The 44,056-nt window shown below is 69.1% G+C and carries 48 protein-coding genes and 3 pseudogenes; 35 read left to right on the top strand and 16 right to left on the bottom strand.

The genetic code is table 11. From position 1 onward, the window contains the following. Positions 1-721: 721 nt before the first annotated feature. The 7 genes from E1287_RS21640 to E1287_RS21665 all read right to left on the bottom strand — a co-directional run bounded on the left by E1287_RS21640 (position 722) and on the right by E1287_RS21665 (position 6,661). A complete protein-coding gene (locus E1287_RS21640) occupies positions 722-1,210 on the bottom strand; it encodes a hypothetical protein (RefSeq protein WP_131966870.1) in 489 nt (162 codons plus the stop codon). Then, positions 1,207-2,043: an NAD(P)H-binding protein gene (locus tag E1287_RS21645; protein WP_131966871.1), complete on the bottom strand. Its 837-nt coding sequence runs from the start codon at positions 2,041-2,043 to the stop codon at positions 1,207-1,209. The genes E1287_RS21640 and E1287_RS21645 overlap by 4 nt, the downstream gene beginning before the upstream one ends. Continuing rightward, positions 2,040-2,579 carry a TetR/AcrR family transcriptional regulator gene (locus E1287_RS21650; RefSeq protein WP_207934364.1) on the bottom strand — a complete coding sequence of 180 codons (540 nt, stop codon included), beginning with the start codon at positions 2,577-2,579 and terminating at the stop codon, positions 2,040-2,042. Before E1287_RS21650 ends, E1287_RS21645 begins: the two co-directional genes overlap by 4 nt. A gap of 142 nt (positions 2,580-2,721) precedes the next feature. Further along, the gene (locus tag E1287_RS21655; protein WP_165969125.1) at positions 2,722-3,249 is read right to left on the bottom strand and encodes an SWIM zinc finger family protein; all 528 of its coding nucleotides are present in this window, start codon (positions 3,247-3,249) and stop codon (positions 2,722-2,724) included. A gap of 41 nt (positions 3,250-3,290) precedes the next feature. Then, positions 3,291-4,670, bottom strand: coding sequence for a DEAD/DEAH box helicase (locus E1287_RS21660; RefSeq protein WP_347813981.1), 1,380 nt, complete (start codon positions 4,668-4,670; stop codon positions 3,291-3,293). A 38-nt stretch (positions 4,671-4,708) separates the two neighbouring features. After that, positions 4,709-5,185 (bottom strand): hypothetical protein, encoded by a 477-nt coding sequence (locus E1287_RS44815; protein WP_207934366.1) that lies wholly within the window; start codon positions 5,183-5,185, stop codon positions 4,709-4,711. Between the two features lie 6 nt (positions 5,186-5,191). Further along, entirely contained in the window at positions 5,192-6,661 is a 1,470-nt protein-coding gene (locus E1287_RS21665) for an MFS transporter (protein WP_131966874.1), read from the bottom strand. A gap of 167 nt (positions 6,662-6,828) precedes the next feature. Between E1287_RS21665 and E1287_RS21670 the strand changes: the two genes are divergently transcribed. The 3 genes from E1287_RS21670 to E1287_RS44820 all read left to right on the top strand — a co-directional run bounded on the left by E1287_RS21670 (position 6,829) and on the right by E1287_RS44820 (position 9,410). Beyond that, positions 6,829-7,263: a MarR family transcriptional regulator gene (locus E1287_RS21670; protein ID WP_243719304.1), complete on the top strand. Its 435-nt coding sequence runs from the start codon at positions 6,829-6,831 to the stop codon at positions 7,261-7,263. 385 nt (positions 7,264-7,648) lie between these two features. Then, the gene (locus E1287_RS21675; protein ID WP_131966876.1) at positions 7,649-8,506 is read left to right on the top strand and encodes a DUF2637 domain-containing protein; all 858 of its coding nucleotides are present in this window, start codon (positions 7,649-7,651) and stop codon (positions 8,504-8,506) included. Between the two features lie 670 nt (positions 8,507-9,176). Next, positions 9,177-9,410: a hypothetical protein gene (locus E1287_RS44820; RefSeq protein WP_207934367.1), complete on the top strand. Its 234-nt coding sequence runs from the start codon at positions 9,177-9,179 to the stop codon at positions 9,408-9,410. A gap of 358 nt (positions 9,411-9,768) precedes the next feature. On the opposite strand, the gene E1287_RS21685 is transcribed toward E1287_RS44820, so the two are convergent. Then, on the bottom strand, positions 9,769-11,091 hold the full coding sequence (locus E1287_RS21685; RefSeq protein ID WP_207934368.1) for a helix-turn-helix domain-containing protein: 1,323 nt from the start codon (positions 11,089-11,091) through the stop codon (positions 9,769-9,771). Between the two features lie 449 nt (positions 11,092-11,540). Here E1287_RS21685 and E1287_RS21690 point away from each other — a divergent pair, with 449 nt between their 5' ends. Beyond that, positions 11,541-11,687 (top strand): siderophore-interacting protein, encoded by a 147-nt coding sequence (locus E1287_RS21690; protein WP_207934369.1) that lies wholly within the window; start codon positions 11,541-11,543, stop codon positions 11,685-11,687. A gap of 178 nt (positions 11,688-11,865) precedes the next feature. Here E1287_RS21690 and E1287_RS21695 read toward each other — a convergent pair whose 3' ends face one another. Next, positions 11,866-13,224: an FG-GAP and VCBS repeat-containing protein gene (locus tag E1287_RS21695; protein WP_131966877.1), complete on the bottom strand. Its 1,359-nt coding sequence runs from the start codon at positions 13,222-13,224 to the stop codon at positions 11,866-11,868. Between the two features lie 84 nt (positions 13,225-13,308). On the opposite strand from E1287_RS21695, the gene E1287_RS21700 reads away from it, so the two are divergent. Next, complete coding sequence (locus E1287_RS21700) at positions 13,309-14,076, top strand: phosphotransferase (RefSeq protein ID WP_131966878.1); 768 nt, start codon at positions 13,309-13,311, stop codon at positions 14,074-14,076. 201 nt (positions 14,077-14,277) lie between these two features. Continuing rightward, complete coding sequence (locus E1287_RS21705; RefSeq protein WP_131966879.1) at positions 14,278-14,907, top strand: hypothetical protein; 630 nt, start codon at positions 14,278-14,280, stop codon at positions 14,905-14,907. A gap of 255 nt (positions 14,908-15,162) precedes the next feature. On the opposite strand, the gene E1287_RS21710 is transcribed toward E1287_RS21705, so the two are convergent. Beyond that, positions 15,163-15,390, bottom strand: a complete 228-nt coding sequence (locus E1287_RS21710) for a hypothetical protein (RefSeq protein WP_131966880.1) — start codon at positions 15,388-15,390, stop codon at positions 15,163-15,165. Positions 15,391-15,614: 224 nt separating this feature from the next. Here E1287_RS21710 and E1287_RS21715 point away from each other — a divergent pair, with 224 nt between their 5' ends. The 11 genes and pseudogenes from E1287_RS21715 (at position 15,615) to E1287_RS21750 (ending at position 25,273) form a co-directional block, all read left to right on the top strand. Next, positions 15,615-16,280 carry an AraC family ligand binding domain-containing protein gene (locus E1287_RS21715; protein WP_131966881.1) on the top strand — a complete coding sequence of 222 codons (666 nt, stop codon included), beginning with the start codon at positions 15,615-15,617 and terminating at the stop codon, positions 16,278-16,280. 246 nt (positions 16,281-16,526) lie between these two features. After that, positions 16,527-17,654 carry an aminotransferase class V-fold PLP-dependent enzyme gene (locus E1287_RS21720; protein WP_279506115.1) on the top strand — a complete coding sequence of 376 codons (1,128 nt, stop codon included), beginning with the start codon at positions 16,527-16,529 and terminating at the stop codon, positions 17,652-17,654. Continuing rightward, positions 17,651-17,773 (top strand): hypothetical protein, encoded by a 123-nt coding sequence (locus E1287_RS46390; RefSeq protein ID WP_279506089.1) that lies wholly within the window; start codon positions 17,651-17,653, stop codon positions 17,771-17,773. Before E1287_RS21720 ends, E1287_RS46390 begins: the two co-directional genes overlap by 4 nt. A 177-nt stretch (positions 17,774-17,950) precedes the next feature. Continuing rightward, positions 17,951-18,373: a nuclear transport factor 2 family protein gene (locus tag E1287_RS21725; protein ID WP_131966882.1), complete on the top strand. Its 423-nt coding sequence runs from the start codon at positions 17,951-17,953 to the stop codon at positions 18,371-18,373. Between the two features lie 172 nt (positions 18,374-18,545). Then, positions 18,546-18,713, top strand: a pseudogene (locus tag E1287_RS21730) (alanine:cation symporter family protein); the annotation flags it as partial. Positions 18,714-18,809: 96 nt separating this feature from the next. Then, on the top strand, positions 18,810-18,971 hold the full coding sequence (locus tag E1287_RS43875) for a hypothetical protein (protein WP_165969126.1): 162 nt from the start codon (positions 18,810-18,812) through the stop codon (positions 18,969-18,971). A gap of 950 nt (positions 18,972-19,921) precedes the next feature. Further along, entirely contained in the window at positions 19,922-20,311 is a 390-nt protein-coding gene (locus E1287_RS21735) for a pyridoxamine 5'-phosphate oxidase family protein (RefSeq protein WP_207934371.1), read from the top strand. Between the two features lie 188 nt (positions 20,312-20,499). Further along, entirely contained in the window at positions 20,500-21,234 is a 735-nt protein-coding gene (locus tag E1287_RS44825; protein WP_207934372.1) for a hypothetical protein, read from the top strand. Beyond that, the gene (locus E1287_RS21740; protein ID WP_207934373.1) at positions 21,162-23,003 is read left to right on the top strand and encodes an ATP-binding cassette domain-containing protein; all 1,842 of its coding nucleotides are present in this window, start codon (positions 21,162-21,164) and stop codon (positions 23,001-23,003) included. The genes E1287_RS44825 and E1287_RS21740 overlap by 73 nt, the downstream gene beginning before the upstream one ends. A 348-nt stretch (positions 23,004-23,351) precedes the next feature. Continuing rightward, positions 23,352-24,494 carry an isocitrate/isopropylmalate family dehydrogenase gene (locus E1287_RS21745; RefSeq protein WP_207934374.1) on the top strand — a complete coding sequence of 381 codons (1,143 nt, stop codon included), beginning with the start codon at positions 23,352-23,354 and terminating at the stop codon, positions 24,492-24,494. A 113-nt stretch (positions 24,495-24,607) separates the two neighbouring features. Beyond that, positions 24,608-25,273: a GntR family transcriptional regulator gene (locus tag E1287_RS21750; protein ID WP_207934375.1), complete on the top strand. Its 666-nt coding sequence runs from the start codon at positions 24,608-24,610 to the stop codon at positions 25,271-25,273. A 70-nt stretch (positions 25,274-25,343) separates the two neighbouring features. Here E1287_RS21750 and E1287_RS21755 read toward each other — a convergent pair whose 3' ends face one another. Further along, the gene (locus E1287_RS21755; RefSeq protein WP_243719307.1) at positions 25,344-26,132 is read right to left on the bottom strand and encodes an amidohydrolase family protein; all 789 of its coding nucleotides are present in this window, start codon (positions 26,130-26,132) and stop codon (positions 25,344-25,346) included. Between the two features lie 254 nt (positions 26,133-26,386). Between E1287_RS21755 and E1287_RS21760 the strand changes: the two genes are divergently transcribed. The 4 genes from E1287_RS21760 (at position 26,387) to E1287_RS21775 (ending at position 29,622) form a co-directional block, all read left to right on the top strand. Next, positions 26,387-27,115, top strand: coding sequence for an amino acid ABC transporter ATP-binding protein (locus tag E1287_RS21760; RefSeq protein ID WP_131966905.1), 729 nt, complete (start codon positions 26,387-26,389; stop codon positions 27,113-27,115). Positions 27,116-27,203: 88 nt separating this feature from the next. After that, entirely contained in the window at positions 27,204-28,130 is a 927-nt protein-coding gene (locus E1287_RS21765) for a glutamate ABC transporter substrate-binding protein (RefSeq protein ID WP_131966883.1), read from the top strand. Next, the gene (locus E1287_RS21770; protein WP_165969127.1) at positions 28,127-28,768 is read left to right on the top strand and encodes an ABC transporter permease subunit; all 642 of its coding nucleotides are present in this window, start codon (positions 28,127-28,129) and stop codon (positions 28,766-28,768) included. Before E1287_RS21765 ends, E1287_RS21770 begins: the two co-directional genes overlap by 4 nt. Further along, positions 28,768-29,622 (top strand): amino acid ABC transporter permease, encoded by an 855-nt coding sequence (locus E1287_RS21775; RefSeq protein WP_131966885.1) that lies wholly within the window; start codon positions 28,768-28,770, stop codon positions 29,620-29,622. Before E1287_RS21770 ends, E1287_RS21775 begins: the two co-directional genes overlap by 1 nt. A gap of 49 nt (positions 29,623-29,671) precedes the next feature. Here the strand turns inward: E1287_RS21775 and E1287_RS21780 are convergent, their stop codons facing one another. Further along, positions 29,672-30,400 carry a GntR family transcriptional regulator gene (locus E1287_RS21780; RefSeq protein ID WP_131966886.1) on the bottom strand — a complete coding sequence of 243 codons (729 nt, stop codon included), beginning with the start codon at positions 30,398-30,400 and terminating at the stop codon, positions 29,672-29,674. A gap of 104 nt (positions 30,401-30,504) precedes the next feature. On the opposite strand from E1287_RS21780, the gene E1287_RS21785 reads away from it, so the two are divergent. From E1287_RS21785 to E1287_RS43880, 3 genes are all read left to right on the top strand, one after another. Next, positions 30,505-31,689, top strand: a complete 1,185-nt coding sequence (locus tag E1287_RS21785) for an alpha/beta hydrolase (protein WP_131966887.1) — start codon at positions 30,505-30,507, stop codon at positions 31,687-31,689. A gap of 135 nt (positions 31,690-31,824) precedes the next feature. Continuing rightward, positions 31,825-32,313 carry a TIGR03618 family F420-dependent PPOX class oxidoreductase gene (locus tag E1287_RS21790; protein WP_131966888.1) on the top strand — a complete coding sequence of 163 codons (489 nt, stop codon included), beginning with the start codon at positions 31,825-31,827 and terminating at the stop codon, positions 32,311-32,313. A gap of 81 nt (positions 32,314-32,394) precedes the next feature. After that, positions 32,395-32,934, top strand: a complete 540-nt coding sequence (locus E1287_RS43880; protein WP_165969123.1) for a hypothetical protein — start codon at positions 32,395-32,397, stop codon at positions 32,932-32,934. Positions 32,935-33,159: 225 nt separating this feature from the next. Here E1287_RS43880 and E1287_RS21800 read toward each other — a convergent pair whose 3' ends face one another. From E1287_RS21800 to E1287_RS21810, 3 genes are read right to left on the bottom strand one after another with little or no spacing between them, the layout of a single operon-like run. Then, entirely contained in the window at positions 33,160-33,531 is a 372-nt protein-coding gene (locus E1287_RS21800; RefSeq protein ID WP_207934376.1) for a cupin domain-containing protein, read from the bottom strand. Between the two features lie 10 nt (positions 33,532-33,541). Continuing rightward, a complete protein-coding gene (locus E1287_RS21805; protein WP_243719309.1) occupies positions 33,542-34,045 on the bottom strand; it encodes a YbaK/prolyl-tRNA synthetase associated domain-containing protein in 504 nt (167 codons plus the stop codon). Continuing rightward, entirely contained in the window at positions 34,035-34,337 is a 303-nt protein-coding gene (locus tag E1287_RS21810; RefSeq protein WP_131966890.1) for a helix-turn-helix domain-containing protein, read from the bottom strand. Before E1287_RS21810 ends, E1287_RS21805 begins: the two co-directional genes overlap by 11 nt. Positions 34,338-34,378: 41 nt before the next feature. Between E1287_RS21810 and E1287_RS45775 the strand changes: the two are divergent. Further along, positions 34,379-35,038, top strand: a pseudogene (locus E1287_RS45775) (hypothetical protein). A 321-nt stretch (positions 35,039-35,359) separates the two neighbouring features. Here E1287_RS45775 and E1287_RS21825 read toward each other — a convergent pair. Further along, positions 35,360-36,265, bottom strand: a complete 906-nt coding sequence (locus E1287_RS21825; protein ID WP_131966893.1) for a LysR family transcriptional regulator — start codon at positions 36,263-36,265, stop codon at positions 35,360-35,362. 74 nt (positions 36,266-36,339) lie between these two features. Between E1287_RS21825 and E1287_RS21830 the strand changes: the two genes are divergently transcribed. The 10 genes and pseudogenes from E1287_RS21830 to E1287_RS21875 all read left to right on the top strand — a co-directional run bounded on the left by E1287_RS21830 (position 36,340) and on the right by E1287_RS21875 (position 43,704). Continuing rightward, positions 36,340-37,005, top strand: a complete 666-nt coding sequence (locus tag E1287_RS21830; protein ID WP_165969130.1) for an RraA family protein — start codon at positions 36,340-36,342, stop codon at positions 37,003-37,005. Continuing rightward, complete coding sequence (locus E1287_RS21835; RefSeq protein WP_131966895.1) at positions 37,002-37,667, top strand: RraA family protein; 666 nt, start codon at positions 37,002-37,004, stop codon at positions 37,665-37,667. The genes E1287_RS21830 and E1287_RS21835 overlap by 4 nt, the downstream gene beginning before the upstream one ends. Next, a complete protein-coding gene (locus E1287_RS21840) occupies positions 37,661-38,278 on the top strand; it encodes an RraA family protein (protein WP_165969131.1) in 618 nt (205 codons plus the stop codon). Before E1287_RS21835 ends, E1287_RS21840 begins: the two co-directional genes overlap by 7 nt. Before the next feature lie 5 nt (positions 38,279-38,283). Continuing rightward, a complete protein-coding gene (locus E1287_RS21845) occupies positions 38,284-38,757 on the top strand; it encodes an aminotransferase class I/II-fold pyridoxal phosphate-dependent enzyme (RefSeq protein WP_131966896.1) in 474 nt (157 codons plus the stop codon). 62 nt (positions 38,758-38,819) lie between these two features. After that, a complete protein-coding gene (locus E1287_RS21850; RefSeq protein WP_131966897.1) occupies positions 38,820-39,641 on the top strand; it encodes an alpha/beta hydrolase in 822 nt (273 codons plus the stop codon). A 157-nt stretch (positions 39,642-39,798) separates the two neighbouring features. Continuing rightward, positions 39,799-39,978 (top strand): annotated as a pseudogene (locus E1287_RS45780) (transposase); the annotation flags it as partial. 349 nt (positions 39,979-40,327) lie between these two features. Further along, positions 40,328-40,900: a TetR/AcrR family transcriptional regulator gene (locus E1287_RS21860; protein ID WP_131966898.1), complete on the top strand. Its 573-nt coding sequence runs from the start codon at positions 40,328-40,330 to the stop codon at positions 40,898-40,900. Beyond that, positions 40,893-41,321, top strand: coding sequence for a thioesterase family protein (locus E1287_RS21865; protein ID WP_131966899.1), 429 nt, complete (start codon positions 40,893-40,895; stop codon positions 41,319-41,321). Before E1287_RS21860 ends, E1287_RS21865 begins: the two co-directional genes overlap by 8 nt. A gap of 71 nt (positions 41,322-41,392) precedes the next feature. Then, complete coding sequence (locus E1287_RS21870) at positions 41,393-41,932, top strand: carboxymuconolactone decarboxylase family protein (RefSeq protein WP_131966900.1); 540 nt, start codon at positions 41,393-41,395, stop codon at positions 41,930-41,932. A 173-nt stretch (positions 41,933-42,105) separates the two neighbouring features. Beyond that, complete coding sequence (locus E1287_RS21875; protein ID WP_243719311.1) at positions 42,106-43,704, top strand: multicopper oxidase domain-containing protein; 1,599 nt, start codon at positions 42,106-42,108, stop codon at positions 43,702-43,704. Positions 43,705-44,056: the final 352 nt, after the last annotated feature.

The following is a 44,056-nucleotide window of genomic DNA, read 5'->3' on the forward strand; positions in this document are numbered from 1 at the left end:
AGGACAAGATCAACGCGGAGCGGCCGCCGTCCGAGCAGGTCATCGACGACCACCGCGACAAATTCGGCGACGAGTACCGCCTGGAGACCGAAGGCCCCCACCCCGCCGAAAGCCTCCGCGACAAGCCGAGGACGTAGTTTCCGGCAATCTCCGGGAGGATATGTCGGACAGCGACGGTGGCCGCATCCGCATCGAGTACTTCGTCGCGAAGGGCAGGGTAGGGGAGAATTCGAGGAAGAGGCGGACACCGTCTGTTTCGATCACCTGATCGGTGGCGGCCGCGGCCTCTCTGCCGGCGCCACGTGAGGAGCGAGGTATCGCCGTCCTGGGGCGTCGTACGCACGCCGCTGCCGTCAGGCAGCTCGCAACGCGAGAGTAAAGACCTGAATGAGTCCCTGGAACAGGTCATGGAGTTCGTTCAGAACTGAGCCGAGTCTCACTTCCAGAGTCGCCAACCAGGACGGCAGGACCGCCGACGGGACACCGCTTGGACAAACCGGACGGCGTTTGGACAGGGGATTCCGATCCCTACAGATCTGTTTGGGGAATAGCGCGTAGGGAGACATGGGGAGCGACTCTTGGCCTTCGCCCCGATTTCGTCAGAGCGCGTTATGCCGATTAATGGCCAAGCTGTCCCAGGTGGATTGTTCCCAGGCTAATAGTAGGGGAGGGGCTGAGCCGGAGCGGCGGGAGGCGGCGGTTCGGTAGCGGATCGAGGAGATCAGGGAGCGTATCGCCGAGCTGAACTCGGTGGCCGTCCGGGATTGGTGGCTGACAGGTAGGCATGCCCGCGGACGGACAGTTCGTAGCCGGTGGGCAGGCTGCGGGTCAGGCCGTGTTCTTTGAGGATTCGGATGCGGCGTTTGTGGGAGTCCTTGTCAGTGGGCAGTGTGGCGGCGAGCTTGGCGGCGGTGATGCCCGGTTGGCGGGCGATCCGGCTCAATGTGGTGCGCGCCCACGGGGTACGGGCGTCGAGCCGGTCCAGCAGGGTGTCGATGTCGGAGATGTCGGACGGTGAGAGCGCGGCGTCCTCGGCGAGCGTCTGCCGTGGGTCGGAGCCGGCCCATGACAGCGTGACGCGCCACAGCGGGTCGGTGTCGTCACCACGGAAGGTCGAGCCGGGTTTCACTCGCGGACGCTTCCAGCGGCGGTAGGCCACGGTGACGTCACCGGCGGCGACGCCGTCCGTGATCCGCTGGGTGAGGATCATCGGGGCTCCGCGACGAACTCGGCCAGGCAACGAGGCGCGCGTCCCAGGAGATCGGCGGCGTCGGGCAGTACGGGTGCGGCGTATCCGGCAGCGATGGTGGCGAACAGGCCGCTGATGGAGTCCACGTAGTCGGGGTGCCACTCCAGGTCGAGCGCGGCGCGGCGGAACTCTGCCTCCGACACCGGCTCGTAGCCGGTCACCGGCACCGGTGAGTTCCGGCAGGCGTCGGCGACCTCGGCGAAGGTCAGGCTTTGCGGCCCGGTCAACGCGTACTTGCGTCCGCCGCGTCCGCCGTGATCGTCGAGGAGGGTGTCGACGGCGACGGCCGCGATGTCGCGGGTGTCGATGAAGCTGACCGCCGCGTCGGCGGTCGGCAGTCGCAGGACGCCGTGGTGCGCCTCAGCGAGCACGCGGAGAGGACCGTCGGTGAGGTTCTGGAAGAACCAGTTCGGCCGCAGGATCGTCCACGCGACGTCGCTGCGCTGGAGGTGCAGTTCCACGGCGCGCTGCTCGACCTCCGCTGGAGCGTGCTCCATGCCGAGTGCCGTCATCAGCACGACGCGCGTCACGTTCCGGCTCTGCGCAAGGTCGATGAACTTGCACACCGCAGTGCCGAGACCGGTGACCGAGCGGTGTTCGTCGTCGCCTCCGGGCACGATCAGAAGTATCCGGTCGACGCCGCCGAGGGCGGCGGACCACGTCGCCGGGTCCGTCCAGTCAAGCGGGATCGCGCTGCGCCTGGACCCGGCCCGCGGTTCCACGCCGCGAGCCCGCATCTGTGCCGTCACTTCGCGGCCGACCTTGCCGGTCGCGGCTGTGACCAGGACCGTCATGCGTCGGTCCCGAGAGCGAAGGCGAGCTGGGCGAGCACCACGTCGCGGTAGTCCAGGTCTGCCGAGGCCCGGTGATCGAGGACGAGCGGGTAGAGCAGGCCGTCCATCGTCGCGACCGCCACGTCCACGATCGCTGATACATCGAACCGGGGCGCGAACGATCCCGAGTCCACTCCGCGTTGCACGGCCTCGGCGAAAGGCCGCCGGTACTGCTCGGCCAGCCTGCCGGCATGCGAGCGCAGTTCGGCGTCGTGGGCGGCGGCGGTCCAGAACTCCATCAGCATCCGCCACGTGCCGGCCGACGTCGACAGCCCGCGATCGACCAGGGCGACCAATTGCTGCCACGGGTCCTCGAACCCCGCGGCCAAGTCGTGCAGAGCCGCGACCTCACCCGACGTCGCGCCCTGGAGCGCCTCGATCAGCATGTCTTCACGCGATCCGAAGTAGCCCTGCAGGGTGGACACCGCGACGCCGGAAGCCTGCGAGACATCGGCGAAGCGGGTGGCGGCGTAACCGCGTTCGGACAGCACCTGCACGACGTGATCGAGAACCCGGGCTCGCCTGGCCCCGCCAGCGCGCCGCGTGCGCGTCGATCGCTCTTCACTCATTCCCGTACCGTATCACGATACGGTACAGGCGTGAGTCATCGCGGGCTGCCTCCGGCGGGCTTCCTCAGGTTCACTCGCCGGTGTAGAAGGTCGCGGGATCGACGGCGGCCAAGGCGATCCAGTCCGGTGATGATTCGTGATCGAGGGCCGGAGGCGGATGGGGCAGGCGCAGGTCGAGGGCCGTTCTGGGGTGTTCGTCGACGCGTTGAGTGAGCGTGTAGAGGGTCGCCAGGACGTGGAGGCAGGGGATCCGGCGGTCTGAGCAGGTGCAGTGCGCCGCTTGTTCGTCCAGCGGGACGGCGAGGCCGACACGGCGGGACAGTGCGGTTGCGAGTTCGTCGGGCAGGTCGCCTGGGGCCAGGCCGGCGGGTGCGTCCGCCATGGCCTTCTCGATGAGGGACGTGGCGTCGGCCAGCGCTTGACCGGCCCAGCACGGCAGTTCGATGCGGACGCGGTGGCAGGTGTCGCCCTCGGTGCTCTCGGCCTCGATCAGTCCCGGCTCGGCCGCCACGATGGTGACGGCGTTGTTGCGGGCGAGACTGCGCGCCTTGGGCAGGCGTCGGTCGGGAGCCGCGGCCGGGGATTCGAGTATGCGCATCCACGTCCTGCCCCATGGACCGGATCCGAACTCCGGGGCCATCAGCCGATCCCTGTCCGGTCGTCGAGGGTGAGGATGGCGTGCAGGTGTTCGTCGGGCAGGTCGGCCAGGGTGGTCTCGGTGTCGCCGGCGACGATGTCGGAGAGTGCGCGCTTGCGTTCTTGCAGGTGCGCGATGTGGTCCTCGACGGTGCCCGCGGTGACGAGGGTGTGGACGTTGAGCGCGCGTCGCTGCCCGATCCGGTGGGCGCGGTCGGTGGCCTGATCCTCCACCGCGGGGTTCCACCAGCGGTCGTAGTGCACGACGTGCCCGGCACGGGTGAGGTTGAGGCCGAACCCTGCGGCTCGCAGGCTCAGCAGCAGGATGGGCGGCGCGTCGTCGTGGTTCTGGAACGTCTCGATGAGCCGGTCGCGCCGCTGTGGGCTCAACCCGCCGTGCAGGAAGGGGATGGGCGCGGTGTCCAGGGTCTGGCCGAGGTGGCGGGAGAGCATCTCTCCCATCGCTCGGTACTGGGTGAAGACCAGGGCGCGGTCCTGGTCTTGGGCGATCTCGGTGAGCATTTCGGTGGCCCGGTCGAACTTGCCCGAACGTCCGGCCAGGTCGCGGCCGTCCTGTCCGAGGAAGTGGGCGGGATGGTTGCAGATCTGCTTGAGGGCGGTCAGCAGGGCCAGCACGCGGCCGCGGCGTCCGATGCCCGTGCCGAGGCCGTCGGCGAAGGCCCGGTCGACGGCGTCGCGGTAGAGGCGTGCCTGTTCACCGGTGAGGGAGCAGGTGATGGTCGCGTGCTGCTTGGGCGGAAGGTCGGTGAGGACCTCGTCTTTGGTCCGGCGCAGCAGCCGGGGTGCGACGAGGGCGTTGAGCCGTGCCGCGGCGGTGGTCGAACGGCGTTGCTGGATGGGCACCGCGAAGCGCTGTTTGAAGCGTTCGCGGGTGCCCAGCAGGCCGGGGTTGGTGACGTGGAGGATCGCCCAGAGGTCTTCCAGGTGGTTCTCCACCGGCGTGCCCGTCATCGCGATCCGGGTCCGCGCGGGCAGCAGTACGGCGGACCGGCCCGCCTTGGAGTCGGGGTTCTTGATCTGCTGGGCCTCGTCGAGCACCAGGACCTCCCAGCCGGTCGCGGCCAGTGCCGCGGCGTCGGTCCGCAGGACGCTGTAGCTGGTGACGACCACGGTCCCCGGCCGCATCGTGGCGGGAAGTTCCCGCCCGGGCCCGTGGTAGGAGACGACGGGCAGGTGCGGGACGAACCGCGCCAGCTCGCGCCGCCAGTTGCCGAGCACCGAGACCGGGCAGACGACCAGGTGCGGCCGCGTGGTCGTCCGGGTGGCCAGCAGGCCGATGGCCTGCAGGGTCTTCCCCAGGCCCATCTGGTCGGCCAGGACGCCGCCGCCGCGCAGCCCTCGCAGCCAGGCCACCCCGTCCACTTGGTAGGGGCGGAGTTCGGCCTGGACGGCCGCCGACTTCAGCTCCGATCGGGTGAGACCGCCTGGCGGAACCGTGCCAGCATCGCCGCGGCCGAGTAGATCGCGGTGCCGTCCTCGTTGAGCACGGCGTGCGCGGCGGCGGGCATCCGTCCGGCCAGCTCGGCGTAGGCGATGTCGTCGGGCGCCTCGGTGCCGGTGTGGCCGGGCGGAAGCATCAGCCGGACGGCCTCGCGCCATGCCCACACCGAGGCGCCGAACACCGTGTCCGGATCAGTCAAGGTGTTGAGCGCGGGTACCGCCGCGTCCAGATCCATCAGCCGCACCGTGACGTCCGCGGCGACGAGTACGCGCCGCCGGTCGGGGACGGCGAGGCGGCAGGTTGCCGGCCGTCCCGCGGGAAGCCCTCGGTTTTTCAGGACGGTGGCGATCTCACCGGCGCCCCACCAGGCCACCGCGTTCTCGGCCGGAACGAACGTGGCCTGGATCAGGCCCGGCAGCTCGACATCGCAGGGCACGCCCGGTCACTCTCCCTGGAGAGCCGGAGCGGACGAGGCGGCGGGCTTGCGCGGGAGCAGGAAGGTGGCGGCGAAGGCGACCGCCAGCAGCGCAAGGCCCAGCCACAGTGAGCCGGCCTGCGCATCGCCGAAGCCCTCGGCCAGCGCCGGCGGGGTCTGCTCGATGCCGCGTACCCGGGTGAAGAAGAACGTGCCGATCACCGCGACGCCGACGGAGGCGGCCAGTTGCGTCACGGTGTTGTAGAGCGCCGAACCCGAGCCCGCGTCGGTCACCGGCACGTCGTTCAGCGTCAGTTGCAACAGCGGGGCCACGACCATCCCCATCCCGGCGCCGCCTACGAGCACGCCCCAGACCAGGTCGGTCCAGCCGGTGCCGGACGTCGCCCCGGCGCTCTGGATCGCCAGAATCGTGAATCCCACGGCCATCACCACCAGCCCGATCTGCACGGTCGCCCGTCCGATCCGCGGCAGCAGCACGGCCGCCGACACCGTGGCCAGCACCGGGACCGCCACCGACCAGGGCAGCATGATCAGGCCGGACCGCATCGGGCTCATGCCCAGGCCCTGCTGCAGGAACAGCATGAAGACCATGAAGAAGCCCATCGTCGGGACGAAGAACAGCAACTGGACCAGCAGACCGCCGTTCACCGACCGGAACCGGAACAGCGACATCTGCACCAGCGGCGCGTCGACCCGCCGTTCCCACGCCACGAATCCGGCCAGCACCGCCAGGCCGGCGCCGAGGCAGAGCCAGGTCCACAGCGGCCAGCCGGACCGGTCCGCCGCGGTGATCAGCGGGTACAGCACCAGCAGCAGCCCGGCCGCCGACAGCGCGACCCCGACCAGGTCGAGCCGGGCGGCCGAGGCGTCCCGGCTGTCGGGGAGCAGCTTCACCGAGGCGACCACGGCCAGCACGGCCAGCGGGACGTTCACCCAGAACACCAGCCGCCAGCCCGTCCCCCACAGGTCCCACTCCAGCAGCGCGGGCCCCGCGATCGGGCCCAGCGTCGCCGCAAGGCCCGCCAGCGCCGCGAACGCCGCCATCGGGCCGCCCCGCTCCCGCGGCGCGTACATCACCTGGATCTGGGACAGCACCTGCGGGATCATCGCGGCCGCGAACAGACCTTGCAGCACCCTGGCCCCGACGAGCATGCCGGGACCGGCGGCCATGCCGCACAGGGCCGAGGCCGTCGCGAAACCGGCGATGCCGGCGATGAACACCCGCTTGTGCCCGAGCAGATCCCCGAGCCGGGCCCCGCTGATCATCCCCAGCGCGAACGCCAGCGTGTAGCCCGCCTGGATCCACTGCAGGTGCGCCGGGGAGGCGTCCAGATCCGCTTGGAGCGGGGGCAGGACGACGTTGACGATCGTCACCCCGATGAGGTCCAGGAACGCCGCCAGCAGGATGGTCAGCAGAGCCAGGCTCCGCGCCCTGCCGGACAGCCGGGCCTGGTGGGCCGCGGTGGTGGACGCCATGCGCACTCCGTTCGCCGGTCGCTACACTCATTTCATGCGCCACACACTAAGTGTGTGACGCAATGATTGCGCGACGCAAGCTAATGCGGGAATCGAGGCGTGTCAACATGGCCAAGCACCGTCCACCGCCCGACCGCAGAGCGGCGACCGATGGCATCATCGACGCGATGCCGGATTGGGTGACCGCATCGGTGCAGCTCAACAGCTTGATCGCGGACCATATGGGGGTCGTCCCGTCCGACTTCGCCTGCCTGCACGCCCTCAACCGCGGCGGCCCCGCCACCGCCGCCGCCCTGGCCGACCGCGTGGGCCTCACCCCCGGATCGCTGTCCCGGATGATCGACCGGCTGGAGTCGGCGGGCCTCGTCCAGCGCCACCCAGACCCGCACGACCGCCGCAAGACCCTCCTCCAGCCGACCGCCGAGGGGATCGTCCGCATCAACGACTACTACGCCGGCCTGAACGTCCGCACCCGCGAGGTCCTGGCCGACTTCACCGACGACCAGCTCGATTCGGTGTTGCGTTTCGTCCTAGCCGTCCAAACCGGCACCCAGGACGAGGTCGACCGCCTGCGCTCCCGCACCCGATCCAGAGCCCAATAGCAAGACCGCAGAAAGCTAGTCGCGATTTCGGCAGTGGCCTCAATGCAGGCCGGGACGGCAGGTGGTGCGTCCGTGGTGAGGGAACGGGTGGGCGTAGCGGGCCACGGTGCTGAGCCGCAGCCGCGGGGGTCCGCCGCGAGAGGTGGTGTGGAGCCATCAGGCCGAAGCAAGGGCCCCTGACCTGTGCAGGAATGTGGTGGGCGATACTGGGATTGAACCAGTGGCCTCTACCGTGTCAAGGTAGTCCGCGATCACCAGTGACCTGCAGCGCTGCGCGAACGCGCAGCTCAGGGGCCTCGATGGGGCGCAGTTCAGCGATGTTCGGCGACGTACGGAGAAGCTGTCGTCGCCCAAATATCGCCCAGCCCTGGTCGGGAGCGTGATCATGGTTTCCGGGGATCTTGTGGCCTTCTCCGGTGGGGCGCACGCCGGTGATCGGCTGATCCGGTGGTGTACGACGATCAGTGTCGTGGTTCTGGCCTGGATCGCGGCCGTGCTGTCCTACAAGCACATGTACGAGTTGGTTCTCCGGTACGGGGAGACATCGTGGAGCGCGGCGCTGTTGCCGGTCTCGGTGGACGGGATGATCGTGGCGTCGTCGCTGACTTTGCTGGCCGACTCGCGAGCCGGTCGACGTGGAGGCCTGCTGCCATGGGCCTTGCTGCTGGCAGGGAGCGCGGCGAGCCTGGCGGCCAACGTGGCGGTGGCCGAGCCATCGATGATCGGCCGCGTGATCGCCGCCTGGCCGAGCTGTGCTTTGATCGGGTCGTATGAGCTACTGATGCGCCAGGTCAGGAAAGCATCGCACCAGAAGCGTCCAGTGGCCTCACACGAAGGCTCCGACCAAGTGCCAGCCGGTTCTGAGATCTCATACGAGGTTCATACGGCTCCTCATATGGGTCTGATCGGCAATGAATTGGCTCCAGACGAAGTTCCGACGACGCAGGACCTGGTGACGGATGCTGAGGCTTCCGATGGCTCCCAGATGTACGGCCTTGAGGACTTGGTAGGAAACGCTGAGGAGTCACCGGCTGCTGGTGCGGGAGAAGCGAACGGCGCTCATCCGGGACGCTGCAGACCGGTGGCCCGGCTCCAACGCCAGGCTTGGCATTGGGCGGTGGCCAATCGCACACTGGCAGGTGAACTGCCCGCAGGCAAAGTGATCGCCGAGCGCTTTGGACGGTGTGAGCGCTGGGGACGACTGGTCAAACGGACCGGCCTCACGGGCGGGTTCGACCGGTAGACCAATGCGCAGGGGAGGGGCCCCGCAGCATCCGGCTCAGCGCCGCCCCGTACGATCCGGTGCACTCCACCCCCCGCCTCACCGGGCCGTGGTCGTGTGCCCAGGCCAGCATGGCGTGGTAGCCGTCAGCGGTGGCGGGGAAGGCGCGGGTGTCCAGGAGCGTGCCGAGGGCGTTGACCAGGGCGGCAGCCCTGGACGGGTAAGGGAGTCCAAGAGGCTGAGGCCGTGTTTTAGCGTTAGCATTATTTACATTCCAGTGGGTAATCACAATATTGGGACGATCGTGCGACGAGGTCAAATTCTTCAGGGGGTCTTCTCGGCTGATATGCAGGTGTTTCGCTTCTTTCCAGAGGGAACTGTTTTGGATGTTCTCGTCAAGCCGGCGCCCGGGCCGGATCACGGGGCGCTGATCGCCTCGTGGTTGCGTCCCGACACTCGGCTCAGGGTGTCCATAAGACGAGGTACGACCGTCTCGGTGACCGGATCTCATTTCTTACCGAGGACCACCTCCACGGTGGTGTGGTCGAGGTGAGCGGTACCTGTTCCCGTGACGAGCTGGTTCTTGATCTTCAGTCTCGTGGTAGGACGCTGCGGCAGGTGCGCTTCCGGCGAATCTGGCCCGGTGACGGCAGAAATGACCGGTCGGCTTAGATCCGGCGTAGGAGATGCGTTGATCTCGGAGTATCAGCAGCAACTGCGCGAACGCTATCTGGCTGCTCCCGTCATGGCGCCCCCAACACCCTGGCGGCGAGTGCTGGACGACCGCACGCCCATCGGCGGCCTGCTGGGCATCGGCTTCGCCGTCCATCCTGGTACCGGGCACGACCTGGTGATGGTCGTCTCCCAGGATGGCCACGGACCTTTCGACGCCGTCACCGGGCGAGAAGATCGCCCGCGATCGTGAGCCGGACCCCGACACCAGTACACCCGACGCCTCACCCGACCTCACCTGCCCCGGCCCCCTTGCCGGAACACCGGTACGCATCGCCGGCCTGTTCGGCGGCGGTACCCACTCCACCACCTCCGACGGCTGGACCCTCGACGTCGTCAGCCCCCGGTGGCCACACCACCGCGTCCTGCTGTCCGCAGACGGCGGCCCGCCCCACGAAGGACCACCTGGGGATCACTGGTGGCACATCTTCCACTCCGACTACTCCGAACTCCGTACCGCCGGATTCTCTCCCTCAGGCCGTACCCTCGCCGTCGCCACAAGCAGCGACCTCACCCTCTGGACCCGGCCACCTACACATCGGTCGTCGTCATCACACTGAGTTGGAAGGTGCAGTTCCGGTGACGGATCGGGGGCTTATCCTTCTCGGCTCGCGCTCCTGGTATTCGCGTGCTGAGATGCCGTGGAAGCGGGTGAAGGCGGCGCTGAACGTGGGCAGGTGGGCATAGCCGACGCGGCGGGCCACGGCGCTGGGTTTGGCTCCGCCTGCGAGCAGATTGCGGGCGATGCGCATGCGAGCCGTGTAGCGCCAGCGGGAGAAGGGCATGCCGGTCTGCTCGCGGAACGCCCGGTGGACCTCGGCGGGGACGTCCACCTCAGCCAGTTCGCCGGGCGCGCCGATGTGACGCAGGTAGTCCATCGCCGCCGCCCGAGCACGCGGATCGGTGGGCATCGGCACCGACAGCGCTCGTTGCGCGGCGACCTGTTCGGCGAACAGGTCGAGGATGTGGCCGGGGTCGTAGTCGTCGGGCTGGAGGATGGAGCGGGCGCTGATGGAGCAGAACATCAGGTAGTCGTCCCAGGCCGGCGAGAATTGGACTTGCAGCGGCTCGGTCAGGTGCAGGTCGCCGGTGTCGGCATTTCCGAGAGGTAGTGAGATGGAGTTCTCGCGGAGACCGGTGATGTGCTCCAGGCTCGCGGGGATCCAGGTCGCGACGCCGCGCTGTCGTTCGTAACGGCTTTCGCCGATATCGAGGTAGCCGCTGCCGCGGTACATCCAGCTCAGCACGTGCATGTCGTTGGCGTGCAGGGGCGTGCGGGCGGCAGGCAGCAGATCGGGCGCGGTGCCGAAGGCGCCGTCTCCCTGGACCATGCGCACGAGGTCATCGGTCTGACGCGCCAGGGTGGCGCGCTGCGTGAGGTCGATGCTGGCGGAACTGGCGGAGAGCCTCCTTCTGAAGTCATACGGCGTCAGTCCGTACTGCTGTTTGAAGGCGCGAGTGAAGCCGTTGCGGCTGGCGAAGCCCACTCGCGCGGCCACCTGGTCGACGTCGTATCCCGCGGCCAGGAACTCGACGGCGGCGATCAGTCGGCTGCGCAGTCGCCACTGCTCGAAGGTGAGCCCGGTCTCCGCGAGGAAGTCGCGGCGCAGGGTCCGCGGGCTGGAGAGCGCCCTGGTCGCCCACTGCTCGACGGTGAGGTCCGCCGCTGGGTCGCGGATCAGCTCCTCGGCGACGGCTCTGGCGCCGGTGGCTCTCGGCATCTCCGGCAGAGTGAGCGGCGCCGAAGGCTCGGTGTCGCCGTTTTGCGCGGGTGTGGACGAGGGGCGGGGACGGCGAAGGAGGTCGGTGATCGCGTCCTGGAAGTATCCGCGACCGCTCAACGGGGTGACTTGCAGGTTGTAGTGCTGGATCAACCAGTCCTGCCAACCGTCGGGGACCTCGAAGCGCGTCGGTTCCGAGATCGGCCCGGTGCCGGGATGGAGCCACAGGGGGAAGGCGACGGTGCCCGGCTCGGTGAGGATCGCGCGGTGGTTCCACCCGTCCGCGGGAATCCAGACGCCCTGTCCGGCGGTGAGGTGGAACGCCGCGTCGCCGTCTATGTGCATGTGCGCCGTGCCGGTGCGGACCCAGATCAGCAGGGGGCGAACGGGCGCTCCCGTCGAATCCGATCTCGCCGCCGGAATCGCCGGGGGGTCGCTCGCGTCGGCGGGGAACAGGGATGACGACGCCACAGCCCTAAACAATACGGCAGTCTGCGCACACGAACGAAGGTGAGGTTTGCCTAACCTTATATGAGGCCGTTTCGTCGATCCCTGCTCGCGGCCTCGTCACCCTCGAGCGATCGGAAAGGGCCGTCCTCAGCATGCCGAAGACCTCCCGCCAGCTCACAGTGCGCCCGCTGACCCTGCGAGAGGTCGAGGTCGTCCGAGTGACGGACCTGACGCCGGGGATGCGGCGGATCACACTGGCCGGCGCGCAGCTGCGCGAGTTCACCACCCGTCGATACTGACAGGTCTGTAAAGCCAACGCAAGACGCTCACCTGCCCGGACACGTCCGGCCGCCGGGAGAGGGCAGCCCGCCGCTGAGCTTGAGGGAGCGCCTTCGGACACTGTCTGGTTGATGCCTGGTCGCTTGAACGCCAAGCCTGGCTTGGTTTCTGCTCTGGGGCGGGATGCGGTGGCTGGGTTCAGCGGAGAAGGCTTCCGCCGAGGGAGAGGCAGGCCGTGTGGGGCAGGCCGAGTTGTCCGCCGGTGATCATTGCGCTGGCTTGGAGGCTCGGGCCGGTGGCGCTGCCCGGGAAGATGAACAGGCGGCCACGGTCGCCGGTGTTCGGGTGCGCCATGATGGCGATGTCGGCCATGCCGTCGGCGTTGAGGTCGCCGATCGTCACCGTGTGTCCGAACCAGTCCGGGCCGCCGGCGTGGCGGCCGGGCATGCCGGGGGTGTTCTGCTCGAAGACGACGGCCCGCGCGTGGTCGATGCCTTGTGGGCTGCCCGGCATGACTGCGAGCTTGCCGGGCTCGAAATCGCATCCGACGGCGATCTCCCGAATTTCCTGGGTGCAGGGGGAGAGAAAACTGTGCCGGGGGCCGAGCCCGTGGTCGGTCCCGAGCACGACGGAGATGGCGATGGGCGTCCGCGGCGGCGTTGCGGAATCCCATGACTCCGGTGTGATCAGGTCGTCTTTGCCGTCGCCGTTGACGTCGGCCGCCACGGCCGAGTCCACCTCGATCCACCCGTCGGCGAGGACGGTCTTGGTGGTGCTCAGGCCCTGCGCGGTCCCCAGTTGCAGCTCGGCTCGGGAGCCGCCGGTGGGGCCTGGGCTCCACGTCACGACCAGGTCGGAGTAGCCGTCACCGGTGAAGTCCCCGATGACGGGGTAGCCGCTGACGGACGGGGTGTTCGGGCGGAAGAGATTGATTTCGGGGTGGACGGGCCGGTCGACCACGTTGCGGAAGGAGACGACCGCCGTGGACTCGATTTCGACGGCGATGTCCAGCTTGCCGTTGTCGCCGAAGTCGCCGATCACCAGATTGAAGACCCGGGCGTTCTTGGGGGCCGTGCTGCCGACCTTCAGCGAGACGGTGCGGTCGGTGAGCCCGTGTTCGCCGCCGTAGAAGATCACCAGGGTGATCGGGCTGTCGCCGGAGTCAGAGTGGGAGGTGACGACCAGGTCGTCGTAGTCGTCGTGGTCGAAGTCGGCCGAGGCGGTCTCGGTCCCGAAATCGACGGGCTTCTTAGGCGGCCCCGGGAGGGTGTTCGGGGTGAGGAACTGCCGCCGCTCGGGGTCGGGCCCGTGTGGTCCGCTGTAGATGACGAAGACGCCGTCGCCTTCGATTTTTCCAGCGATATCGCGGTAGCCGTCGCCGTTGAAGTCGCCGCCCCGCGTCTTGCGCTGGGCGACGGTGGTGAAGCCGCTGGGAGCGGGCCAGGCCGTCACGGCGAGCTCGGCGGGTTTGCTTTCGCTGAGGACGGCGGAGCCGGCGGCGACCGTGCAGAGCGCGAGCGCGGCGGCGCTGGTCGCGATCTGAGCGGGTGTCCCCATGTCTCTCCCAGGCGGGGTGAACGGGCGCGGTGCATGAAGATCAAGGCAACGATACGCCGAGGGCGATCGTGCCAAGATCTGCTTGTGGCTGAAGAACGGCTCGATGGCGGAAACATCGGCGGTGCTGTCCGGCTAGGCGATACCGTCCGCCGTGCCACTGGCCCTTGGACGCCCGCAGTGCACGCGCTGCTCACCCACCTGGCGACCACGGGACAGTTCACCGCGGCTCCGCGTCCGCTCGGGTTCGACGAGCAGGGCCGGGAGGTTCTCACATTTCTCCAAGGCCGAACCGTCGGAAGCAGCAAACCTTGGCCTTCCTGGGTACACGCCGACGAGACTCTCGTCCAAGTGGCGCGCTGGGTGCACGCCTACCACCAAGCGGTCGCCGACTTCGTCCCGCCATCGGACGCCGTCTGGCGCAGCGGCGGCCGCTGGTCGCCGGGCCTGATCATCGGCCACAATGACGCAGCCCCCTACAACGCCGCCTGGCACCACGGCCGGCTGGCCGGATTCTTCGATTGGGACCTCGCTGGCCCGGTCACGCCCGAATGGGACCTGGCATTCGTCGCCTTCAGGTGGGTACCGCTCCACGCCCGCCATGTCGTCGCCGCAGAAGGGTTCACCGACTTCACTGCCCGGCCATATCGGCTCCACCGGTTCCTCGATACCTACGGCTGGTCGGGCGGAATTGCAGACTTCCTTGGGGTTGTGCGGGAACGCATCAAGGCCCACTCCGACGGCATCCGCGAACTCGCCGCGACCGGAGATCCGGTGTTCACTCGACTATTTCATCAAGGCGTCTGCGACGATCTGGACCAAGCACTCGTCGAACTGGCCGCATTCCCGGAATAGCATCAGTCTTCCGTCGACCCGAACGCGTCGCCGCCCTGCTGACTGAAACCCGCCCCGTGCGCCTCTGCACGTCCCGTACTCGACCCTCACACCGAGGATCGCGTTGGCAACCACATTCACGACCGCTGCACGCCGTCCCCACTAGGCACAATCTGGCAAGGGGACGAGCGGGCGGCGAAAAGTCGACGACCCACGCGGCCCATGGGCGGCGATGTGGCGCGGGTGGCCGCCACCCGTGAGGAGCTGGCGCGGATGGCGGTGACCGCCGAACGCCTGCGGACCTCGCGCGAACTGGACCGGTCGATCGGCCGCGGGCTGTCGGCCATCGCCGCGCACAGCGCGAGCGCCGCGGCGGCGCGTTCCGCAACCGGGACCGCGGCGGTGACGGCCCGGGCCCTGCGCGCCGCCCGGGCCGCGCTGGACGACGCGCGCGCGGTGGCCGCCGCCTATCGGACGACGCCCCAGGCCGTGGCCGCGTCCTGCGATGGTAGCGCGGGACGCCTGGCCCTGCGCATCCTGCTCGTCGTCTACGCCATGTACCTCAACGTCGGGGCGCAGTTCCTGGTCGCGACGCGGGCCGGCCCCGTCGAATGGGTGGTCTCCGCCGGAAGCGTCGCCGGCATCCTGCTGCTGCAACTCCGGCACGTGGTGCTGCGGCTGCGCGGCAGGCCCGTCCGCGGCCGGTACCGGACCCTCGCCGCGCTCGCCTACGTCCCGCTGGTGGTGTCCGGGCTCTACTGGTTCATGCCCATTGGGCTGGTGGCCGCGTCGGCGCTGCTCCTGCTGCCCCGCCGCGTGGCGTGGACGCTCGGGCGGCACGGGCGGAGCTGACCCGGACGGCGGTGCCGGCCGAGCGGCTGCGCGTCGCGGGCGACGTGCACGACCTGTACGGAACGGCCCTTGACGGTCCCGTGACGAAATAGTCAGGGACAGACAATCCGCTCCTGCGGGTTTGGTCGAAGCGGGCGGGTTCGTGCTGACGGACACCTGCCCGGATCGTGCGCTCGTGTGGAGCCCGACGACCGCGGTCGACCCGGCGCGGTCGTCGAAGTCGTCTTCGGCCGAGGCGCTGCACTCCGTCTGGCGTCAGCTAACGAGCAGGTAGATGGCGATGCCGACCAAGACCGTGACGGCCACGCAGGCGACGACGATGTTCTGACGCCTGCTGCGTTGCGGACGGCCACCTCGGGCCTGCAGCTCTTGGACGACGGCACGGGCACCCGCTTCGGTTCGGGTCCGGCCCCACTGGCCGTTGCCGCCACCGGACATAGCTGCCATATCCATCACCCCTCCGAGCACACTGTAGAGGATCAAGCTCCATATCGGGCCCGGGGCGAGGCCCCGGGTCGAGGGGCCTTTGGCCGTGACGCCCGCCCGACGCGACAGGCGGGCCACCGCCAACCGCCAACCGCCAGGACAACGGTCAGGCATGGCCGAGGTATGGTGGCGGGTTATCCGAAAGTCATCATCCTCGGCAGCGGACCCAACCGCATCTCGCCGGGGGCCGCGAGATTTTGGAAGCTGCACGGCTGGACGGGTTGGAACTGCTACAGGCGCGCTATGTGCAGCACGAATTTGCTCGGCATGCGCATGAGACCTTCGCTATCGGTGTGATTCAGGCCGGTTCGGAGGAGATCTGGTTCCAGGACGGGGATGAGCGCGTCGGCGTCGGCGGCCTGGTATTCATCAACCCGGAGGTCGTGCACACAGGTAGGTCGCTGAGCGAAGGCGGGTGGCTGTACCGGGTGTTGTATCCGGCCGCCGGGACGCTGGCCAAGGTGGGCGGAATGCGCGGCACCCCGCACTTTCCGGATCGGCTGGTCGATGACGCCAGGGCCGCTGGCCTGCTGCTGCGCGCACACGCCGCCACCGAGTCCGCGGATGCGCTGACCGCCGAGACGCTGATGCGGATGACTCTGTCGCGCCTTTTGCTCGCCCACGCCCGAGTGCCAGGACTGCGTCCCGGACGGCCGCAGAACGATGGTTTTGTCGCGCGGGCACGAGACGTCCTGCATGAGCGCATGGAAGATCCGCCAGGTCTCGATGAGCTGGCGGCGGGGGTAGGGGTCGATCCCTTCACCCTGTTGCGGGCGTTCCGGAGAGCACATCTGTCTCGCCATTTCCGGAGACTGGTGGGAGTTCCGCCGGGGGTTTATCAGCGGGCTGCAAGAACGTACAAGCGCTCTGGGCCGCAGCCCGCTTAGCGTGCGGGTCAGCCCGGCGGACGGCCGCCGGGATCCCACGTCAGGGGGGCCTGGTGCGCGACAGGCGGCAGAGCGGTTCGCTGGAACCCGATTCCCGCACAGCCGCTGTGATGGGGCAGGCGGTCATGATGAAGGTCACCGAATTCGCCAACGGCGTCTCCCGGGCTCCTTCAGGCCGCTTCGGGCAGGCCGATCAGATCGTGAAAGGGATGCTGCGGCCACCTTCGGAGGAGCCGACTGTCCGATCTGCTCGACGCCTTCCAGACCGCCGCGGACCACGGTGTGAACACCACGGCGCCCGGATACCTGGCCTACTTTTCTGCCGGTGGCCTGTTCAGCTCCGCGCTGGCCGAGTTGCTCGCCCAGACCTATAACCGCTTCACCTGCGTGGCCGACCTGGCGCCGGCGCTGGTGGCGATGGAACACGGCGTCCTGCACTGGTTCTGCGAGCGGTTCGGGCTCCCGCCGGGCTCGATCGGCCTGACCACCACCGGTGGATCGATGGCCACCCTCACCGCGCTGATCAGCGCACGGCATGACCGGCTCGGCGATCAGATCGCGGCAGGCACCCTTTATGTCACCGAGCACACACACTTCTGCGTGGACAAAGCGGCGCGCATCGTCGGACTGCCCGTCCAGCAGGTACGTGTCGTGCCGACCGAAGGTCTGCTCATGGACCCCGACGCAGCGCGCGCGATGATCCGGGCCGACCGTGCCCGGGGCCTGCGTCCCTTCCTGCTGGTCGGCACGGCCGGCGCGACCAGCACCGGAACGATCGACCCGCTGGCCGACCTGGCTGAACTAGCCCGCGAGGAAGGGCTCTGGTTCCACGTCGATGCCGCCTACGGTGGCGGATTCCAGCTCACCGCACGTGGCCGAGCCCGGCTCTCCGGCATCGAGAACGCCGACTCCATCGTCGTCGACCCGCACAAGAGCCTGTTCCTGCAGTACGGCACCGGCATTCTCCTGGTGCGCGACGCCGCGGCGCTCGGCGCCGCCCATCGTGGCGGCGGCCACTACACCCAGGATGGGGCCGTGGTGCACGGCCTGCACGACTACGGCTACCTCGGGCCCGAGCTCACCCGCGAATTCCGCGGCCTGCGACTGTGGCTCCCGCTGCACCTGCACGGCGTCGGCGCCTTCCGCGACGCCCTGGACGAAAAGCTGAACCTGGCAGAGGCCGCCTACCAGCGCCTGACCGCCGACCAGCTTTTCGAAGTGCCGTGGAAGCCCGATCTGACCGTCGTCGCTGTCCGGCTGCGGGGTGACGACCAGCTCAACCACCATCTGCTCGAACGGATCAACGCGTCCGGACGCATCTTCTTGCCAGCACCCGCGTCCAAGACCGCTTCTTCATGCGGCTCAACCCGATGAATCACCGCACCCACGCCGCCACCCTCGACGTCGCGCTCACCCTCATTCATGACTACGCGACCCGGGAGCTCAAGGACCACCTTCTACCATCGGCCCAGCAAACCCGTCTCGGCGAGTGAGAAAGCCCTGGTGCGCATAAACGCCACCGAGCCCGAAAGCTGTAAGATACGTCTCCACCGTTCGCCGCCAATGTGGAGGTTGGAGCTCGGTCTGAACCCGCCGACAGTGTCTGGGTTGGGACGGTGACGTCGGAAATCCGCCAGTTCTCTCGCCAGCGTTCGTCTAGGGTCCCGGGCATGCCACAGCAGAGCCGCGACGTCGTTCAGAACGCCTGGAAGGCGTTCGCCAGCCACGACGCGGACCAGATCTCCGCAGTCTTCACCGAGGACGCCGAGTGGCTGGCGCCCCTGGGGAATGCCACCGCAGTTGCGCTGGAGGGTTCCGGTCACCTGATCGGCAGGAAGGCGATCGTGCGGTTCCTCGCTGAGGACTTCCCCCGCTTCTTCGTGAGTGACGTCACTGTCACCTTCCACGGGCTCTACGCCGACGGCGATCGCGTGATCGTGGAGGAGACCATGACGGCGACGCTCGCCAACGGCAATCACTACGCCAACGACTACTGCTTCGTCTTCGAACTCCAGAACGGGCTTGTCCACCGGGTTCGCGAGTACTTGGACACAGCTCGCGGGCACCGCATGGTCTTTGGCGAGGGATCGTAGCAGTCAGGCTCAGCCGAGCCATGACTGCAGAAACACATCAATACAATCGGCTAGCATGCTACGTACGCATTGCTGCTGCCTTCGAGATCTTTAGTCGACGTAAAGGAAATGGAGGCGGAGCGGATCGAAGGACACGCGCCCATAGCTCCGCTTGATTCGATTCACGTTGCCTTCCACCCTCACCGCGGTATGGACGTTCTCGGACGTGGTGAACGGCCTGATGGCGCTGCCCAACCTCATCGGCCTGCTGATCATCAGCCCGCTGGTCTGGCGGGAGACCCGCGCCTACTTCCAGCAACATCCCACCGAAGAACAGCCCGCCGAAGTCACCAAAAACTGACCCTGGGCCCAGGCGCGTCCCGCCGCGCCATCGAACGCGGCGGGACGGGGCCAGGCGGTCAGGCATCGCGGGAGGGGGCATGGGTCACCCGCTTCGGTGCCGGAGCAGGAGCATGGCGGCGTCGTCGGTGAGCGGCGCTCCGACGGCGGAGCGGTGTACAAGGCGTTGGTGCACAAGGCCATCGCCGATGACGATGACCTCAAGTTGTTCTACACCACCCCGTCGCACCGGAACGCATCGACGACCGTGTCAGAGTGACGATGCACCCGTTCCGAGCCGGCCTCGCCGACCTCATACTGTTCGACGCCCGGCTCCTGGCCACCGGGCACGGGCAGATCGGCGTGGCGCTCGGTACCGACGACCACAGGCCCGCCAGGACTTCCGGGCAAGCTATGACGCCTTGACCTACCGGATCATCGACGTGCCCGCCCCCATCGCCGCGGGCTGCGGCGGCTACCTGGACGCGCTCGGCTTGGAGCAGGGTGTGTTCGACTTCTGCGTCACCAGCCAGGACTGGTATTTCCTGGAGTGCGCCCAGTGGGCGTGGACCAAGAGCGGAACCAACCGAGCGGGAATTCGGGAATCCTCCCAAGGACGCCACCGTGCAGAGGTCGCGGGCCAATGCCGCGCAGTTTTGCCCAACCGCGTCTGGGGCCGCGGGCGGACGCGGATCTGCGTCCACCGGGCCGCACCGTGTCGCGCTGAGCCTCCCGACCTCCCCGGCTTACCCCCACAGTCAGGGTCTGGATTTTGGCAGGTCAGGGCGGGTACGCCGCCGAACATGTCGAAGAACAAGGATCTCTTCGAGTGCGCTGCTGGGGAGGGGAGCGGGCCGGCGAGCCGACACAGACGCGCAGTCCCGAAACTCGGCCTGCTGTCGATGACCGAGGACGAGATCGACGCCGTCACCCCACCTGGCCGCAGAAGGGCGTCGGCGAGACGGTCCGGTGCCGTTCGTAGGACGGATGTAAGCCTGACGCGGAGTGTCAGGTTTCGGAGCAATCATGGGTTGACCGGTCGGCGCCGATGGTGGGCGTGGACCGGGCCCTACGGATGACAAGGAACTCCATGCGCGAAACGCGAGAAGATCTTAAGGAGCTGCAGGCCCTGCTGGACGCCTCTCTGTCCCGCTCCTCATCGCACCTCCGCTCGATCATCAGCACCGGAGCACGCTGACCGCGGAGCAGCTCACGGGGGTTCTCAGCGGCATGTGCGCCCTGGCCCTGTCCACCGTGACGGCGAAGGGCGAACCGCGGATCAGCGGCGTGGACGGGCACTTCCTGCACGGCAAGTGGCACTTCGGCACGGCGCGCGGCGCCGTCAAGGCCCGCCACCTGGCGGCCCGCCCGGCCGTCAGCGCCGCGCACATGCGCGGTGAGGACCTGGGTGTGTTCACGCACGGCACGGTGGAGATCCTCAACCCCCAGCACGGCGAGCCGGCCGCGGACTGGCCGGATCTGCTCGCCTACTTCAAGGACTTCTATGGCGCCGACTCCTTCGACTGGGACAACGACGTGGTCTACTACCGGCTGCATCCGCACTGGATGAGCGTCTACGCGTCCGATGTCTCCAAGCTCACTGCGGTGTCCCGGTCCTGACCCGCAGCGCGGGCCGTGTCGGGACGGCCTCCTCCTGGCTGACAGATCCGGTCAAGCGGCCGCTCGGGGCCGTTGGTGACGAACGACCGTCGCATGGTGGCGTGATCGGTTCGTTCGGCATGGGCGGGGGCCTAGCCCGCCCATGTCCTGCTGCGTTGCGAAAGGGTGGACGAAGGTTGACTGCATTCGTGCGGGACGTCGCGAGTATGGAGCGCGAGACGATCGACGTGGTGGGGGCTCGTACCAACAATCTGCGGGACGTGTCGTTGAGCATCCCCAAGGGGCGGCTCGTCGCTTTCACCGGAGTGAGCGGCAGCGGCAAGACCTCGCTGGCCATCGACACTCTGCACAACGAGGCCCAGCTGCGGTACCTGGAAGGACTTTCGCCGTTCGTGCGGCAGTACATCACGCAGCGCAATCGGCCGAAGGTCGACCGCATCCTGGGACTCGGCGCGACGCTCGCGGTCGACCAGCGCCGTCTGAACCGCAACCCCCGCTCCACAGTCGCGACGATCACCGGCATTGACGGGCACCTGGGGCTGCTGTACTCGCGCCTTCCGGGGATCGGCGCGGCCCCGGCGGCGGAGAGTGCGGACGGGCACCTGACGACCGCCCACTTCGACCGGAACACACCAGAAGGGAGCTGCGCGGACTGCCACGGGGTGGGCGGGCGCTGGCAGGCGCAGGAGGACCTGATCATCACCTGCCCGGAGCTTCCGCTCTTCGAGGGCGCCTCGCCCTGGTTCGCGAAGTGGCGGTCGGGGGAGCACGCGTTCGTGCCGGCGCTCGCCGAGAAGCGGGGCGTGGACCTCGGCCGTGGCGGTCGCTGCCTGAGGAGTTCCGTCACTGCGTGCTGTACGGCACGGGTGAGGAGAAGGTCGAGGCGACCGTCGACATGCCGAACAAGAATGAGACGGCCCTGATGACCTACACCTGGAGCCAGCCGCTGCGGGGCGCGCTCGCCGAGGTGGAGCGGGTGTTCGTGAACGCCCAGACCTCCAGCGCCAAGCAGCGCTACCTGCCGTACATGCGCAAGCAGCCCTGCGGCACCTGCGGCGGCAGCGGGTACGACCAGGTGGCCCGGTCCGTGCGGCTCGGCGGGCTGACCTACCCCGACCTGCTCGCGGTGGAAGTACGAGAGGTACGCGACTGGGCCAAGCGCGTGGCCGACGGCCTGGACGCCCGGCAGCGCGAGGTGGGTGAGCCGCTGCTGCAGGACCTGGACCGCAGGCTCGGGATCCTCGACCGGCTCGGACTGGCCCATCTCCAACTGTCCCGGAGCGCGGCGACCCTGTCCGCGGGCGAGTTGCAGCGGACCCGGCTCGCCGCGCAGCTCAGCACCGAGCTGAGCGGCATCGTCTTCGTCCTGGACGAGCCCGGGACCGGGCTGCATCCGGCCGACAAGGCGCACCTGCTCGACATCGCCCTGGAGCTACGCCAGGCCGGCAACACGGTGCTCCTGGTCGAGCACGATCCTGAGCTGATCGCCCGAGCCGACTGGGTGATCGATATGGGGCCCGGCGCGGGCCGCCTCGGTGGCGAGGTCATGGTGTCGGGGCCTCCCGCCGACGCGGCCGCCCACCCGCAGTCGCTGACCGGGCGCTATCTGGCCGGTGAGGGGCCGCGGCTGCGCCGGACCCGTCGCCCGGCCGGGGACGACAGCGGCTGGGTGGAACTGCACGGCCTGCGTGCGCACAACGTGACCGCGGACTTGATGCGTTTCCCCGCCGGCCGGCTCACCTGCCTGACCGGGGTGAGCGGCAGCGGCAAGAGCAGCCTGCTCGGCGCGCTCGCGGCGGGCGTGGAGGCCGCCCTGAACGGGGCCGTGACCGACACGGTGCGGGAGGTGACCGGCCTCGGGGGGTTCGGCTGGGTCGCCGTCGCCGATCAGGAACCGCTCGGGCGAACGCCGCGATCCAACCCGGCTACCTACAGCAAGGCGTTCGACATAATCCGCAGGCTGTTCGCCGAGACCGACGCGGCGCGCGGGCGCGGAGTCAACGCCTCCTGGTTCAGCTTCAACACCGCGGATGGCGGCCGCTGCGAGACCTGCACCGGCTACGGCCGCCAACTGGTCGACATGCACTTTCTGCCGGACGTGTGGGTGGTCTGCGACGCGTGCGAGGGCCGGCGCTACAAGCCGGAGGCATTGCAGATCAGGTATCAGGGCTTGGCCATCGATCAGGTGCTGGAACTGACCGTCGCCGAGGCCGTAGAGCGGTTCTCCGAGCCCCGGCAGCTCGCGGAGATCCTGGGAGCCCTGAACCAGGTCGGACTCGGTTATCTCCAACTCGGCCAGAGCGCCACACAGTTGTCCGGCGGCGAGGCGCAGCGGCTGAAGCTGGCGTCCGCGATCCAGCGCGGTGCCGCGAGCCGCAAGGCGGGCCTCGTCGTTCTCGACGAGCCCGTCTCGGGCCTGCACCCGTCCGACGTCCAGTGTGTGGTGAACGCGCTCGACGTGTTGCTCGACTCGGGCAGCACCGTCGTCGTGGCCGAGCATGACATCGCCGTCGCCGCGTCCGCCGATTGGGTGATCGACCTGGGGCCGGGAGCCGGTCCGGACGGGGGCACGGTGGTCGCGGAGGGCACCCCGGACACCGTCGCGACGGCGAACACCCCGACCGCCGGCTTCTTCCGCCGTTACGCAGCGGGCCTGCCGCTCCTGGAAGTGCGGGAGAACGCGCGTTGCTGAACGGCCGGAGCGCGCCCTGTGGAGCGCCCGCACCGCCGCCGTCCGCGCCCTGGCAGCCCGGCAGTCTGGCACGACCCCTACCTGCCACCCGAGGAAACCTGACCGCTCCAGGCCGAACGAAGCCGAAGCCTCGCGTCTCGTCACTCCAACACCGACATCAACCCCGCCGAGCTAGCGGTGGCCCTCACCGCGCACGACCGCCCAGGACGGCGTCGTACGGCTTCAAGTGTCCAACGACGGCATCCGGGAGCGTCCACCGGAACGTCCGGCCGGTATTACCAACTCCCGAACGGTGGGCTTTCGTTACCAGGGCCCGTGACGACATGCGTGTCGTAGCGGTCCTGTTCGGTGAGCCGGCTGCGCTATCGGGTTGCCGGGCCGTCCCGAAGATTGCATTCTGGTTGCATGCAATCTCTGGATGTTCTGACCCGGGAGTGGCGGATCGCCGTGGTGGCCGGTGACGGCATCGGTCCGGAGCTGGTGGACAGCGCCACGGCGGTGCTGCGGGCGGCGGTCGAGGCCGATGGCGACACGGTCGCCTTCTCCTGGATCGACGGGGGCGCCGGCGAGTACCTGCGGTCCGGCCGAAGCCTGGGTCCGGGCATGGTCGAGCGGCTTCGCGACGACTATGACGCAGTGTTGAAGGGACCTGTGGGCCTGCCGGACGTACGTCATAGTGATGGGACGGAGGCCGGGTTGCTCGGGGGCGTGCTGCGGCTCGGGCTCGACACCTACGCCAACGTGCGCCCGATCTGGCTGTTGCCGGGGGTGCGCACGCCCACGACGCATCGTCCCGGCGACATCGATTATGTGATCGTGCGAGAGAACACCGAGGGCCTGTACCTCTCGCGCGGTTCGGGCGTCGTGACGTCCTCGGCCGCCTGCGACCAGCTCATGGTGACCCGGGCGGGATGCGAGCGGGCGGCGCGGTTCGCCTTCGAGACCGCGCGCGGGCGGCAGGGCGCGCCGGCCGATGGGGTACGCCGGGTGACCTGCGTGGACAAGAGCAACGTCCTGCGCAGTTTCGCCTTCATGCGGGCGGTGACGGTGGAGGTCGGCCAGGAGTACCCGGACATCGAGCTCGACTTCCGTTACGCCGATGCGGCCGCGCATGACCTGATCTCCGATCCGGGGCACTTCGACGTCGTTCTCACCGAGAACTTCCTGGGTGACGTGCTCAGCGATCTCGGGGCGGCGACGGTCGGCGGGCTGGGCATGTGCCCGTCCGGCAACATCGGCGACCGCGCCGCGTACTTCGAGCCGATCCACGGCAGCGCGCCGCCGCTCGCGGGCACCGACCGCGCCAATCCGATCTCGCAGATACTGTCGGCCGCTCTGCTGCTGGAGCACATCGGCCTGACCGGCGCCGCGGCCCGGATCCACGCGGCCGTGCGGTCCGCGCTCGCCGACGGCGCGATCAAGCTGACCGCGCAGGGGCAGCCGGAGCGCGGCACTCGGGCATGCACCGAGGCCGTCCTGGAACGGCTGTGACGGGTTCGCCGCGGCCGAGCGGCCCCGAGCCCGCGTCGGACGAGGACGGACGGAGGCCCGGGGCGGCCGACCTTGGTGGGCCCAAACGCGAGTTGGCGCGGCTCCGTCGCTACATGCGCGATGGGCCGCGGCGGGGACGCACTACAGACCTGGCGGCGAACGCGCTTCGCGAAGCGATACTCGACGGCGCCGTCGCGCCGTCCACCTGGTTGCGCGAGGCGGAGCTGGCGACCGTCCTGGACGTGAGCCGTACGCCCGTCCGCGAGGCCCTCCGGCTGCTCGCGGACGAGGGGCTGGTGGTCAAGACGCCGAACCAGGGGACCATGGTCGCGCCGGTTTCCCTGGAGGACGTCCTCGCGCTCTATCTCGTCCGCGAGCACCTTGAGGGGCTCGCCGCCCGGCTCGCCGCGGGGCTCGCCGCGGGGCGCGGGACGGGCGTGGCCCGGCGGCTCAACGCTCTCAACGACGAGCTGGCCGAGGCCGCGAACGGGTCCGACCTCCCCGCGATGGTGCGCCTCAACCTCGACTTCCACCGCGAGATCCGGCTCGCCGTGGGCAACGTCTACCTGGATCGGTTCCTCGGCCAGGTCGAGCACGCCGTCCGCCGCCTTCCGGCCAGCACGTTCGCGCGCCCCGATCGTCGATCGGCGGCGCTGGAGGAGCACCGCGCCATCGCCCGCGCCATCGCCGCCGGTGACCGCGACGCCGCGCAGGAGGTCGCCCAGCACCACATGCGGCAGGCCCGGGCGGCCAGGATCGGCGAACTGGCCGGCGACTGACGGACGACGCCCGCCGGCGCACGGAGAACCCGGTGTGCCGGCCGGCCGCCGCCGCGTTCCAGGCCGGTGGTCAGGCGGCCGGGAGGTCGACCCGGTAGAACGCCGCGGCGTTGGTGCACAGCGCGCGCCGGGCGTCGTCCGGGCCGAGCGTCTCGACCACGAGGTCGATGTCGGTGGGGCGGAACGGCCGGTCGGCGCGGGTGGACGGCAGGTCGGTGCCGAACATCAGGGCCTCGGGGTTCACGGTCGCGATCGCCCGCATGGCCCTGCCCGGATCGTGCGCGATGCGGCCGAAGCCGGTCGCCTTGATGTGCGCACCCTTCTCGACCAGGCGCAGCAGCGCGTCGAAACCGTCGTCGGCCATGCCGAGGTGGTCGATGCTGATGCGCGGCAGTGACAGCAGCCGGCCTTCCAGCTCGGGCAGGTCGCGCGAGTGCACGTACAGCTCGGTGTGCCAGCCGACGAGGTCGTACGCCCGAGCCGCGAGGTCCTCGAGCTGGTCGAGTTCCGCCGATCCGCCGCGGAACAGGTTGAAGCGCACCGCGCGGACGCCCTTGCCGCTCAGGTCCTCAAGCTCGCGGTCGGTCGTGGCCGCCGGGACCTGGGCGACGCCGACGTACGTCGGCCCCAGTTCCTCAAGGGCGTTGACCAGGTATGTCTGGTCGAATCCCTGGAACGAGCCGGAGACGACGACCCCGCCGACGACGCCCAGCGGCGTCGCGCTGCGGCGGTAGTCGGGGACGGTGAACGGCTCCGGTACGAACCCGCGGTTCGGGGTGAGCGGGAAACGGGGGTCGATGATGTGCAGGTGTGCGTCGAAGACGCCCTGACCGGTCGGGATGGGGGAACTCTCGGTCACGCGCTGGCTCCTGTCGTAGGTCGCGAACCCGAGACGCGCCCATCGAGGGGAGGCCGGATCCCGGGCGTCGCCATGCTAACCCCGGATCCAATTTCTGTCGACAGTTTGCTTTACATGCGCCTGACCTCCCGCTATAACTGGGACGAATCCCCAATGATGTCGACAGATTAGGGGGCTCCACGTTGCAGACGATCCACGAGGACGACACTCCCGCGGCCGGCACCCGCAAGCCCGCGCGAGATCACGACGGCCCCATGCTGGAGATGCGGGGGGTCAGCAAGAGCTTCGGGCCCGCCCGGGTGCTCCACGAGGTCGACCTGCGGGTCGACGCGGGCCAGGTGGTCGTCGTCATCGGCCCGTCGGGGTCGGGCAAGTCCACCCTGTGCAGGTGCGTCAACCGGCTGGAGGTCGCCGACGGCGGAACGATCCACATCGGTGGTCGGCTCCTCCCGCAGGAGGGCAGGGAACTCGCCGAGCTCCGCGCGTCGGTGGGGATGGTGTTCCAGCAGTTCAACCTGTTCGCGAACATGACCGTGCTGAACAACGTCGCGTTCGCGCCCAGACGGGTGCTCCGCCTGAGCCGGGACGAGAGCCGGGACCGGGCGCGCACGTTCCTGGAACGGGTCGGCATCGCCGACAAGGCCGGGCAATTCCCCATACAGCTCAGCGGCGGGCAGCAGCAACGCGCGGCCATCGCGCGGGCGCTCGCGATGCGGCCCTCCGTCATGCTCTTCGACGAGCCCACCTCGGCCCTCGACCCGGAGATGATCCACGAGGTCCTTGAGGTGATGCGCACCCTGGCCGACGAGGGAATGACGATGCTGGTCGTCACGCACGAGATGGGATTCGCCAAGTCGGTCGCCGACCGCGTGGTCTTCATGGACGGCGGCCGGATCGTGGAGAGCGGGACGCCGGATCAGTTCTTCTCCTCTCCCCGGACGGAGCGCGCGGCCGACTTCCTTACCCGAATCCTCGCCCACTGACGGGCGCACCGCTGACGGTCCCGCACCGCGCCGGCCGTTCGGACGCATTCGCACAAATGCAGGCCCACACCCCCCGTGGAGGACACCCATGTCCCCTGTTCACCCATGCCGCCGAACTTCTGCGGCGATCGTCCCGGCCGCCATCGCCGCCGCGCTCCTCGCCGGTTGCTCGATCGAGGCGCCCGCCCGGCATGACGAGAGCAAGCAGGTGATCAAGAAGCTGGACACGCGTCCGACCTTCGACTCCGGCAGCGTGATGGCACGCATCCAGAAGCGCGGCAAGCTGAAAGTCGGCACGAAACTCGACCAGGCGCTCTTCGGCCTGATGACCGACGGCGCCGTCACCGGCTTCGACGCCGAGATGGCCAAGCTGGTCGCGCGTGACCTCGGGCTCGATCCGGCCAAGGACATCGAGTACGTCGAGTCCGTCTCCAAGAACAGGGAGGTCTTCCTGCAGTCGGGCAAGGTCGACATCATCGCGGCCACCTATGTCGTCACGCCGCAGCGGCAGAAGGTCGTCGACTTCGCCGGGCCCTACTACACGGCCGGAACCGGCATCCTGGTGCCCAAGACCAACAAGGACATCCGGTCAAAGGACGACCTCGCCGGCAAGAAGGTCTGCTACGTCACCGGCGCGGACTCGCTGCGCGCGCTTCGCCTGCACGCCCCGAAGGCGAGGATCACCGGGATGGACACCAACTCGCAGTGCGCCGACGCGGTGGCCAACGCCCAGTTCGACGCGGGCGCGGCGGGAGAACCGATCCTGCTGGGCATCGTGAGCAAGAACCCCGATCTGAAGATCGTCCAGCCCCCGATGACGACCGAGCTGTACGGCATCGGGCTGCCGAAGGGCCAGGGGGAGTTCAAGGAGTTCATCGACAAGACCCTGGAGAACGCGGTCGCCCGCGGCGAGTGGAAGAGCGCCTACGACCGGACGATCGGAGCCGTCAAGCCGACGCCGCCCACGATGCCGGCCGTCGGCGACTTCGGCAAGGTCGAGCGGACGGGCCAGTGACCTTCCTCGCCGAGCATCTCGACGATTACCTGCGGGGCCTGTGGCTCACCGTGCGGCTCACCTGCGTCGTGTGCACCGCGGCGTTCCTGCTGGCGCTGCTGCTGGCGACCGCGCGGGCGAGCCCCGTCCCGTCGCTCCGTGGCTTCGCGGCGTCCTACGTCGGCGTCTTCCGCAACATCCCGGAGCTGGCGATCCTGCTGATCCTCACCTCGGGGATCCCGAAGGTCGGCCTGACGACTTCGTACTTCGTGTTCGCCGTGGCGGGGTTCACGCTGTACCACTCGGCGTTCACCGCCGAGATCCTGAGATCGGGGCTGCGTGCGGTGCCCGCGGGCCAGGTGGAGGCCGCCCGCGCCCTGGGACTCGGCTTCGGCCGCACCGCCGGGCACATCGTCCTGCCGCTGGCGCTGCGGGCCGCGCTGCCCGCGCTGGCGAACCAGGCGATCGCGGTGCTGAAGGGCACCGCGATCGCCTCCGCGGTCGGCCTCGCCGACCTCACCCACGTCGCCGACGAGATCGCCGTCGAGGAGGCCCGGCCCGTCCTGGCGTTCGGTGTCGCGGTCGTCGGCTACCTGTTGCTCACCATCCCGCTCGGCCTGCTGATCATGCGGCTGGAGAACCGATTGGCCACGATCTGATGGACACTCTGGCATTCGACCCGCTCGGCCCCCGCGGCCGGCGGTGGGCGCGCATCGGCGGAGCCGTCACCGTCGCGGCGATCGCCGGGGTCGCGCTGATCGCGGTGAACCGCCTCGCCGACACCGGCCACCTCGCCGGCGACCGATGGCGGTTCCTCGCCGACGGCTACAACCTGATCAGCCTGGCCAACGGGCTGATCGCCACCCTGCGCGCGGGCCTGGTGGCCGGCGGGCTCGCGTTCGTCCTGGGACTGCTGATCCTCGCCGCCGGACGATCCCGCAGGCGCTCGGTCCGGGGAGCGGCCCTGGTGTCCGTGCACATTCTCCGGGGCTTCCCGCTGCTGCTGCTCATCTACTTCTCGGCGCGCTTCTTCGACACCTACCAGCTCGCCGTCTCGCCCATCGTCGTGCTGGTCTCCGGACTCATCGGATACCACGGCGCCCTCATCTCCGAGGTCCTGCGCGGCGGCATCGACTCGGTCGACCGCGGCCAGACCGAGGCCGGAGTCGCCGTGGGCGTGTCCCCGCGAACCGTCTTCTGGCGGATCGTGTTCCCGCAGGCGTTCCGGCGCATGGTGCCCGCCCTGCTCAACGAGCTCGTCGTCCTCATCAAGCACAGCTCGCTCGGATACGTCATCCCCTATGCCGACCTCCTGCGGCAGGGGAAGTTCCTCACCGCGGCCGAACCGCAGAGCGTGTTGCAGGTGTTCCTGGTGGTCGCGGTCATCTACCTGACCGTCAACTTCACACTGACCTCGTTGGCCTCATGGTTGGAGCGACGCCTGGACGGCCGGGCGGCCACGGCCGCGCGCGCCTCGCACACGCCCGTGGAGGCGGCACACTCCCGGGTTTGACCGCGCCCCGCAGAGGGGCGGTGACGCTGGCGGGACCTCGGACGGGCGATCAGAGTTCGACGACTTTCTCGCCCTTGGTGTCGAGCCAGCCGTTCTGCTCGATGGTGCGCAGTCCGGCCATGGTGATGGCGCGGTTGAGAGCGACCGCCAGCGCCGTGTCGCGCTGCTCGTACGCGCGCAACAGCCGGCGGTGCTCCTCGCACGAGATCGCGATGCGCTTCGGGTAGGACAGGCTCAGGTGGCGCAGGCGCAGGGTGCGCAGGCCGAGCCGGTCGAGGGTCTTCCGTAGCTGCGGGTTCTGGGTGAGGTCGGCCTCGTGGTTGCGGAACTCGACGTTGGCCCAGAAGTAGGCGTCGACGTCGTCGTCCTCGACCGCCTGGTCGAGCTTGCGCTGCCAGTGCCACAGCGAGGCGATCTCATGGTCGGCGGCCCGCGCGCAGACGAGCTCGCTCACCAGCCCGTTGAGAGCCGCCCGGAGCTCGTAGTCGTTGCGCACCTCGGGGATCGTCATCGTGGTGACACGGGACCGCCGCCGCGGCGTGGTCTCGACCACGCCCTCGCGCTCCAGCTGCACCAGAGCCTCGCGCACCGGTGTACGGCTGGTGCCGAACTGTTTGGCCAGGCGCACCGAGCTCAGATAGTCGCCGGGTTGCAGCCGCCCCTCGATGATCTCCCTCGCGACGGTGCCGACGATCCGGCGTACCAGCGAGTCGGCCGCGGTGACATCGCTCCACTCCGGCAGCGGGATCGGTTCCCGCGGGTCCGTCGAGCCGTCCACACGGCAAGCCTATGCCTTCCACTGTCTGTCGACAACTATTGAGAAACTGTCGACAGATTGATAGCTTCGGCTCCTCAGCGGCGGATGAAAGGAGACGAACCCCCGTGCGCACACGCTTCCTGTCTCTCCTCGCGGCCACCGGCATGGCCGCCGCATCGATCAACCTCGTCGCGATGACCGTCCGTGACACGGCTGGCGCAGCGGACGGCGCCGCCCCCGCGGCCCCCGCCGTCCGGGAAGGCTCCTTCTACGTCGGAGGCCGTGACATCGAGGTTGACGGCGGCACGCTGACCACCGACCAGGCGTACGTCCGCTACTGGCTTCCCGGGACGCCGAGCAGGCGCGACCCGGTCGTGATGGTCCACGGCGCGGGCCAGACCGGGAGCAACTTCGAGCAGACCCCGGACGGCCGCCCCGGCTGGGCCGCCTACTTCGTCAGGCGCGGTCACCCCGTCTACGTCGTCGACCAGCCCACTCGCGGGCGTTCGGCCTACCAGCAGTCCCTCTACGGCCCGCTCAGCTACTTCAGCAAGCAGCGGATCGAATGGCGCTTCACCGCCTCCGAGGACTTCGACCGCTGGCCGCAGGCGAAGCTGCACACGCAATGGCCGGGAACCGGCCGCATCGGCGATCAGTCCTTCGAGCAGTTCTACCGCTCCCAGGTCGGCTATCTCGCCGACAACGGGCTGGCCGAGCGGCTCGCCCGGGACGCGGTCATCGCGCTGCTGGAGCGCGTTGGCCCGGCCGTCGTCCTCACCCACTCCCAGTCGGGACCGTTCGGATGGCTCGTCGCCGACAAGCGACCGGCCCTGGTGAAGGCGATCGTCGGGGTCGAGCCGGCAGGCCCGGCCTTCCATGACGTGAACCAGGTCGGCCCGCCCACCTACCAGGAGGACGGCGCGTTCATCCGGCCCTACGGCGTGACCATCAACCCGTTGTCCTATTCACCGCCGGTGCGGGACCCGGAGAAGGACCTGCCGTACGCGCGGGAGCCGCGCGGCGACGGTCCCGGCCTCGTGCCCTGCCGCCTGCAGACGGCTCCGGTGCGCTCGCTTCCACGATTGGCGAGGACGCCGGTCCTGATCATGACCGGCGAGGCGTCATACCACGCCGGCTACGACCATTGCACCGCCAAGTACCTCGCTCAGGCCGGGGCGCGCGTCACCTACCAGCGACTGGAGAACCTCGGAATCCACGGCAACGGGCACATGCTGATGCTCGAACGCAACAGCGACCAGGTCGCCGCTCAGATCGCTCGTTGGCTCGACCGGACTGCCCCGCAGCGCTGACGAGCACCGGCGCGCGCCGATCTGTCGCGGCTACGGCCCTGGCCGCCAGGCCGGGCGGCGATCGAAACCGTCCGCAATAAAACTATCTGCTATGGTTTCTCTCGTTGGGACCACACACCGGAAGGGCTGAACGAGATGACCGAGAACACGACCGCGTACCGTCCCGGCCAGGGGCCCGGTCCCCGCGCCCTCACCGAGGAGGAGGCGACCCGGGTCCTCGGTGGGCAGCAGTTCGGCGTGCTGGCGACCCTGAAGCGCAGCGGCCAGCCCCACCTGGCCTCGATGGTCTTCACCTGGGACCCCGACGAGCGGATCATCCGGATCCCGTCGGTCGCCGACCGCATCAAGGTGCGCCACCTTCTCAGGGATCCGCGCGCGACGTTCCATGTCCAGGGGGAGACCGCCCTGTCCTATGCCGTCGCCGAGGGCGAGGCGGAGGTCTCGGACGTGACCGCGAAGCCCGGCGACGCGGTCGGCCGGGAGCTGCTGCCGGTGTTCGGGATCACCGACCCGGCGGACGAGACGGAGTTCTTCAATCGGATGGTGCGAGATCAGCGCTTGGTCATCAGGCTCCGGGTGTCGCACCTGTACGGAACGGCCCTGGACGGTCCCGTGACGGAATAGTCAGGGCCGGACCAAAGACCTGCCCTGCGGGTTGGTCGGTACTTCCCCGGAAGTAGCGGATGTTCGGAGATGCGGCGCGGGATGTACGAGGAAGACGGCTCCGGCGCAGGACGATCTTTGGTCGCCTTCCGGGATGGTTGGGGCCGCACAATCAGCGTCGTTCGGAAGGACGACCACCATGACCGCTCCCTCACCGCCGACCAGGCCACAAGGTCCGCCACGCGTCGTCTGCAGCTCGGTTTGGCCGTCGCGTCCGCGGTGTTCACGATCGGTACGGCGCTGCACAACTTCGCCGTCATCGACACCGCGCTCATCGAACAGATGATGCGGGAGCCGGCGACCCGGCCGGATCGGCGCCGGGGTTCATGTTCTGGTTCCGGGTGGGGGGCTGCGTCTACATCGCGGGCAACGCGGTGGGATGCTGGCCTGGTGGAACCGCTCGCGGTGGCTGTGGTGGACGCTTCTGGCTGTGAACGCGACGCAGGGGGCCTGGGCTACGTCATGGTCCCATCGCAGATGTGGACGGCAGTGATCGACCGGTACGGCGTCGTTGACCAGCGAGCATCGTCTGGCACCGTCCACGGTCCGTACCTACCAGACGGAGCTGCGGCTGTTCAGTGAGTACCTCACCGACGCCCGTAACGGCTGGGCGGCGGTCTGCGAGGCCGGGGTTGGGGAATCCAGGAACGGCCGTCATCGCTGGGAACGATCATTGTGTTGGTAGGCAAGGGCGAGTAGGCGTTGACCTTGCGGTCTACCTGGGGGGTGGAGTGCGACCAGGTAGCCGGTGGCCAAGACCGCAGGCGGGGACTCGGCGGTCCGGCGGCCGGCCGGGCGTGAGTTTTGTCAGTCGCCGGTGGCGATGACACCGGCTTTTTCAATCATGAGGACGGCGCTGCGGACGGGGACGACGGGCCGGTGCAGCATCCGGGCCGGGACGGTGAATGCCTGCCGAGGGCCGAGCTCGACCGTTTCGGCGTCCTGCAGCTCGATGCGGAACAATCCGTCCAGCACGAAGAAGAACTCGTCTTGTTCGTCGTGCTTATGCCAGTGGAACTCACCCTGCATGACTCCCAGCCGCACCCACACGTCCCCGACCTGGATGAGGGTCTGGTTGTACCAGGGCTCCTTGACCTGGTCGATCAACGCCTGGACGTCCATCGTCTGCAGTGCGGTGAACAACGGCTGGTAGTTGATGGAGTAGTCGAGCTGAGACACAGTGTCCTCCTCAGTGGATGGCCGTCGGGGTTGGCGAGGTGATGGGCGCGACGCGCGGGCTGGCGATGCGGAGGTAGTCGTGGGTGGCCAGGGCGATCGAGCGGTCCAGCCGGGCGGCGTTGAAGAACAGCTCGGCACCCCTCAGCAGCGCCGGATCGGTGATGACCTCCAGCCCGGGGTGGTAGCTGAAGGGCAGCATGGTGCCGCTGACGCTGCCGGCAAGTTCCTCGGCCCTCTCCCGGCCCGCGAAGGAGGCGTAGGTGCCCTGCAGCAGCGCCTTGACCGCCTGCAGGTCCAGCCGGGCGTCGCCAGGCACCACGGCCAGCACATGCCGGGTGACCTTCTTGCCGATCTTGACCATCACGATCAGGCATTTGGCCGCGTGCGCGACATCGTGCCCGCGCAGCGCGCTGACCAGTTCGGTACGCCCCTCCGGGGCATGTTCGATCAACCGGTACCGCGCCCCGGCCGCGTCCAGATCTTTGATCAGACGCTCGTACAGCTCACCACTCACCACTCAGCAACTCCTTGGCCTGGGCAATCCGGTCCTCATCGCGCTGGTAGAACACCCACTGCTTGATCTTCTTGCCGCGTACCAGCCCGGCCCGGCTCAGCACCTTCAGATGCTCACCACAGGTCGGCTGGCTCACCCCCAGCTTCTGGGCGATGAACAGCGAGCAGACCCCGTCGCGAACCAGATCACCGTCACGCTGTGGCGCGAAGTGCCGCTCGGGATCGGACAGCCACTCCAGGATCATCAGCCGCTTGTCGCTGGCCAGCGCCTTCACCAGCTCCACATCCAGCATTTAGGCATTATGGCAATTAACTAATTGCCTGTCTAGTCGTCATGCCAGCCCAGGTAGGCGAACGTCCGTTTGGAGACGCCGTGGTGGACGTAGGCCGCCCAGCCCCGAAGGATTGGGGTGACCAGCCGCAAACACCTGCGCCGGTGAGAACGAGGTGCCGCCTCGCCGACGTCGCTGACCAATCTGCGCAAGCGGGTGGTGGCCGGGGATGCTGCCGCGGGTGGACCTGGCCGAGCTGCTGTTGGAGACGATGGGGGGTTCGAGGCCGCTTTCACCTCGGTGGCCTGCGGGGTCAGCAAGCTGGCCGACTCGACGTCTCCGTGGCGGCCTGCCAAACCTCCCAGGCGCTCAACATCGGGTACGCGCAGGTGACCAAACCCGGCATCGCCGCGCTGGAGCGTCCCCGGCTATCGCACGTGGCGCAGAACTACCTGTCAGCGGAAACGTTCTCTACCGCCAACGCCCCCTCGTCGACGCCTAGGCCGACATCGGTTTCGCCCAGCAGCTCGGCGGCGGCCTGACGGCCGCGATCGACGGGATGCGGTCGTGGTGCCCGTGCCGCACGTACTTCGGGGAACAAACACGGTCTGACCTGGCTCAACATGATCAACGACCAGCGTGTCGGGCTCGGCGCCAAAGTCGGCTCCGGCACCGTCCGCGACTCACTGCACATGATCGACGTGCTGTTCGGTCATGAGTGACGCCGCCTCGACGGACGTCCTGATCATCGGGGTCGGTCCCCACCGGGCTGGCGCTGGCCTGCGCCCTGACACCACGCGGACGGGTGCAGACGGGCTTCGACCGCGGCGTCTTCGAGCGCGAGTTCCGCCACCACATGGCGACGCCGCGCCGGCGATCGAGTAATTGAGCCGAACGCGGGGGGCGTACGTGGTGTGAACGCGGTCAAGCGCGGTGTCTACCGCAACCGGCCCCTCGGAGTGCGGGTCCCTCGGAGTCGGTGAGGTCGTTGGTGCCCGCCATGCGAATGCCCGTTCCCGGGCTCCTGGGTTCGCCATCCAGAGTCAGTCGTGCGGCGGTGGTGCCTGCGCCGTGGTCAGTTGCGTCGCGATGGCTGTGAGGCGCTCGGCCAGCGCACCGGGATTGGATCTCGTCATGGCGGTGAGGTCGATGGTCGCCGTCGCGTGACGGAGTGGTCTGAAGCGGACGGCGGGGGGTGACGCGGATGCCGCTGCGGGCACGATGGTGACACCGAGCCCGCATTCGACCATGGCGATCTGCGAGGTCACCGACCGGGCCCAGTGGGCCGGGGCAGGGCTGAACCCGGCCGCTCGGCACATGGCCGCCATGGCGTCGTGGTAGTCGGGGGAGATCTGGCGGTGCAGCCACACCCACGTGCCGCCCGCGAGGTCCGCCAGATCCAGCGGGCCGGCGGCATCGGCGGCGGGGTGGTGCAGGGGCAGAGCCGCGACGAACCGGTCGGCGAACAGCGAGGTCGCCGTGGTGCCGCGCACAGGTGCGGTCTGGCGCACGATCGCCCAGTCGAGCGAGCGGTCCAGGAGCCCCGCCGCGGCCTCGTGGGTGTCGACCTCCCGGGCGCGGATCTCGACGTCCGGCACGGTCTCGTGGAACCGTTCCAGCACGAGCGGCAGAGGCCAGGAGAAGGCGGAGGCGACCGCGCCCAGGCTCAGTCGTCCGCCGCGCCCGGTGGCGGCCCGCCGGGCGGCGGCTTCGGCTTCCTCGGCACGCCGGATCAGCGCGCGGCAGTGGTCCAGGAACACGACTCCGGCGGGGCTGAGGGCGACCGACCGCTGGGTACGGTGCAGCAGTTCACAGCCGAGCTGCTGTTCGAGCTGCTTGATCGCTTGCGACAGCGGCGGCTGGGACATCTGCAGTCGTTCCGCCGCACGGCCGAAATGGAGTTCTTCGGCGACCGCGACGAAGTACCGGGCCTGCCGGATCTCGACCATGATTCGCACAGCCTATTACTGAGAGACGAAATCAGACCTTCCGAGTATATCTGGAGGCTGTTGAAGTGGGAGCCATGAGCGACTCATCTCTCCTGGACCGCTTCACGGCGCTCGACTCCGCCGCGGTCAGCGACGCGCTCGACCAGCTCGGGCTTTCCTCCGGAGTCGGCGGCATCCGTCCGCAGTGGAGCCCCGCGGCCGTCGTGGGATTCGCCGTCACCGTGGGGCTCGAACCGTGCACTGGCGGCCATACCGGAGCCCACATCGCCACTACGGCCGTCGAGAGGTCGGACGACCAGAGCGTGATCGTCATCGACAACCAGGGCCGCACCGACGTGTCGTGCTGGGGCGGCATCCTGAGCCTGGGCGCGGTCCAGCGCGGGGTCCGCGGTGTCGTCGCCGACGGCGTGTGCCGCGACGTGGCGGAGGCCCGTGAGCTGGATTTCCCGGTGTTCTCGCGGGGTTCGATCCCGGCCACGGCGCGGGGCAGGCTGCAGCAGCATTCCACCGGCGAGCCGGTCAGCATCGCCGGGCTCATGGTCGAGCAGGGCGACGTCGTCGTCGCCGACGAGACCGGTCTCGTCGTCGTCCCGCGGGACCGGGCCGAAGAAGTCGCGGAAATCGCCACCGCGATCGTCGCCCGGGAGCGCGCCATCGCCGACGAGGTGCGCGCGGGCGTGCCCCTCTCCCAGACCATGCACGACGCCCGCCTCGCCAGAGTGAAGGAGTCGGTCCGATGAGCGCCCCCACCGCTATCTCGAACCTCGCCACCCGCCTGTCCACCGCGTCGGTCTCCGACGCCCTCGACTCGCTCGGACTCCCCGGATCCCTCCACGGTATCGGCGCGCTGCGTGAGGGCCAGCGGGTCGTCGGGAGGGTCTTCACGGTGACCTACGAGCCGGTCGACGAGGCCGGCGGCACGGTGGGCGACTTTCTCGACGATGTGCCCGCCGGCGCGGTGATCCTCATCGACAACGCCGGCCGCACTGACTGCACGGTGTGGGGCGGCATCATGAGCCAGACCGCCCACCAGCGCGGCATCGCGGGCACCGTCATCAACGGCACCTGCCGTGACGTCGCCGCCGCGACCGCCGCCGGATACCCGATCTGGTCGGTCGCCCGCTTCATGCGCACCGGCAAGGACCGCGTCCGGGTAGCCGCGGTCCAGACAGCCATCACCATCGACGGTGTCGTCATACGCCCTGGCGACATCCTCGTGGCCGACGACGACGGTGCTGTGGGCGTCCCGGCCACACGCTGGGACGAGGTCGCGGAAACCGCCTGGCGTATCGACCGCGTCGAAGAGGTCATCGTCGAGGCCGTCCGGTGCGGCGCCACGCTCGCCGAGGCGCGCGCCGAGCACGGCTACCACTCGCTCCAGACCCGGAAGGACCCATGGTGAGCACAATCGACCTCGCCCGCGGCCACCCCAGCGCGACCCTGTCCCAGGCGTCCGGACTCGCCGTAGCTCTGTCTCCGGAGATCCGGTCGCTGTGGGTCGGTGCCCGGCTGTGCGGCCCGGCGTTCACCGTGCAGGGCGCCGGCGGCGACAACCTCGCCCTGCACCACGCCGTACTACACGCCCCGCCCGGGTCGGTCCTGGTCGCCGACGTCGGCGGCGCCCGCTTCGGCCACTGGGGCGAGATCCTGACAGTGGCCGCCCGGCAACGCGGGATCGCGGGCCTGCTCATCGACGGCGGCGTCCGGGACGCCGCGGCGATCGAGGCGCTCGGCTTCCCGGTCTTCTCGCGCAACAACGCGATCCTTGGCACCCGCAAGGACTTCCGCGGCGTTCTGGGGCGTCCCGTCAAGGTCGATGGCGCCACGGTCCACACCGGCGACCTCGTCGTCGGGGACGTGGACGGAGTCGTAGCCCTTCCCGCGTCCGACACCGAGCGGATCCTCGACCGCGCCGACGCGCGCGTGACTCACGAGAACGAGCTGATGAAGCGGCTGCGGGAAGGCCGCAGCACCCTCGACCTGTACAACAACTTCGAAACGGGCGGGTGGTGACGACGATGACGGACTACCCGCTCTTCGCCGTGCCGACCAAAATCGAAGTTGGGCGCAGCGGGACGGCGCTGGCCGACGCGTCGGCTGGCTCGCGGGGCACCGCCGCAGATCATCGCCTCAGCGCGGCTGTACGTGTCCCGCGCCATCACCCACGTCCCGACGGTCAACCAGCGGGCCGCTCTCGCCGCCTTGGGCGACACCGGCACCCCGTCGAAGGCGCCGGCGACTGTCGGCGCCGACGCGCGCTGCTGGTGGAGGCGCTGGACTGCATCGACAGCCCGCCTCCCGACGGCGCCATATCCGCCTTCCCCGAAGTCAGCGCGCTGCTCCGTGACCGCGGTTGGACCAGCAGCGCCGACCTCACCGCGTGGCTCCTCGACACTGCCCAACTCGCGGTCGTACCCGGCAAGGTGTTCAACGTGCCCGGCCGCTTCCGGGTGTGCTGCGCTGTCGACGACGACACGCTGATCACTGCGTGACTGCGCACCGCCATCGGGTCCGCGGAGTACGGCCCGGCAGTACATAGGCTGGAGGAGGCCCGATGAGCCCCGTCAGGAAACTCGAACGCTTCACGCTCCCCCTCACCGTCGGCGCAACCCGCATCGAGGTGTCCGGGCTCCACCGAGGCGGCACCGGCACACCCCTGGTGTTCCTCCACGGCTTCGGCTCGACCAAGGAGGACTACGCGGACGTCATCCAGCATGAACGGCTCGCCGTCCGCCCTGTCCTCGCCTACGACGCGCCCGGCTGCGGCAGCAGCACCTGCACGGACCTCGCCGCCGTCTCTATCCCTTTCCTCGTCTCCGTCGCCGAGCAGGTCCTCAACGCCCGGCAGATCGACCGGTTCCACCTCGTCGGGCACTCGATGGGCGGTCTGACCGCGCTCCTGCTCGCCGACAGCGATCCCGGCAGGATCGCCAGCTTCACCAACATCGAGGGCAACGTCGCACCCGAGGACTGCTTCCTCAGCCGACAGATTCTCACCCACTCGTACGACGATCCCGACGAGTTCCTGGCCCGGTTCACCGAACGCCTCGGCAACTCGCACTTCTACGGCGGCGCCTTGTACGCCTCCAGCCTTCCCCACAAGGTCCGGGCCGCAGCGGTCAGGGCGATCTTCGAGTCCATGGTCGACCTCTCCGACCACGGCAAGCTACTCGACCGGTTCCTCCGACTCCCCGCCCTAAAGATGTTCATGTACGGGAAGCAGAACAACACCCTGTCCTATCTCCCCGCCCTGGCCGAAGGCGGCGTCGAACTCGCCGAGATCGAGCACTGCGCCCACTTCCCCATGTACTCCAACCCGCCGCATATGTGGGCTCGCATCGCCGACCTCGTCTCACGCGCCGACGTCGGCTCCTGACGGCTCGGCCGCGGGAGGGGCGACGTTGAGCCGCCACAGGGCCGGCCCAGCATCGACCACGACAACGCCATCGGCACACCCGCTGACGGACTCGTCGCTCCGACCGAAGGTGCAGCTTCTCTCAGCAGAACTCGCCGCCCTGGTCGGTGAGCTCAAGCCCGAGCTCTTGGAGCAGACCGGAGGCGGAGCCATCAGCGCAGCCCAGATCCTGGTGAGTTGGTCCCGCCCCGGCCAGTTCCGCTCTGAGGCCGCCTTCGCCTCCATCGTTGGCACTGCGCCGATCCCAGCCTCCTCGGGCTTGACGAACCGGCACCGCCTGAACCGGACCGGCGACCGGCTCAGCAAGCGCTGCACACCGTCATCCTCGTCCGAGCCCGAGTTGCCCATGAGACCCGCGAGGCCGAACACCGTGGCGTACACGGCCGCGTTGCCTACCGCGCCGGCCGCATCGCCAAGGCCATCCACACCCTGCAACTCCGCGGGACCGCATCACTCTGAAAAGGGCTCAATGTCTCGGCCCGCGCCCGCGCGAACCGCCGCATCCCCTCGAAGTCGACCTCGTCGTTGAACGCGTGGCTCACCCACTCGCCGTCACGGCGGAGCAGCGCGTATTAGAACCGGCGTCGACAGCCCGCCCTGTCCTGGTGGCGGTTGCGCTCACCTTACAGACCTGTCAGTATTGCCGGGTGAGCGAACTCAGTCCCGGAGGGCAGCGGCTGCTGGATGTGGCGACGCGTGTCTTCTACGCCGAGGGGATCCGGGCGACCGGTGTGGACACCCTGGTGGCGCTGGCGGGCGTGTCGAAGCCGACGCTCTACGCGCAGTTCGGGTCCAAGGAGAACCTGGTCGCGGCGGTCCTGGACCGCCGGCGGGCATCGCGGCAGGCGGCCTTGCACGACTTCCTGGACGAGAAGCGAGCCGCGCCCCCGGCCGGGCGGCTCCTGGCGGTGTTCGATTGGCTGGCCCAGGGGCACGGGCGCGAGGGTTTCCGCGGTTGTCCCTTTACCAACGCCGCGGTGGAACTGCCCGACCCCGGTCATCCGGCCCGTGCGGTGATCTCCGCCTACAAGGGGGCGCTGCGCGACACGCTCACCGGACTCGCCCGGGAGGCCGGGCTCGCGGAACCCGAGGACCTCGGTTACGCGCTGCTGATGCTGATCGACGGGGCCAACGCCCGCGTCGTGGTCGACGGCGACCGGACGGCCATCCTCAAAGCGAAGGCCGCCGCGGCCTGGATGATCGGACACACCGATGCATGACACGCTCAGGCCCGGCCTGGAACACCAATTCGCGTTCCGCGTCACCGACGACAAGACCGTCCCGTCGCTGTATCCCGAGGCGCCGGAGTTCGCGGTGATGCCGCCGGTGTTCGCGACCGGGTTCCTGGTCGGGCTGCTGGAATTGGCCTGCGTGCGGGCCGTGCGCCCCTATCTGGACTGGCCGCGCGAACAGACGGTCGGCACGTTCGTCGAGGTCACTCACCAGGCCGCGACCGCTCCGGGGATGACCGTCACCGCACGAATCCGTCTGACCGAGGTGAACGGCGGCCGCCTGCGCTTCGAGGTCATGGCCACCGACGGCGTCGACGTCATCAGCGTCGGCAACCACGAGCGGGCAGTCGTGGACACGGCGCGCTTCACCGAGCAAGTCAACAACAAGGCGCTCCTGGCGGGCCCCTGACCCACGGCGCCGGCGCGAGCTCACACACTCGTGGCCCGACACCGCGTGACACGGCCCTGGAAAGGAGGGGAATGTCCCGTATCTCCCGCAACCCTTCCCGATCAGGGCTTCACGGGGCGCTGGAAGAGCGGTTTCAGCGACTTCTGGGCACTGGATTGAACCCGATGCGCGCGATGGCCCGCCAGCCGCAGGTCCTGGAGACGATCGTCGGGCTGGAGCGGCGCGTCACCGGGTGGAACACGCTGGACCGGGCGCTCAAGGACCTGGCGGTCATGGCCGCTGCGGTCCGGATCGGCTGCGGCTGGTGTATCGACTACAGCCGCTGGGAGAGCGTCGCGCACGGTATCCCAGCCACCAAGGTCGAGGCGGTACCCGTCTGGCGCAACAGTGACCTGTTCACCGCCCTCGAACGCCTCATCCTGGTATACGCCGAGGCGATGACCGACACCCCGCCCACCGTCACCGACGACATGGTCCAGGGACTGCTTTGCCATCTCGGCGAACCCCAGTTCATCGAACTCACCGCAGTGATCGCGATCGCGAATCAAAGGTCACGCATCAACCACGCCCTCAGGCCCACCGCACAGGACTTATCACCGCACAAGACTTAGTCGCCTGGCGCTCCGGCGGACGGACGGCGGCCCCGCCGCCGAATTCCGCCGAGTACTGGACGCCGCCCTCTCCCGCTGACGCCGTCAGGCATCGGGAAGCACCGCCCCGAACACGCCTTCACCATGCCCGCACCCCCTGCATGGGCAAGCTTCGCAGAGATTAGGACGGAATCTTGACCAAGCCACTGGGCCGCACTCCGGTGCCGACCCCCTCGACATCGCCCGCCGGGCCCCGGCGGCGGATCACCCGGCGGCGGCTCCTGAAGGGCGTGCTGATCGGCGTCCCGGGCGCGGCGGCGGTGGGCGCGGGTGGCTTCGGCTGGCTCTGGGCGACCGCCGACGTGAACACCGTGGGGAAGGTGCCGTTCGCCAGGCGGCTGGCGATACCGCCGCTGGCGGCGAGCCGCCGGGACGGGTCGGGGCGCCGGGTGTTCGAGCTGCGCGCCACCGTGGGCGCTCGCCGGTTCCGCTCCGGCAGGGCTACCCGGACCTGGGGTTTCGACGGCGGATACCTCGGTCCGACGCTGCGCGCCGCCCGCGGCGAGACGGTCGTGGTCAACGTGCGCAACGACCTGCCCGCGACGACTACCGTCCACTGGCACGGCATGCACCTGCCCGCCGCGATGGACGGCGGGCCGCACCAGCCGATCCGGCCGGGCACGACCTGGTCGCCGACCTGGAAGGTCGACCAGCCGGCGAGCACGCTGTGGTACCACCCGCACCCGCACGGCGAGACTGCACGGCACGTCTACCGCGGGCTGGCCGGGTTGTTCATCCTCGACGACCCCTCTGCCGGGTCCCTCGGACTGCCGAGCCGGTACGGGGTGGACGACATCCCGGTCATCGTGCAGGACAAGAACTTCGGCGACGGAAACCGTCTCGACGAGGGACACCCGCTGATGGGCGGCCTCGGGATCATGGGCGACACGATCCTGGTCAACGGCACGCTCGGGCCGTACCACGACGTGACCACCCAGCGGGTACGGCTACGGCTGCTCAACGCGTCCAACGCGCGGACCTACCGCTTCGTGCTGTCGGACCGGCGGCCGTTCGCGCTCGTCGGCACCGACGGCGGGCTGCTGCCCGCCCCGCACACCACCGGACACGTCGAGCTCTCCCCCGGAGAGCGCGCCGAGATCGTGGTGACGTTCCGGCCGGGCGACCGGGTGGTGCTGCGCAGCGACCCGCCCGACCTCGGGGACGTCGGCAGCGCCCGGTTCGTCGGCGGCGACGACCGGTTCGACGTCCTGGAACTACGCGCCGCCGACCGGCTCGCATCCTCGCCCGCGCTGCCCGGCACGCTCGCCGAGCCTCCCCGGCTCGTCCGGCCGGGCGGTGCGGAGACCCGCGTCGACCGCCGCTTCGAGCTGTCCGGCACCCAGATCAACGGCAAGAAGATGGACTTGGGCCGGATCGACTTCGCGGTGGCCAAGGACACCACCGAGATCTGGGAGATCACCAGCCTGGGCGGCAAACCGCACAACTTCCACGTCCACGACACCCAGCTCCAAGTCCTCTCGGTGGCCGGCGCCGCACCGCCCCCCGAACTGCGCGGCTGGAAGGACACCATCTTCCTCCGCGCCCAGGAACCGGTCCGGGTGGCCGCCCGGTTCGGCGACCACACCGACCCCCGGACGCCGTACATGTTCCACTGCCACATCCTCTACCACGAAGACCAGGGCATGATGGGCCAGTTCGTGGTCACCGAGCCCGGCCAGACCCCGACCCTCCCGCGAACACCCGCCACCGGCCACGGTGGCCACCACACCTGACACTCCACTGATCACCACATGCGTGAAGGCGCCCTTGCCGATCACGCCGTCGACCGCCCACAGCCCCGGTCGGTCACGCCGCATTGAAGAGATCTTCGCGACCAGGACATCGTGCACTTTGGCGCCCTCGCCCCCCGGCCATCTCGACGGTGTGAGCCAGGTCGATCAGGTCCCCGACGTCGATGTCGGCACCGAAGTCGGCCAGCGCGCGCCACGGCTGCTGGGGGGACTGTACAAATAACGGCGGATCTAACGATCAAGGAAGAGACGCCACATGACCGAGACCGCCGAGCCGTCCGCGACCGTGGACGAGTCCGTTGAACAGGGCCAGGACCAGGCCGTGAGGCCGGAG

It is taken from the genome of Actinomadura sp. KC06 (genome assembly GCF_004348735.1).
Classification (GTDB): Bacteria; Actinomycetota; Actinomycetes; order Streptosporangiales; family Streptosporangiaceae; genus Spirillospora.

What these genes read in the sequence shown, in the direction of transcription:
- E1287_RS21640 (WP_131966870.1), bottom strand. Translation starts at nt 1,210, where the DNA reads ATGATCCTCACCCAGCGGATCACGGACGGCGTCGCCGCCGGTGACGTC.
- E1287_RS21645 (WP_131966871.1), bottom strand. Translation starts at nt 2,043, where the DNA reads ATGACGGTCCTGGTCACAGCCGCGACCGGCAAGGTCGGCCGCGAAGTG.
- E1287_RS21655 (WP_165969125.1), bottom strand. Translation starts at nt 3,249, where the DNA reads ATGCGCATACTCGAATCCCCGGCCGCGGCTCCCGACCGACGCCTGCCC.
- E1287_RS21665 (WP_131966874.1), bottom strand. Translation starts at nt 6,661, where the DNA reads ATGGCGTCCACCACCGCGGCCCACCAGGCCCGGCTGTCCGGCAGGGCG.
- E1287_RS21670 (WP_243719304.1), top strand. Translation starts at nt 6,829, where the DNA reads ATGCCGGATTGGGTGACCGCATCGGTGCAGCTCAACAGCTTGATCGCG.
- E1287_RS21675 (WP_131966876.1), top strand. Translation starts at nt 7,649, where the DNA reads ATGGTTTCCGGGGATCTTGTGGCCTTCTCCGGTGGGGCGCACGCCGGT.
- E1287_RS21690 (WP_207934369.1), top strand. Translation starts at nt 11,541, where the DNA reads ATGCCGAAGACCTCCCGCCAGCTCACAGTGCGCCCGCTGACCCTGCGA.
- E1287_RS21695 (WP_131966877.1), bottom strand. Translation starts at nt 13,224, where the DNA reads ATGGGGACACCCGCTCAGATCGCGACCAGCGCCGCCGCGCTCGCGCTC.
- E1287_RS21705 (WP_131966879.1), top strand. Translation starts at nt 14,278, where the DNA reads ATGGGCGGCGATGTGGCGCGGGTGGCCGCCACCCGTGAGGAGCTGGCG.
- E1287_RS46390 (WP_279506089.1), top strand. Translation starts at nt 17,651, where the DNA reads ATGAATCACCGCACCCACGCCGCCACCCTCGACGTCGCGCTCACCCTC.
- E1287_RS21725 (WP_131966882.1), top strand. Translation starts at nt 17,951, where the DNA reads ATGCCACAGCAGAGCCGCGACGTCGTTCAGAACGCCTGGAAGGCGTTC.
- E1287_RS21735 (WP_207934371.1), top strand. Translation starts at nt 19,922, where the DNA reads ATGTGCGCCCTGGCCCTGTCCACCGTGACGGCGAAGGGCGAACCGCGG.
- E1287_RS21750 (WP_207934375.1), top strand. Translation starts at nt 24,608, where the DNA reads ATGCGCGATGGGCCGCGGCGGGGACGCACTACAGACCTGGCGGCGAAC.
- E1287_RS21760 (WP_131966905.1), top strand. Translation starts at nt 26,387, where the DNA reads ATGCTGGAGATGCGGGGGGTCAGCAAGAGCTTCGGGCCCGCCCGGGTG.
- E1287_RS21765 (WP_131966883.1), top strand. Translation starts at nt 27,204, where the DNA reads ATGTCCCCTGTTCACCCATGCCGCCGAACTTCTGCGGCGATCGTCCCG.
- E1287_RS21775 (WP_131966885.1), top strand. Translation starts at nt 28,768, where the DNA reads ATGGACACTCTGGCATTCGACCCGCTCGGCCCCCGCGGCCGGCGGTGG.
- E1287_RS21790 (WP_131966888.1), top strand. Translation starts at nt 31,825, where the DNA reads ATGACCGAGAACACGACCGCGTACCGTCCCGGCCAGGGGCCCGGTCCC.
- E1287_RS43880 (WP_165969123.1), top strand. Translation starts at nt 32,395, where the DNA reads ATGTACGAGGAAGACGGCTCCGGCGCAGGACGATCTTTGGTCGCCTTC.
- E1287_RS21810 (WP_131966890.1), bottom strand. Translation starts at nt 34,337, where the DNA reads ATGCTGGATGTGGAGCTGGTGAAGGCGCTGGCCAGCGACAAGCGGCTG.
- E1287_RS21825 (WP_131966893.1), bottom strand. Translation starts at nt 36,265, where the DNA reads ATGGTCGAGATCCGGCAGGCCCGGTACTTCGTCGCGGTCGCCGAAGAA.
- E1287_RS21830 (WP_165969130.1), top strand. Translation starts at nt 36,340, where the DNA reads ATGAGCGACTCATCTCTCCTGGACCGCTTCACGGCGCTCGACTCCGCC.
- E1287_RS21835 (WP_131966895.1), top strand. Translation starts at nt 37,002, where the DNA reads ATGAGCGCCCCCACCGCTATCTCGAACCTCGCCACCCGCCTGTCCACC.
- E1287_RS21840 (WP_165969131.1), top strand. Translation starts at nt 37,661, where the DNA reads ATGGTGAGCACAATCGACCTCGCCCGCGGCCACCCCAGCGCGACCCTG.
- E1287_RS21845 (WP_131966896.1), top strand. Translation starts at nt 38,284, where the DNA reads ATGACGGACTACCCGCTCTTCGCCGTGCCGACCAAAATCGAAGTTGGG.
- E1287_RS21850 (WP_131966897.1), top strand. Translation starts at nt 38,820, where the DNA reads ATGAGCCCCGTCAGGAAACTCGAACGCTTCACGCTCCCCCTCACCGTC.
- E1287_RS21865 (WP_131966899.1), top strand. Translation starts at nt 40,893, where the DNA reads ATGCATGACACGCTCAGGCCCGGCCTGGAACACCAATTCGCGTTCCGC.
- E1287_RS21870 (WP_131966900.1), top strand. Translation starts at nt 41,393, where the DNA reads ATGTCCCGTATCTCCCGCAACCCTTCCCGATCAGGGCTTCACGGGGCG.